General features: G+C 42.6%; 43 protein-coding genes, 1 tRNA gene and 1 other annotated feature (1 of these 45 only partly in view). Of the genes, 21 read left to right on the top strand and 23 right to left on the bottom strand.

From position 1 onward, the window contains the following. Nucleotides 1-290: 290 nt before the first annotated feature. The 8 genes from rplL to rplS form a co-directional block, all read right to left on the bottom strand. Nucleotides 291-683 (bottom strand): 50S ribosomal protein L7/L12, encoded by a 393-nt coding sequence (gene rplL, locus C7B70_RS04075; RefSeq protein WP_106367793.1) that lies wholly within the window; start codon nucleotides 681-683, stop codon nucleotides 291-293. 44 nt (nucleotides 684-727) lie between these two features. Beyond that, complete coding sequence (gene rplJ / locus C7B70_RS04070; protein ID WP_106367792.1) at nucleotides 728-1288, bottom strand: 50S ribosomal protein L10; 561 nt, start codon at nucleotides 1286-1288, stop codon at nucleotides 728-730. A gap of 36 nt (nucleotides 1289-1324) precedes the next feature. After that, nucleotides 1325-1478, bottom strand: a sequence feature (ribosomal protein L10 leader region). A gap of 11 nt (nucleotides 1479-1489) precedes the next feature. Next, entirely contained in the window at nucleotides 1490-2203 is a 714-nt protein-coding gene (gene rplA / locus C7B70_RS04065; protein WP_106367791.1) for a 50S ribosomal protein L1, read from the bottom strand. A gap of 69 nt (nucleotides 2204-2272) precedes the next feature. Next, nucleotides 2273-2701 carry a 50S ribosomal protein L11 gene (gene rplK, locus C7B70_RS04060; protein WP_106367790.1) on the bottom strand — a complete coding sequence of 143 codons (429 nt, stop codon included), beginning with the start codon at nucleotides 2699-2701 and terminating at the stop codon, nucleotides 2273-2275. Between the two features lie 9 nt (nucleotides 2702-2710). Beyond that, on the bottom strand, nucleotides 2711-3382 hold the full coding sequence (gene nusG, locus C7B70_RS04055) for a transcription termination/antitermination protein NusG (protein ID WP_106367789.1): 672 nt from the start codon (nucleotides 3380-3382) through the stop codon (nucleotides 2711-2713). After that, nucleotides 3382-3576, bottom strand: a complete 195-nt coding sequence (gene secE, locus C7B70_RS04050) for a preprotein translocase subunit SecE (protein WP_255409307.1) — start codon at nucleotides 3574-3576, stop codon at nucleotides 3382-3384. Before secE ends, nusG begins: the two co-directional genes overlap by 1 nt. Before the next feature lie 198 nt (nucleotides 3577-3774). Further along, nucleotides 3775-3847, bottom strand: a tRNA-Trp gene (locus C7B70_RS04045). A 114-nt stretch (nucleotides 3848-3961) separates the two neighbouring features. Further along, nucleotides 3962-4324: a 50S ribosomal protein L19 gene (rplS, locus tag C7B70_RS04040; RefSeq protein ID WP_106367787.1), complete on the bottom strand. Its 363-nt coding sequence runs from the start codon at nucleotides 4322-4324 to the stop codon at nucleotides 3962-3964. A 238-nt stretch (nucleotides 4325-4562) separates the two neighbouring features. Between rplS and C7B70_RS04035 the strand changes: the two genes are divergently transcribed. After that, nucleotides 4563-5099: a phycobiliprotein lyase gene (locus C7B70_RS04035; RefSeq protein WP_199192040.1), complete on the top strand. Its 537-nt coding sequence runs from the start codon at nucleotides 4563-4565 to the stop codon at nucleotides 5097-5099. Between the two features lie 44 nt (nucleotides 5100-5143). Here C7B70_RS04035 and C7B70_RS04030 read toward each other — a convergent pair whose 3' ends face one another. From C7B70_RS04030 to C7B70_RS04005, 6 genes are all read right to left on the bottom strand, one after another. Next, nucleotides 5144-6856 carry a diflavin flavoprotein gene (locus C7B70_RS04030; protein WP_106367785.1) on the bottom strand — a complete coding sequence of 571 codons (1713 nt, stop codon included), beginning with the start codon at nucleotides 6854-6856 and terminating at the stop codon, nucleotides 5144-5146. A 46-nt stretch (nucleotides 6857-6902) separates the two neighbouring features. Next, a complete protein-coding gene (locus C7B70_RS04025) occupies nucleotides 6903-7418 on the bottom strand; it encodes a phosphate-starvation-inducible PsiE family protein (protein WP_106367784.1) in 516 nt (171 codons plus the stop codon). Between the two features lie 195 nt (nucleotides 7419-7613). Further along, nucleotides 7614-9335: a diflavin flavoprotein gene (locus C7B70_RS04020; RefSeq protein ID WP_106367783.1), complete on the bottom strand. Its 1722-nt coding sequence runs from the start codon at nucleotides 9333-9335 to the stop codon at nucleotides 7614-7616. A 243-nt stretch (nucleotides 9336-9578) separates the two neighbouring features. Continuing rightward, complete coding sequence (cysE, locus tag C7B70_RS04015) at nucleotides 9579-10328, bottom strand: serine O-acetyltransferase (RefSeq protein WP_106367782.1); 750 nt, start codon at nucleotides 10326-10328, stop codon at nucleotides 9579-9581. Between the two features lie 56 nt (nucleotides 10329-10384). Further along, a complete protein-coding gene (locus C7B70_RS04010) occupies nucleotides 10385-10873 on the bottom strand; it encodes a hypothetical protein (RefSeq protein WP_199192033.1) in 489 nt (162 codons plus the stop codon). Nucleotides 10874-11227: 354 nt separating this feature from the next. After that, complete coding sequence (locus C7B70_RS04005) at nucleotides 11228-12877, bottom strand: DUF3352 domain-containing protein (protein ID WP_106367781.1); 1650 nt, start codon at nucleotides 12875-12877, stop codon at nucleotides 11228-11230. Between the two features lie 109 nt (nucleotides 12878-12986). On the opposite strand from C7B70_RS04005, the gene C7B70_RS04000 reads away from it, so the two are divergent. The 7 genes from C7B70_RS04000 to C7B70_RS03970 all read left to right on the top strand — a co-directional run bounded on the left by C7B70_RS04000 (nucleotide 12987) and on the right by C7B70_RS03970 (nucleotide 18936). Next, the gene (locus tag C7B70_RS04000) at nucleotides 12987-13346 is read left to right on the top strand and encodes a rhodanese-like domain-containing protein (protein ID WP_106367780.1); all 360 of its coding nucleotides are present in this window, start codon (nucleotides 12987-12989) and stop codon (nucleotides 13344-13346) included. A gap of 151 nt (nucleotides 13347-13497) precedes the next feature. Continuing rightward, a complete protein-coding gene (hrcA, locus tag C7B70_RS03995; protein WP_106367779.1) occupies nucleotides 13498-14565 on the top strand; it encodes a heat-inducible transcriptional repressor HrcA in 1068 nt (355 codons plus the stop codon). A 55-nt stretch (nucleotides 14566-14620) separates the two neighbouring features. Beyond that, nucleotides 14621-15295, top strand: coding sequence for a DUF2834 domain-containing protein (locus C7B70_RS03990; protein WP_106367778.1), 675 nt, complete (start codon nucleotides 14621-14623; stop codon nucleotides 15293-15295). A gap of 67 nt (nucleotides 15296-15362) precedes the next feature. Then, nucleotides 15363-16013, top strand: coding sequence for a hypothetical protein (locus tag C7B70_RS03985; protein WP_106367777.1), 651 nt, complete (start codon nucleotides 15363-15365; stop codon nucleotides 16011-16013). Between the two features lie 30 nt (nucleotides 16014-16043). Continuing rightward, nucleotides 16044-17870, top strand: coding sequence for an ABC transporter ATP-binding protein (locus C7B70_RS03980; RefSeq protein ID WP_106367776.1), 1827 nt, complete (start codon nucleotides 16044-16046; stop codon nucleotides 17868-17870). Nucleotides 17871-18079: 209 nt separating this feature from the next. Next, nucleotides 18080-18415 carry a type II toxin-antitoxin system PrlF family antitoxin gene (locus C7B70_RS03975; protein WP_106367775.1) on the top strand — a complete coding sequence of 112 codons (336 nt, stop codon included), beginning with the start codon at nucleotides 18080-18082 and terminating at the stop codon, nucleotides 18413-18415. Nucleotides 18416-18417: 2 nt separating this feature from the next. Further along, nucleotides 18418-18936, top strand: a complete 519-nt coding sequence (locus C7B70_RS03970) for a type II toxin-antitoxin system YhaV family toxin (RefSeq protein WP_106367774.1) — start codon at nucleotides 18418-18420, stop codon at nucleotides 18934-18936. A gap of 47 nt (nucleotides 18937-18983) precedes the next feature. Here the strand turns inward: C7B70_RS03970 and trmD are convergent, their stop codons facing one another. After that, nucleotides 18984-19658: a tRNA (guanosine(37)-N1)-methyltransferase TrmD gene (trmD, locus tag C7B70_RS03965; RefSeq protein ID WP_106367773.1), complete on the bottom strand. Its 675-nt coding sequence runs from the start codon at nucleotides 19656-19658 to the stop codon at nucleotides 18984-18986. Nucleotides 19659-19946: 288 nt separating this feature from the next. Here trmD and C7B70_RS03960 point away from each other — a divergent pair, with 288 nt between their 5' ends. The 3 genes from C7B70_RS03960 to C7B70_RS03950 all read left to right on the top strand — a co-directional run bounded on the left by C7B70_RS03960 (nucleotide 19947) and on the right by C7B70_RS03950 (nucleotide 24249). After that, nucleotides 19947-20810, top strand: coding sequence for a cyanophycinase (locus tag C7B70_RS03960; protein ID WP_106367772.1), 864 nt, complete (start codon nucleotides 19947-19949; stop codon nucleotides 20808-20810). A gap of 163 nt (nucleotides 20811-20973) precedes the next feature. After that, a complete protein-coding gene (gene cphA, locus C7B70_RS03955) occupies nucleotides 20974-23661 on the top strand; it encodes a cyanophycin synthetase (RefSeq protein WP_106367771.1) in 2688 nt (895 codons plus the stop codon). Between the two features lie 114 nt (nucleotides 23662-23775). Continuing rightward, complete coding sequence (locus C7B70_RS03950) at nucleotides 23776-24249, top strand: hypothetical protein (protein WP_106367770.1); 474 nt, start codon at nucleotides 23776-23778, stop codon at nucleotides 24247-24249. A 120-nt stretch (nucleotides 24250-24369) separates the two neighbouring features. On the opposite strand, the gene C7B70_RS03945 is transcribed toward C7B70_RS03950, so the two are convergent. The 3 genes from C7B70_RS03945 to C7B70_RS03935 all read right to left on the bottom strand — a co-directional run bounded on the left by C7B70_RS03945 (nucleotide 24370) and on the right by C7B70_RS03935 (nucleotide 26670). After that, complete coding sequence (locus C7B70_RS03945) at nucleotides 24370-25041, bottom strand: ABC transporter ATP-binding protein (protein WP_106367769.1); 672 nt, start codon at nucleotides 25039-25041, stop codon at nucleotides 24370-24372. A 14-nt stretch (nucleotides 25042-25055) separates the two neighbouring features. Further along, nucleotides 25056-25331, bottom strand: a complete 276-nt coding sequence (locus C7B70_RS03940; RefSeq protein ID WP_106367768.1) for a hypothetical protein — start codon at nucleotides 25329-25331, stop codon at nucleotides 25056-25058. Between the two features lie 199 nt (nucleotides 25332-25530). Then, nucleotides 25531-26670: an RpoD/SigA family RNA polymerase sigma factor gene (locus C7B70_RS03935; protein WP_106367767.1), complete on the bottom strand. Its 1140-nt coding sequence runs from the start codon at nucleotides 26668-26670 to the stop codon at nucleotides 25531-25533. Nucleotides 26671-27446: 776 nt separating this feature from the next. Here C7B70_RS03935 and priA point away from each other — a divergent pair. Next, nucleotides 27447-29933, top strand: a complete 2487-nt coding sequence (gene priA / locus C7B70_RS03930) for a primosomal protein N' (RefSeq protein WP_106367766.1) — start codon at nucleotides 27447-27449, stop codon at nucleotides 29931-29933. On the opposite strand, the gene C7B70_RS03925 is transcribed toward priA, so the two are convergent. Beyond that, entirely contained in the window at nucleotides 29934-31727 is a 1794-nt protein-coding gene (locus C7B70_RS03925) for an ABC transporter ATP-binding protein (protein ID WP_199192039.1), read from the bottom strand. Between the two features lie 67 nt (nucleotides 31728-31794). Between C7B70_RS03925 and C7B70_RS03920 the strand changes: the two genes are divergently transcribed. Beyond that, nucleotides 31795-32853, top strand: a complete 1059-nt coding sequence (locus C7B70_RS03920) for a trans-acting enoyl reductase family protein (protein WP_106367764.1) — start codon at nucleotides 31795-31797, stop codon at nucleotides 32851-32853. Between the two features lie 76 nt (nucleotides 32854-32929). Here the strand turns inward: C7B70_RS03920 and chlP are convergent, their stop codons facing one another. After that, on the bottom strand, nucleotides 32930-34150 hold the full coding sequence (gene chlP / locus C7B70_RS03915; protein ID WP_106367763.1) for a geranylgeranyl reductase: 1221 nt from the start codon (nucleotides 34148-34150) through the stop codon (nucleotides 32930-32932). A 323-nt stretch (nucleotides 34151-34473) separates the two neighbouring features. Here chlP and C7B70_RS03910 point away from each other — a divergent pair, with 323 nt between their 5' ends. The 6 genes from C7B70_RS03910 (at nucleotide 34474) to C7B70_RS03885 (ending at nucleotide 40468) form a co-directional block, all read left to right on the top strand. Beyond that, on the top strand, nucleotides 34474-35493 hold the full coding sequence (locus C7B70_RS03910; protein ID WP_106367762.1) for a sulfate/molybdate ABC transporter ATP-binding protein: 1020 nt from the start codon (nucleotides 34474-34476) through the stop codon (nucleotides 35491-35493). A 42-nt stretch (nucleotides 35494-35535) separates the two neighbouring features. Then, the gene (locus tag C7B70_RS03905; protein ID WP_106367761.1) at nucleotides 35536-37182 is read left to right on the top strand and encodes an ABC transporter substrate-binding protein; all 1647 of its coding nucleotides are present in this window, start codon (nucleotides 35536-35538) and stop codon (nucleotides 37180-37182) included. A 4-nt stretch (nucleotides 37183-37186) separates the two neighbouring features. Continuing rightward, nucleotides 37187-38212 carry an ABC transporter permease gene (locus C7B70_RS03900; RefSeq protein ID WP_106367760.1) on the top strand — a complete coding sequence of 342 codons (1026 nt, stop codon included), beginning with the start codon at nucleotides 37187-37189 and terminating at the stop codon, nucleotides 38210-38212. Between the two features lie 182 nt (nucleotides 38213-38394). After that, nucleotides 38395-38856, top strand: a complete 462-nt coding sequence (gene rimP / locus C7B70_RS03895; RefSeq protein WP_106367759.1) for a ribosome maturation factor RimP — start codon at nucleotides 38395-38397, stop codon at nucleotides 38854-38856. A 34-nt stretch (nucleotides 38857-38890) separates the two neighbouring features. Continuing rightward, the gene (gene nusA / locus C7B70_RS03890) at nucleotides 38891-40159 is read left to right on the top strand and encodes a transcription termination factor NusA (protein ID WP_106367758.1); all 1269 of its coding nucleotides are present in this window, start codon (nucleotides 38891-38893) and stop codon (nucleotides 40157-40159) included. 66 nt (nucleotides 40160-40225) lie between these two features. Next, complete coding sequence (locus tag C7B70_RS03885) at nucleotides 40226-40468, top strand: YlxR family protein (RefSeq protein ID WP_106367757.1); 243 nt, start codon at nucleotides 40226-40228, stop codon at nucleotides 40466-40468. A gap of 295 nt (nucleotides 40469-40763) precedes the next feature. On the opposite strand, the gene C7B70_RS26255 is transcribed toward C7B70_RS03885, so the two are convergent. Further along, the gene (locus tag C7B70_RS26255; protein WP_158260468.1) at nucleotides 40764-40925 is read right to left on the bottom strand and encodes a hypothetical protein; all 162 of its coding nucleotides are present in this window, start codon (nucleotides 40923-40925) and stop codon (nucleotides 40764-40766) included. A 92-nt stretch (nucleotides 40926-41017) separates the two neighbouring features. Between C7B70_RS26255 and infB the strand changes: the two genes are divergently transcribed. Both infB and C7B70_RS03875 read left to right on the top strand, forming a co-directional pair. Then, on the top strand, nucleotides 41018-44038 hold the full coding sequence (gene infB, locus C7B70_RS03880; protein WP_106367756.1) for a translation initiation factor IF-2: 3021 nt from the start codon (nucleotides 41018-41020) through the stop codon (nucleotides 44036-44038). A gap of 119 nt (nucleotides 44039-44157) precedes the next feature. Further along, nucleotides 44158-44358 (top strand): hypothetical protein, encoded by a 201-nt coding sequence (locus C7B70_RS03875; protein WP_106367755.1) that lies wholly within the window; start codon nucleotides 44158-44160, stop codon nucleotides 44356-44358. 190 nt (nucleotides 44359-44548) lie between these two features. Here the strand turns inward: C7B70_RS03875 and C7B70_RS03870 are convergent, their stop codons facing one another. Together C7B70_RS03870 and C7B70_RS03865 are read right to left on the bottom strand one after the other, a co-directional pair. Continuing rightward, nucleotides 44549-44746 carry a hypothetical protein gene (locus C7B70_RS03870; RefSeq protein WP_106367754.1) on the bottom strand — a complete coding sequence of 66 codons (198 nt, stop codon included), beginning with the start codon at nucleotides 44744-44746 and terminating at the stop codon, nucleotides 44549-44551. 221 nt (nucleotides 44747-44967) lie between these two features. Then, nucleotides 44968-45625, bottom strand: the 3' portion of a protein-coding gene (locus C7B70_RS03865; RefSeq protein ID WP_106367753.1) for an SDR family oxidoreductase. The gene runs 80 nt beyond the window's last position; the window shows 658 of its 738 coding nt (coding positions 81-738); its start codon lies beyond the right edge, outside the window; its stop codon occupies nucleotides 44968-44970.

Below are 45625 nucleotides of genomic sequence, written 5' to 3'. Positions count from 1 at the left end.
GTTTCAACGCTCTTGCCGTCGGCTCGTTGTTCGATGGGAGAGAATTTCTGCCTGTTGCGATGCTTTTGTTTCTCTTGCAACAATTCACCTTTGGAGCAACAGAATTTTGTTAGTGGGATAGGTTCATCAATAAAAAAAGCCGACTACTAAACTAGAGCAGGCTTAATATTTAAAAATTATCAGTCTACTTAGTAAGACTCACGCCCAAGAAATTCTCCAAAACCCTAAAAATTAATCTTTATTTCCCCCCTTTTTAAGGGGGGTTAGGGAGCCTAGTCTTAACTAAGTTTCTACTTAATACTTACTTTCGCACCAGCTTCTTCAAGCTGCTTTTTAGCATCTTCCGCAACATCTTTAGTTACAGCTTCTTTAACAGGCTTTGGTGTAGATTCGACTAAGTCTTTAGCTTCTTTCAATCCCAAACCTGTCAAAGACCGGACTACTTTTAGAATGGCAATCTTCTTGTCGGCGGGAACATCCTCTAGAATTGCATCAAATTCTGTTTGTTCCTCAACGGCTTCGGCGGGTGCAGCAGCCCCAGGCCCAGCCATCATCATCATACCGCCAGCAGGTGCAGCAGCACTCACGCCAAAAGCTTCTTCAATTTGCTTAACTAGCTCCGAAGCTTCTAGCAAAGATAGAGTTTTTAGTTGTTCGAGAATTTGATCGGTTGTAGCAGACATTGATTAACTCCAATAAAATTGTAATTGTTTCAAACTATTAGCGTTTAAGCGGCAACGTCGGTTTCGGCGCTGTCACCACCACCACTATCTTTTTCAGACACAGCTTTAAGGCTGCGACCAAGGGAAGCTGGAACTTCATTAATACTGACGGCTAGACCTCTAGCTACACCATTAATAGCGCCAGCAATTTGAGCAATAAGCTGTTCTTTCGATGGCAAATCACCGAGGGCTTTTACGTCTGCTTCTTTAAGCAAACGCCCTTCCATGACACCGCCGCGCAGTTCGGTTTTTTTGCTAACTTTTTGAAATTCCTGGTAAGCTTTAATTGCTCCCGAAATATCTTCTTTTACTAGCAAAAAAGCTGATGGCCCTTTGAGTAATTCGGTCATTGGCTGCCAGTTATCCTGACCGTCAATGGCGATTCCCATCAAGGTATTTTTAGATATCTTGCACACTGTACCTGTGGGACGCAAGCGCCGCCTCAAGTCAGTAATTTCAGCTACGGTTAGCCCTTGGAAATCGATGGCAAGTATTAATTGCGCTTCGCTCAAAGTTGCTTTAATTTCCGCAACCATTGCTTGTTTGTCTTTTAGCGTTCTACCCATGTTTATCTCACCTCCTTAAATAAAACATTGCTGCCTTTAGAAAACCAAAAACCCGACAGAATCTGCCGGGTAACGAAGTCATATTTTTGATACGATGCCAAAAAAGGGCGATCGCATTTACAAATACAAACCTCGGCAGGATATTAAGCGTAATCGCTCCTGCGGTCTTCGGCTTTGGGCTATGAAGTTTTTGGGCTTTTTTTACATTCCGTCGGTTTTCATGTCACGCAAGGCATTGATATCAACTTGAATCGATGGCCCCATTGTTGCTGATACATACATTGTCCGCCAGTAACGCCCCTTGGCTCCCGATGGGCGGTTGCGATCAATGGTTTCTTGCAATGCTTTTAAGTTTAAGAGCATATCTTCGGGAGGAAATGCCGCCTTGCCAAACATAACATGAACTATGCCTGTACGGTCGGCACGAAATTCTAGCTTTCCTGCTTTAAATTCAGAAATCGCCCCGGCAATATCATTTGTTACCGTACCACCTTTAGGCGATGGCATCAAACCGCGCGGCCCTAGCACCCTTCCTAGCTTTGCTACTTGAGGCATAACATCGGGGGTAGCAATCAATAGGTCAAAATCCATCATTCCTTTTTGGATTTCGTCGATTAATTCCTCTGAACCCACTAAATCGGCTCCAGCGTTTTTTGCTTCGGCTACTTTTTCTCCTCTAGTAATCACCGCTACTCTAATAGTTTGTCCCGTACCTTTGGGTAAGGCTACGGTAGTTCGTAGTTGCTGGTCGGTGTACTTAGGGTCAATTCCCAATCGAATATGCGCTTCGGCGGCTTCAGGAAACTTGGCCGTAGCGGTTTCTTTCAATAGCTGGAGAGCTTCTAACGGCTCGTAAGCTTTATCTTCAACTTTTTTGTGCAGTTCAGTCAGTCGGCGGGATAGTTTTTTTGTCATTTTTTTCCTGGGGTTTATTGCGAAGCTGTGCCTCTCCCCCTAATAAAATTACGCTGGTGTTAGTCTATTCTAGTTTTCGGCGATCGCTACGCCCATGTTTTTGGCTGTTCCGGCGACAATTTTCATTGCTGCTTCAATATCATTAGCATTGAGATCGGGCAGTTTTGTCTGAGCGATTTCTTGTAATTGGGCTTTGGTAATTGAGCCAACGTTCTTTTTATTTGGTTCGTTTGATCCTTTTTCAATTCCCGCCGCTTTGCGAATCAACACCGATGCTGGGGAAGTTTTGAGAATAAATGTAAAACTCCGGTCTTCAAATACCGATATCTCTACAGGTATTACCGTCCCCGCTTGGTCGGCGGTTTTAGCATTATATTCTTTGCAGAACATCATGATGTTTACGCCGTGTTGACCCAAAGCTGGCCCTACTGGTGGTGCGGGGTTAGCTTTGCCAGCGTTTAACGCCAGTTTGATAATTGCTACTATTTTTTTCGCCATCGGTTTGTCTTAGCCTTGTTTTTCGACTTGATTAAATTCCAATTCTACGGGCGTATCGCGTCCAAAGATCGATAATAGCGCCTTTAGCTTGCTTCTTTCGGGACTTACTTCTATAACTTCGCCTTCAAAGTCTTTGAATGGCCCTGATAAAACAATAATTTTATCTCCCGCACCAATGTCAATTTTGACTACTGGCTCTTGTTCGCTGGTTTGTTTGAAGATTCGCTCTACTTCGGCACTACTTAATGGTAAAGGTTTAACGTGACCGCGACCCCTGCCTGTACCCCTTCTTTGCTCGGCTCCGACAAAGTTAATTACATGAGATGTATTTTTTATTACCTGCCATGCTTGATCGTAGATTTTCCACTCCCCAGTTTCGGAGTCATGCCAACGTTGCAATTTAATTAGCACGTAGCCAGGAAATACCTTTTCTTTGCTATCTAGCCTACTGCCATCTTTGCGGATTTTGATTGCTTGGGTTTGCGGAATTTCTATCTGAACAATTTTATCAGCGACATCTAACGTTTGAGTGCGTTGTTCTAAGTCGGCTTTTACCTTCTTTTCACAGCCAGAAGCAACTTGTACGGCGTACCAACGCGCCGATGACGGCGTTGAACCGGAGTTTTCATCGTCTCTGTTTTCTTGGCTCTCTAAATCAGATTCATCTGTTGCATAGTTCATTAAAATACCTTTGCTGCTGCCCAAGAAAATAAGCCATCTACAAGATAAATTATTCCTGCCGATAAAATTACCATTAATAAAACGGCGACCGATTCGCTAACTAATTGTTGACGACTGGGCCACACGACTTTATCTAATTCTTCTTTCGTGCCTTGAAAAAATTTTGTCAGGCTAAATCCGCTATTTGGTTGAATCTCAGCTTCGTTTTTTTTATTCACTGGTAGCTATTTGCTCCTGGAAACTTTACACCTATAACAGTTAATTATATTATTTACTGTCTCTTGGCTGCAAAACTAACCTTGAAACGACTGTTTTACACACAATAATTCTGCCCGACTGCTATTGCTTGACGATTTCTCGGTAACAATGCTTTCGGGCAGAAGTTGCTTCAGCGCGCCCTGGAGGACTTGAACCCCCGACATCAGGTTTTGGAGACCTGCGTTCTACCAACTGAACTAAGAGCGCACAATGTGTTAGAAGGTTACAGCTTTTTATAACTGCAATCATCCAGATTTAATACTATATCACATTGTTGTCATAAGTAGACGTTGATGGCAACGTCTTTAACTAATAACATTTCTACAAAGCGCGATCGAACCTTTGCTTGATTCGGGTTGCCTTACCAACGCGATCGCGGAGATAGTAGAGTTTAGCACGACGAACTTTACCCCGGCGTAAAATTTTAATGCTTTCAATGCGGGGTGAATGTAGTAAAAATACTCTTTCTACACCGATGCTTTGAAATATTTTTCTTACAGTAATGGTTTCATTGATGCCACCATTACGCATAGCAATTACTACACCTTCATAAGGCTGAGTACGTTCTTTGCCGCCTTCCTGAATGACTACACCTACCCGTACAGTATCGCCGACATAGATATCGGGTAAATTCGACTTTAATTGCTCCGCTTCAATAGAGCGGATGATTTCTTGAGCGTTCATGGTCAAATTAAAAAACTCACAAATATCAATTGTAAGTCTATAAAGACAATTGAGTGTAAAAAACCAAGACAAAAAGATGCGAAGCCCGTTACCGAGCGCGCTTGCGCTATCGCACTTTTCCTTCTATCTACAAGCTTACTTCGTCAACTCGATGGCTTTATCAAAATAGTTGGTATATTAAGATTGTTAACAAAGCATTGCGAAAAGTTGCATACTTTAGGTTACAGAAGGATTGGTAATTGTGACAGTACAACTCGCTCAGAGCAAAGAAGCATCAGTATTAATTGCAGAATTTTTCCAAGCATCCGCAGGAAATTGGCGCTCGGAGCGGCGTTATTACACTTTGCCTGATGGAGAAACAAAAGAGATGGTAAGTCTAATTACTATAAAGTTTTTAGCTCAGGGATGCGAAAAATTGCACCAATTAGCACAGTTGCACCAATTGAGCGACTTAGATTTGACTTGTGGAGCGCAAGTTAGCTGGAATAGTACCGATTCTGTATCGGGGAAAAAGCAATCTAAAGGTTCTACGCTATTTGGAGTGTTGGGAACAATATTGTACCGCGATCGCGGTTTTGCGACACCTAAGCCTGTAAAAGCTGACTATTATTTTATTAATGACCAAACTATGTGTTTGCGAACCGAGTACAACGGTTCAATATTTGAGGAAGAATTAAAGCTTGTGGGTAGCAATTATCGAACTAGACAAACAATTATTTCTCGCGCTGGCGAACAACAAATGATCGGTCAGTATTTAGAAAAACGTATCGAATAAAAATGTAGAGACGTTGCAATGCAGCGTCTCATTAGCAAAATTCGTTAGTAATGGCTGCCAGACTTGCGATGATGGACAGCAGTAAGAGCATCAGACTGTAACAATTTACCAGAAGTTGCGATCGCGTAAACTATCCAATGATCCCCGGCTTCCATGCGGTTGCTAACGGAGCATTCAATATAAGCTAAAGCATCGCTGAGTACAGGAGAACCATTATCCGCTTTTTCGGTAGCAATCCCTGTAAATCTGTCTTCCCCCGGCGTAAAAGGTTTAAGAAAATGCTTCATTAAACCTAAATGTTTGCCTTCGGGGAGGATATTAATGACAAAATTTCTCCCTGGATACATCAATGATTCTACGGCTCGTTCTTTGGCTACCGCTACTGTTAAGCCTGGAGGGTTAAAAGTCGCTTGGGAAACCCAAGAAGCCAACATTGCACTAGCTACATCGTCTTGGTGAGATGTAACGACACACAAAGAACCGACTAAATGACCTACCGCTTGTTCGACATTAGTAGCTGGAACCCTGGGAGAACGGACTTTTTTAGCTTTTTTCAAGGATTGAGCAAAGTCTGTACCCGCTTCCTCGCAGAGTTTTAGCGTGACATCAGTAGGTTTAAATTTGACGCGCAGAGTTTCAAATCCAAAACGATAACCAGCATCGCGCAGTTTTCCTTCTAGCAAGTCAATAGCTTCGCCACTCCAGCCAAAAGAACCAAATACTCCTGCAAGTTGGCTGTTAGTAGCGGTAGATAAGATAATCCCTAACGCCGTTTGAATAGGAGTCGGTGCATGACCGCCAAGGGTAGGGGAACCAATGATAAACCCGGCAGATTTTTCAATTGCGGCTTGAATTTCGGCGGGTTCTGCTACTTCACAGTTGATTGATTCTACACCTACGCCAGCTTTTGTAATTCCGCGCGCGATCGCACTAGCTAAAGTTGCCGTGTTGCCATAGGCAGAAGCATAAAGTAAAGCTACTTTGATAGCTTGAGTATTCTGTTGTTGGCTCCAAGTACGGTAAGCTTGGGTTAGTTCTAGTAAAGCGTAGCGTACTAAGGGGCCATGACCTGTAGCGTATAGCCTGACAGGAAAAGACGATAACTTATCTAAGCCTGTTTCTACTTGACGGGCATTAGGAGCCATGAGACAGTCGTAATAATAACGCCTGTCTTCGTTAAAGATTTCCCACCCTTCATCAAAAACTTGATCGCCGCAGATATGAGCGCCAAATAACTTATCGGTGTAAAGTATTTCTGTTTGCTGGTCGTAAGTACAAAGCTCGTCGGGATAGCGGGGGTTTGGTGTGGGGATAAATTGTAAATTATGACCTTTGCCTAAGTCTAAAGTTTCTTCTCCCTTGATAACGAGAATCTTTAATTCCGTATCTGGTAATGCAGTGCGGAGGTTGATTGCACCAGGGTTTGAAGTTACAAAAGTTATTTGCGGTGCTACTTTGAGTAAGGCTTTGAGAGTAACGGCGCGGTTGGGGTTGACATGACCTAAAATCACGTAATCCAATAGCTCTACATCAAAACGTTGGTGTAAAGCTGCTAAATATATATCTGTAAAGGTTTCACCAGGGGGATCGAATAGCGCCAGCTTATCGCCGCGAATGAGGTAAGAATTAGCGGTTGTACCTCTGGCTAAAGCATATTCAATTTCAAATCGTAGCTGAGTCCAACTACGCGATCGCAACACAGTTGTATCTGCGGCGATGGGCAATACTTGGACATCCCGTTTTTTAGCGTTTGGCATAGATTGAGGTAGTTAACAGTAATTTATTCGTGTCTTCAGCAATAAGTTAAGACTCTGAATGTTTGGAATTGGCAAGCTCGAATGTTTGTGACTTAGCTTTTTGCTGGCGACGTTCGGGATCGATGCCGCTAAAGGTTGGCGGTATCCAAACTCGGATTATCAAAAGCGCGCCCATAACTAGCAAATAAGCACAGGCTGACAATATCTGACTCCAAGGTGTTTCTAGTACACCTCTAACAATTACTTCTCTTAATGCCGAAACGATCGATACTTCTACAGCTACCCCAATCGATACTCGTTGTTCTTGCAAGTAAATAATCAGTAGGCGAAACAACTCGACTAAAATCAGTAGAAACAAAATGTCTGAGGTTACAGCTTTAAAGTTTAAAGGTGGCAACAACGAGATAAACAAAGCCCGCAATTGGATCGCCATAACGCTGAATAAACCGATGCAGAGGGACACTACAATGAAGTCTTGGATGGTTTCAAGCGCGCGGACAATCAAACTTTTGTTAAACCAGCTATACCAGTTGCTTGACGGGTTGTTGTATGAGTCTTGCATTTATTAGGCTACTCCACCTTAACTTGATCGCTTTCAGTTTACTTTATTTAAACTTATAGCTCAATAGGTTATGCATTTGAAATACTAATACTTACGTTTGGAAAATTGTCTGTGAATTTGATGAAGTAATTACTAAATAAAAGTAGGGGTACTACGCTACCCCTACTAATCTTAAAAACAGGCAAACAATCGCAATTAGTAATAGTTGCCTACTTTACGATGATGCACAGCAGTTAGAGCTTCGGGTTTTGATACTCTACCCGCATCAACGGTACTGTAAACTATCCAATGATCGCTTGTTTCCATCCGGGCAGTAACAACGCATTCTAAGTAAGCCAAAGCATCGGTAAGGATGGGCGAGCCATTTTCCGCCGTTTGGGTTTTGATGCCTGCAAAACGATCCGCACCAGGAGCAAACCGCTTCAGAAAGTGTTTCATTAAGTGCAAGTGGTTTCCTTCTTCCAGTACATTGAGGACAAAGCGATCACCTACAAGCATTAATGATTCAATAGCCCTATCTTTGGCAACGGCAATCGTTAACCCTAAAGGTGTAAAACTTGCTTGAGATACCCACGAGGCAAGCATGGCGCTAGTTAGATCGCCTTTTTGGGCTGTAATGATATAAAGTCCGCTACTGATGCGCCCTAGGGCTTTTTCGAGGTTGCTATCTATGGCTTTAAGTTCTTTGATACTGCGATCGCGTGTTAGCCATTGTCCTAAGTCTGTCCCGGCTTCCTCACACAGTTTATAGGTGTTTTCTGTCGGCGAATCTTTAATCCGAATTGCTGGGAAAGCTTCCGATAAACCTAAATCTCTAAACTTAATTAGCAACGGATCGATAGGTTCGTCATCTCCTCCCCCAGACTCGTACAATCCTATGGCTTGCTTGCCTTTTGCTGCCGCTAAAACGGTACTCAGAGCGGTTTTGACGCTAGAATTTGCTGAAGTTGGCGGCATAGATATGACTATTCCAGCACTGCGACTGACAAGTTCTTGAATCTCTTGCAAATCGCTTGCTCGCATATCTACCATTTCGACAGCGACTCCAGTTTTTGTAATCCCACTAGCGATAGATTGAGAAAGGCGATCGCTATAGCCATAATCAGACACATAAAAAACTGCTACAGTTGTTTCGGCTTTGGCTTTAGTTTGGCTCCAGTTGCGGTAACGTGCGGTTAATTCTGTAACGTTATGCTGTAACAATGGGCCGTGTCCGGTGGCGATAGTTGAAACTTTGCCTAATTCGTCCATCCGCTTCATCGCTGACAATACCGAACGAGCATTAGGAGCCATCAAGCAATCATAATAAAAGCGAAAATCTGCTTCTATTGCCCCCAAATCTTCATCAAAGGTATATTCGTCGCAGTAATGCAACCCAAAAGCATCGCAAGTATAGAGAACCTGGGTTTGGCGATCATAAGTAAACATAGTATCTGGCCAATGCAAGTTTGGCGCACTGACAAATTCTAGTTCGTGTCCGTTGCCCAAGTCTAAAACCTCGCCATTTTTGACAATTTGCTTTTTAAATGGTTGGTGTACCATATCTTCTAAAAACTGCAATGCAACTTTTGACCCGACTACCGTTGCGTCAGGATTTAGTTGCAAAATGTCTTTAACTAATCCACTGTGATCTGGCTCAGTGTGGCTGATAACTATGTAATCAATTTCTGTAGGATTAATTAGTTCCGTTAGCGTATCTAAATATAACTTGCGGAACTTTTCGTGACTTGTATCTACTAAAGCTGTTTTTTCACCACGAATTATAAAAGAGTTATATGTAGTGCCGTTTTGCAAGCCAAATTCGATGTCAAAGCGATCGCGATCCCAATCTAAGGAGCGAATCGCTGTCGTATTCGGTGCAATTTCGGCAGTTTGCGTAGTTAATCGCTTTTGGTCTTTATCAGTGAGCGCTACCATCGGTCGTCTCCTTAGCAACTACTTTCATTCTCTCACGAGTGCCAAGTAAAGTTTTATTGAAAAATTTATAGTTAGGTTAAAAAATATCAATCTCTAAAAGTGCTTGAAGTATCGATAAGTGCGAAGTGCGATAGCGTCAGCGCGATCACACCAAGCAAACAATATAGCGCAAGCTAGTTGAGAATTACAGTAAGTTTAAAGAAGCTTCTAGCTTACTTTGTAGCGCTATCAGACAATACTAAACTAAATACCCGATCCATCAAAAAACTCTTGCATTGCCCTATCTCTAATTTGACAACTAGAGACGATGGCGGCGGAAACATCTTTTGCTTCTAAAATTGCCTCATGAGAAGACAATTGTTGATCGTGTATTTTTTCTACTTGTTGTTCTAAGGCTTCAATGCGATCTAACAAAACCCGAATTACCTCAGCTTCTGAATCTGGCAAACTGCCGTGTTCTAAAGGATCTACTCGTACTCCCGCACGATAAATAATTCTTCCTGGTACGCCTACTACCGTGCAGTTAGAAGGTACATTTCGCAAGACTACAGAACCCGCACCAATTCTGACATTACTGCCAATTTCTATATTGCCTAACACTTTAGAGCCAGCACCAACTACAACGTTATCGCCTAAAGTTGGGTGACGTTTGCCGCTTTCTTTGCCTGTACCGCCGAGAGTGACACCCTGATAAATCAGCGCGTAGTCGCCCACAATAGCAGTTTCACCAATCACAACCCCCATACCATGATCGATAAAAAAACCTTTGCCGATAACTGCACCAGGGTGGATTTCAATTCCCGTTACAAACCGAGCAATAAAAGAAATTAAGCGAGGAAGAAACGGAATGCCCTGACGATAAAATCTGTGGGCGATACGGTGCAACACTATTGCTTGCAAGCCAGGATAGAAAAATAAGACTTCTAACCAGTTGCGGGCCGCAGGATCGCGCTCAAATATAATCCGAAAATCGGCAAGCAGTGTAGATAGCACGCTGTTATACCCGCCTTGGGTAAATACTCCATCTTTTATTTTAGCGTTAAGTGTTGCTACTCTTGCACCGAAAGAGTGTATTTATACTTTGCCCCGGCATCGATCGCACCTACCCAAATTTGATAAGTACCTGCTTGCCATTGGGAACTTTCTATACTAGCGTCCTTGTTATTTCCACTATCATCACCGCAACTAATATTATCTTTCGGCCCTTTGATTACTAAAGTAGTATCATTTCCTTCGCTATTTACTCCAACTTTCAAGCGCTCGAATCCTTTATCTAGTACCAATAAATGATCGGGATTGGTATCGCCAAAGCCAATACAAGGATTATTATTGCGATCGCGGTTAGCTATGGTAGATAAGGAATAAGAGCCACCTGTAAAGCCTGTAGCGGTTCCTTGAGAAGGTTTAAACCCAGGAGCCAAAGACAGAGTACCAAAGTTAGCTGGTTGCGCTGCTACGGGCAGCACACTAATAGCTGTAAGCAGCGCTAACAAATAACTGTTTTTAAATCTAATTAAGGGACGAATAAACTTCATCATAGCCCTAGAAATATGTCACATAAAGTATTTATCTATACCTACTCTAGCTAATAAAACTAGCAATTCCTTATTTATGTGCCACAGTCTACTTTGGCATACAATCGTTTTTCGCAGAAAGTTAAATTTTTATGTTCCTTCACCTCAAATAAAAAGCTATAAATAGGTTTAATCTACCAGCCTTTAATTTAGCAATGCCTCCTTTTTTACTAATTGTTATTTTGTTAATAACGGGAACTTTTTTTACTCAAGTATTTGTCTTAACTCCGCTCGATTTTCTCCATAGCTTAAATTTACCGGCAGGTATATTTTTAGCTTTGTTAGCGCTGGTGCTAATCTGGTGTTTTGGCGAGTGACTTATTTGGCATTGAATTTGAAGAAAACACCGCCAGTAAGTAATTGGTCTTTATTGTCGTAACTGCTAATAGTTAGCGATCGCAAATTATTAAAAAATGGCTTTCCCGCTACTTCCAGCAGGCTGATAATCGGCAATTCACGCTTAATCATTGCTTGATTTTCTTGCCAATCTATATATACATAGCCTTCATTTGGCTGAGGAAGGGCGCTGGTATTGGCAATAAACTGAGAATTAGCTGCTAAAGATCCGTTTTTGTTGACTTTTAAAACTTGTTCCATTGCAGCGATTGATGTTGTAAAAACTTCGTAGTTATCTACCGTAGTATGTACCCCTTGCACTTTGGCTTTGAGGGTAATTGATGACTCGGTAGCATTTGCTACGGGCGTTAATTGTGTCCATGCAGAGACTTTTTGATTCTCCAAAGGTAGAGAAGTGATACTTAATTCTTTAGTAGAGGCGATCGCATTTAATTTTTCAATTCCTTCTACAGTGCTAGGGGTTTTTTCTACTACAAAAATCCAATCATTATTTGGTAGTTTTCCTAAAGCGTACTCTCCCTCTACCCAACTGAAAATATCGTTTTGTAAATTTAATCCCCAATTCTTTTGAAGTTCTGCTAATGAACTCCCCACTAATTTAGTTATTGATAAGCTTGGGGAAACTTGCGCCAAAAATTGCTGCAAATTGCTATTAGGTAATGCTTTTAAATCTACTCCAGAAATTGCCAAATTCACCGCCGCCGGAATATATTGTAAAGCCTTTACTGGTTGCGCCAATGTAGGCATTGACGGCAAAATTTCTTTGTCTAATCCTGCAACTATAGTAGTTTCTGCAAGTAATCCTTGAGGATTTAATTCCAAAGCTACAATTTGACTTTCGTAAGTTGCCAAATCTAATTGTTTTTCCTTAGATAAACTAGGATAATTTAAAAATACTAAACCCACTTTACGAGCAGATAGTTGGGTAAGCGCTTGCTGGTACTGGCTAGAAGTCGTCAAATTGAGATCGGGGGCTTGAACATTGTTAACGGCTTCTTTTAAGACTTGGGGATGATTGGCAAATAATACAAAATCATCGCCCACAACCGCCCCAGCAAAACCGCTTTCTTTATTGTCCGATTGCAGACGAGGGCTGTTGCTTAATAGCCTAATTCCATTAGATTCTTCGATAACTAAATTAGCCCCGGCGATCGCCTTTTTTGTAAACAACAACTCTACAAAATCCCGGCTTTTTTGTGCGTCTTTGGTGGCGATGGCTAATAAATACCCCGGTTGTTGTCCATTACTAGGATCGCGATCGCGATCGGTGCTAGTTACAGCTACAGTAATTTCTTCCCCTACCCAAGGCTTAATATCTTGCTCGTAGTCAAGGTTAGTATTAGCTAGTACGCTATTTTTAATTTGGTTTAATTGGTCTTTCGTTTTGCGTCTTTCTTGGGGACTGGCGACTACTTGCGCCAAATCTTCAAGGCGATTGGGATTTACTAGCAGTGATACCATAATTGGCGCTTGCTTAGATACAAATATCGCAGCGCTGGGATTTTTTGGGCTACCAATTAGCGCCCCGTTTCCCAAACTTTTACAACCACCAATCCCTGTTAAAAATACAATTACAACAGCTAATAGAGAAAAAAATGACTTTTGATTCATAGCGGAAAACCAATTGCAAAAATTAATGTTGACAAAATATCAAGATCATGTATTCCCTTAAAAACTGGTGGGAATGCTAAAAATAAGTTTAGTAGCAAGTTAGAACAAGATGTCAGCCCAATTTCAACCGCCGATTGTTTCCGTTAGTGTAGAAGAACTTGCCCAATATCTCAATAGTGGTGCAGTAGAAGGATTGCAGTTGATAGACGTAAGAGAATTAGAGGAAATTGTGATCGCCTCCCTTCCTAATTTTACGATTTTGCCTTTGAGTCAATTTAACCAATGGGCGGAGCAAATAACTACCCGTTTCGATCCTCACCAAGAAACCTTGGTATTATGTCATCACGGTATTCGCTCTGCTCAAATGTGTCAGTGGTTAGCTAGTCAAGGATTCACCAATGTTAAAAATATTACTGGTGGAATTGATGCTTATGCTAGTCAGTGCGATCAGGGTATCGCCTTGTACTAAATTGTGTAGGTCACCAAACCCTAGGGAAGAATTACGTTTAACTACTACAACTTATTTGTTATCCTGTATAAATAGATTCAAATATTTAGCGAATTTTTAGACAGAATCTTTGCAAGCTCCTATAAAATTGTGCGTCCCGTTCGCTTCAGCTATGCAAGTCCAGCTTACCAATAGACAACAACATATACTTTGGGCAACAATCCGCCATTATATTGCTACGGCGGAACCTGTGGGTTCCAAAGCTTTAGTAGATTGTTATAAGCTGCGCGTCAGCCCCGCGACAATCCGTAATGCAATGGGGGTACTGGAAAAAGCTGGATTGCTCTATCAACCCCACACATCGGCGGGTAGAGTACCGTCAGATTCAGGCTATCGAATTTATGTAGATGAATTGATTACGCCTGCGGAAACGTCAACGCGCAAGTTTGAGCAAGTATTACAAGACTTGCGAAAAGAAGATTGGAGTTTAGAAGCCTTGTTACAAGGGGCATCACAAATTCTTGCCACCGTTAGCGGCTGTATTACATTAATTACCATGCCGCAAACCAGTACCGCTAGTTTGCGTCATCTCCAGCTAGTACAGGTAGATCCGGGGCGAGTAATGGTCATTGTCGTTACTGATGGCTACGAGACACAATCGGCGTTGATGGAGTTACCGGGTACAGAAGAAGGTCAAATCGATCCAGAAGTAGTAGAAAGAGAGTTGCAAATTCTTTCTAATTTTTTAAATAGTCAATTGCGGGGGCAAAGTTTAGCTCAATTAGCGATATTAGATTGGAGTCAATTAAACCTAGAATTTCAACGCTACGGGGATTTTTTGACCCATTTTTTAGCAGATTTGCATCGTCGCGCCAAGCCACCCGCCGCCACCCAAATCATGATTCGCGGCGTATCTGAAGTATTGCGTCAGCCAGAATTTTCCCAATTGGAACAAGTAAAAACAATCATCCATCTGTTGGAGGAAGAACAAGAACAACTTTGGCAGTTAATATTTACACCAGAGGTTGAGGGATTGGGCAGGCAGCGAGTCACAGTAAGAATTGGCGCAGAGAACCATTTAGAGCCAATTCGTGGTTGTACGTTGATTTCGTCTACTTATCGCCGGGGTACTGTACCTGTAGGTAGTGTAGGGGTGTTAGGGCCGACGCGGATGGATTATGAAACAGCGATCGCTGTAGTCGAAGCGGCGGCAGATTATTTATCTGAGGCTTTAAGTTAGTAGAAATAATTAGCTGTTTGAATCCGTGAAGTTTACTTAGTAAAATAAGATATCTATGAGTAAAAAAATTGCTTTTATAGTTCTGTGGCTGAGTTTTGCTACCTACGCTTTTTTCCTTGCTCCTCCAGAACAACCCGGCACTTTTGAATTAATTAAAAATCTTTCTACAGGCGTTTGGGATGGTGTCAATCCCTTAGTTATCTCTTTATTTAATATCATGGGTATTTTGCCGATGATTTATAGTTGCTTGCTATTTATTGATGGGAGAGGGCAAAAGATATCTGCCGCGCCTTTTGCTTTAATTTCTTTTGGAGTTGGGGCTTTTGCAATTTTACCTTATTTGTTTTTACGGCAGCCAAACCCAGAATTTCCGGGTAATAAAAATTGGTTCATTAAGTTACTAGATTCTCGAATTACAGGAGTTTTACTACTTCTTAGCACTGTAGGCTTAGTTGGGTATGGATTAATAAACGGTGATTGGGCAAATTTTGTCGGACAATGGCAAACCAATCGTTTTATTAACGTGATGAGTTTAGATTTTTGCTTGCTTTGCTTGTTACCGTCGGTACTAATAAGCGATGATATGGCGCGTCGCAATATGGATAATTCTGCACTATTTTGGATTACAGCATTGCTACCACTATTTGGAAGTTTGATTTATTTATCTGTGCGATCGCCAATACCTGAAAAGAGCGAACAATTATCTAAAGCGCAAGCTGTATCTACATAATTAGTAAGACGTAGTTACCGTAGGTTATCCGTTTTAATTGCATTAACCTACTTGCTCTATATAAATTATGCTCAGAAAATCTGTATTGTGGTCTGTATGGGTGGGATTTATCGCCTATGTTTTACTTCTAGCACCACCTTTGCATTTACCCGAAACGATCGCACTACTAATAAACATATTGACTTTTCAATGGGGAGAAGTTAATGCAATTATTTTGTCAATATTTGCTTTAGTGGGAGTTTGGCTACTAATCTATAGTTGCCTGCTATTTATTGATGGAAGAATGCAAAAAATTCCTTTTTGGGTTTTTGCTTTAGCTTCCGTAGGATCGGGTGTAATTGGATTAATACCTTATTTGGCATTGCGAGAACCAAATCAAGAATTTACTGGGAAAAAAGATAAATTCTTAAACTTACTAGACTCTCGTTCTACAGGCATTATTTTGACTGTATTTACAATTTTTGTGCTAGTTTACGGCGTATTTGCGGGAAATTGGACAGATTACATTCAACAATTTCTTGGCGATCGCTTTATCAATGGCATGAGTTTAGCATTTTGTCTATTTTGCCTGCTATTTCCGATAGTTTTGGGCGATGATATGGCAAGACGTGGTTGGTTAAGAGATTCTCAACTATTTTGGGTAATAGCGCTAATCCCGTTATTTGGGCCTTTACTGTATTTGTGCTTGCGTCCGCCATTAATCGAATCTACAAGCTAGGGTGGAAGTGCGCCTATTTTTTAGCTGGAAATGATTAGTCGAAAAAAAAGTATTGCTAGATTAGTTAGACAAATATTTGCAGTGTTTCAGTATAGCGGACGAGCGCTGGAATTGGTATGGAACACTAGCCGCACTCTGACAATAATTTTGGCAACTTTGACAGTTATTGCTGGTTTACTTCCTGCCGCGATCGCCTATATTGGTAAATTAATTGTTGATAGCGTGATTCTTGCCTCTCAATCAGGACTAATAGGCGATCGCAATGCAGCTTTTTTCTACTTAGGAATAGAGGCTATTATAGTTGCTATTCTCGCTGGAAGTCAAAGAGGGCTAAGTATTTCTCAATCTTTACTGAGGGTATTATTAGGGCAAAAAGTTAATGTTTTAATCCTTGAAAAAGCGCTAACTTTGGATTTGGCTCACTTTGAAGACTCAGAATTTTATGACAAAATGAGTCGAGCGCGGCGAGAAGCTTCTAGTCGTCCTTTAAGCTTAGTTAGCGGTACTTTCAAATTAGTTCAAGACACGATATCTTTAGCTACCTATGGCGGGTTGCTATTGAAATTCTCTGGTTGGGTTGTAATTGTCCTGATTCTGGCTGCTGTACCTGCTTTTATTGCCGAAACTAAGTTTGCTGGTGTAGCTTTTCGCCTATTTCGCTGGCGCGCACCAGAAACGCGAGAGCAAACCTATTTAGAGACTCTAATTGCCAGAGAAGATTTTGCTAAAGAAGTACAGTTGTACGGGCTTGGTGCAATGCTGTTGCAGCGCTACCGGGATATTTTTAATCGATTGTACTCCGAAGACCGCAACTTGACCCTAAAGCGGGGAATATGGGGTTATTTGCTGGGGTTAGTTAGTACATCGGCTTTTTACATTGCGTACCTATGGATTGTAGTTGAAGCGATCGCAGGGCGCATTTCTTTAGGAGACATGACAATGTATTTAGTAGTATTTCGCCAAGGACAAACTACTTTTGCAAGTTTCCTTAGTTCCATTGGCGGAATGTATGAAGACAACTTATATCTTTCTAACTTGTACGAGTTCTTAGAACAAGATATTCCTCAACCATTGGGTAAATGTACTTTTGGTTTACTTCCTGGGGATGGCTTGCGGTTTGAAAATGTTTCCTTTACTTACGCGGGTAGCCTACAACCTGCTTTAAAAAACGTTTCCTTACACCTAAAACCAGGAGACAAATTAGCAATTGTCGGTGCTAATGGTTCGGGCAAAACTACGCTAATTAAGCTGTTAACGCGGCTCTATACCCCCAGTAGCGGGCGAATTGTTTTAGATGGGGTAGATTTACAAGAATGGGATATGAACGCTCTGCATAAGCGGATTGGGGTAATATTTCAAAACTTTGTACGCTACCAATTTACTGTCGGCGAAAATGTAGGCGTGGGGGATGTAGAATACCTAGAAGACGCAGCTAAATGGAAAACCGCCGCCGAAAAAGGGATGGCGTTAGCTTTTGTCGAAAAAATGCCCGATAAGTTTCAAACTCAGTTAGGGCGATGGTTTAAAGATGGACAAGAATTGTCGGGGGGTGAGTGGCAAAAAATCGCTTTATCTCGTGCGTTTATGCGGACTAAAGCCGATATTTTGGTACTAGACGAACCCACCGCCGCGATGGATGCAGAGGCGGAAGTACAGATATTTGACCGCTTTCGCAGCTTGGCAAAACATCAAATGGCAATCTTAATTTCTCACCGTTTTTCTACCGTCAGAATGGCAGATGCGATCGCAGTTTTAGCAGATGGCGAATTAATTGAACAAGGAACCCACGAGGAGTTATTAGCCGCCAATGGTCGCTATGCAAGGCTTTTTACTCTCCAAGCAGCAGGTTATCACTAAAATACAGGTTTTGTTGAATGAATTCGTTATTCTATATCGCAGATGTGCGATCGCTTAATTGAGTTAGGGATTAAAAGTGACCGCCAAGGGTCAAACGCCTTCCTGTAAGTAACAATTTCAAGCTCTAAGGACAGTAAAATTATTCTTGACAAGACAATGCAATTGCATTACCTTAAAAATAGAGTTTTACGACAAAATTGGAGGTTGCTATGGTTGCTAAAACACTAGCCCCATGCTCAGAATCTACTCTCACCGATCGCTATCAAACGACAATTCCCGATCACATTCGCAAAGTCCTTGCCTTGAGTAAGCGCGATAAAATCTGTTATACCATCGAGTCTGATGGTAAAGTAGTAATTTCTCGTGCTGAAAAGACCCAGAGCGATCCGATACTAGGGCAGTTTTTAAATTTTATTACACAAGATATCGGCAAGAATCCTCAGCACTTACAAGGGATTAGCTCTGATTTAGTAAGCCGTGTTCAGTCCTTAGTTGCTGAAGTTGATTTTGATCTTGACGCACCACTGTTGGACGAGGATGAATAAGTTTGTCTGCAAATCGACCGCTAGTGGTTAATGGTTGGAACATATTTGCTCATTCTCTATTCCTCGATCAACTTGAAGAACTTTTGACGCAAGTTGAACAATTGCGTCAAAAACATCCCAAAGATTACAAAAAGAAGAATGCCACGAAGCGTTTAGCTGCTGTAGCGAAGTTAGCCTTTGAGGTAATTCCTCAAGATCCAACACGGAATGATTATTGTCAAGGTAATACCCTTGGTGATGATTATAAACACTGGTTTAGAGCTAAATTTTTTCAGCAATATCGACTATTTTTTAGGTATCATCAAGAGGGCAAAATCATTGTTTTCGCTTGGGTTAACGATGACAACTCTAAGCGAGCTTACAAAAGTAAGACTGATGCTTATTTAGTTTTTAAGAAAATGCTTGAAGATGGAAATCCTCCAGATAATTGGGATGACTTACTCAAAGACGCTGAAGGCGAGACTAACCGTTTAGAGAAAACGGTTGAATACTACGATCACCGTGGATTAATGGAAATATAGAGTAGGGAGCCATACTAGAAATGCGACCTCATTTTTGCAACTAATAATCAACTTTCCAATAAATCGGGACGACATCGACGGGTTTTTTGTAATTGCTGTTCGTAGCGCCACTTAGAAATTGCTGCATGATTGCCCGATCGCAAAACCTCCGGCACTTTCCAGCCGCGAAAATCGGCCGGGCGTGTATACTGCGGATAATCTAATAATCCCCCTTCAAAACTTTCGGCGCTCAAAGATTCAACTTTGCCCACAGTCCCCGGTAGCAAGCGCACCACCCCATTAATTAGCGCTAGAGCCGGAATTTCTCCCGCCGTTAGGACAAAATCCCCCAAGGACACCTCACGAGTTACTAAAAACTGCACGCGCTCGTCTACCCCTTCATAGTGACCGCAAATAATTACTAATTGGTCGTAATTAGTGGCAAATTCTTTGAGTAAAGGCTGATTTAAGGTTTGCCCTTGGGGTGTCATTAACACTATCTCCCGTCGGGGTAGAACAGGTAAAGACTCCACCGCCGCAAAAATTGGCTCTGGTTTCAACAACATTCCCACCCCCCCACCGTAAGGTTCATCGTCAACTTTGCGATGTTTGTCGGTAGTAAAGTCACGGGGATTAATTAGATGCACTTGGGCGATCTGTTTGTCTAAGGCTTTACCTAATAGCCCTGAACTTAGGGTAGAGGTAAAAAAGTCGGGAAATAAGCTAACAATATCAAATCGCACTGTTTTGTATGAGAAAGGGAGGGAAAATAATCAGAAGAGTAAAAAATCTCTCCAAGCAAGGTTATTTTAGTTGATTAAATTATGTTTAAATATTGTGACATCTTGCGAATTATTTTTGCTCCAGTGTTAATTATTCAAGAGATACTGAGCAATCCTCAGCAAATTTGCTCGTCAAGCCAGGTTTTGCAGTGCTTAGGGGTTAAACGTGAGGCGAACTTAGGTTAAACAAATTAACCCGCATCAAAAATACTGGAGCGTTAAATTTTGCTGAGGCTATTGAAAAAAACTATGTTGCAACTAGAAGCTCAAATATTGGAAATAATGACACCCCAAGCAACGAAAACCTCCGTTATGGTTATTGGTGGGGCAGAAGATAAAGTTCATGGCAAAGAAATTCTCCAAACTTTTTTTTATCGCTCTGGCGCTACAGACGCTCACATTGCCATCATTCCCTCCGCTTCGCGCGAACCAGGTATTATCGGCGAACGGTATACAAGCATTTTTACGGAAATGGGGGCAAAACAAATTGATGTTCTTGATATTAGAGAACGAGAACAATGCGACGATGAGGCAATTCAAGCCAGCTTAGAAGCTTGTACAGGAGTATTTATAACTGGTGGCGACCAACTGCGCTTGTGTGGAATATTAGCCGATACTCCCGTAATGGAAATTATTAGACGAAGGGTGCAAAAGTCGCAAATAACTCTAGCCGGAACGAGCGCTGGAGCCGCCATTATGGGTCATCATATGATTGCTGGGGGTGGTAGCGGAGAATCGCCTAATCGATCGCTAGTAGATTTGGCTACGGGATTAGGTTTTTTGCCAGAAGTGATTATAGACCAGCACTTTCAAAACCGCAACCGCATGGCAAGATTGATTAGCGCGATCGCAACTCACCCTGATCGCCTGGGCATTGGGATTGATGAAGATACCTGTGCAATGGTAGAAAGTGATGGCTGGCTGCACGTTATGGGCAAAGGTACAGTAACAATTGTCGATCCTGGGGCAAACTGTTATACAAATCAGCCTAGGGTGGGGGCTACAGATCCCTTAAGCCTGCATAATTTACGCTTGCACGTGTTGAGTCATGGCGATCGCTACCATATCAACCAACGCAAGGTTTTAGCCTCGATACATCAAATTTCTAGCTAAGACCTGTACACTAAGGCGTAAGTCAGAAAATATTTTTGCTAATAGTCATTTGACAACTAAAGGCACAAAGGTTAGGCAAAAAACTGTTATCCACGAACAGTTAATTAGTCAAATCCCGGTAGAAACTATTTAATTGGTGGCGAATCAACAAACGCATATAGACATGAGAATATTAAAAATCCAGACGTTACGCGGGCCCAACTATTGGAGCATTCGACGACATAAACTCATAGTCATGCGACTCGATTTAGAAGAACTTGCAGAATCGCCCTCCAATGAAATTCCTGGCTTCTATGAAGGTTTAGTAACGGCGTTGCCAAGTTTGGAGGAACACTTTTGCTCTCCAGGCTGTCGGGGTGGCTTTTTTAGCCGGGTAAAAGAAGGGACGATGATGGGACATATTATCGAACACGTAGCCCTAGAATTGCAAGAATTGGCGGGGATGGAAGCGGGTTTTGGTCGTACCCGCGAAACCTCTAGCGCGGGAATATATCAAGTAGTTATTGAGTATCAAGACGAACAAGCCGGACGTTATGCCGCTAGAGCCGCCGTGCGCCTGTGTCAAAGTATTGTAGAAAAAGGTAGTTATGCTAAAGAAGACCTAGAGCAAGATTTGCAAGATTTGAGAGAATTGGCTCAAGATGCGTCTTTAGGGCCAAGCACCGAATCAATTGTCAAAGAAGCTCAATTAAAGGGTATCCCCTGGATGGCTCTTGATACTCGCTTTTTGATTCAAGTGGGGTATGGTGTTTATCAACAGCGATTGCAAGCAACAATGAGCAATCGCACAGGGATATTAGGGGTAGAGCTTGCTTGCGACAAAGAAGGCACTAAGCGCATACTAGCCAGTGCTGGAGTACCAGTGCCAAGAGGTACGGTAATTAATTATTTAGACGAATTGACCCAAGCGCTGGAAGATGTCGGCGGTTATCCAATTGTAATTAAGCCCCTTGATGGCAATCATGGCAGAGGAATTACTATTGATATTCGGACGCTAGAGGAAGCCGAGAGTGCTTACGATGCGGCTAAAGAAGTTTCAAAATCGGTAATTGTCGAACGCTACTATGTCGGGAGTGATCACCGGGTGCTAGTGGTTGATAGTAAAGTCGTAGCGGTAGCCGAGCGCGTACCCGCCCATGTGATCGGTGACGGTGAAAATACGGTAGCTAGATTAATTGAAATCATTAACCAAGATCCCCACCGGGGAGAAGGACACGAAAATGTCTTGACCCGAATTGAAGTAGATCGTACAAGCGAAGCATTACTACAAAGGCAGGGCTACGAGCTAACTTCGGTGTTACCCAAAGGCGAAATATGCTACTTGAGAGCTACAGCAAACCTGAGTACGGGCGGTATTGCGGTAGATCGTACTGATGATATTCATCCCGAAAATGTCTGGCTGGCGCAACGAGTAGCAAAAATTATCGGCTTAGATATTGCTGGGATAGATATTGTCACGACAGATATTAGTAAGCCGTTACGCGATGTAGATGGCGTAATTGTCGAAGTAAACGCCGCCCCAGGTTTTAGAATGCACGTATGCCCCAGTCAAGGCATACCCCGCAATGTCGCCGGAGCAGTGCTAGATATGTTATTTCCTCCCGGTAAACCCAGCAGAATTCCGATATTAGCTGTTACTGGAACAAACGGTAAAACTACGACCACCAGGCTGCTGGCGCATATTATGAAGCAAACCGGAAAGACGGTAGGCTTTACAACTACTGACGGCACTTATATCGGCGATTATTTAGTAGAGCCAGGAGATAACACAGGACCGCAAAGCGCTCAACTAATTTTGCAAGATCCCACGGTAGAAATAGCTGTATTAGAATCGGCACGGGGGGGGATTCTCCGCTCTGGTCTGGCTTTTGATGCGGCAGATGTGGGCATAGTGCTAAACGTGGCGGCCGATCATTTGGGCATTGGTGACATTGATACCGTAAATCAGATGGCACATTTAAAAAGTGTAGTGGCTGAAGCTGTAACGCCCAAGGGTTATGCCGTACTAAATGCGGATGATGAATTAGTAGCTCAAATGCGATCGCGTGTTAATTCTGAGCTTGCCTACTTTACCATGAACTTAAATAATCCTTTGGTACAGCAGCACATTGGGCAAGGCGGTTTGGCGGCGGCTTATGAAAACGGCTACCTATCGATTCTAAAGGGCGATTGGACGCTAAGAATTGAGCAAGCTGTTAATGTACCTTTAACTATGGAAGCAAGAGCGCCCTTTATGATTGCCAATGCTTTGGCTGCTAGTGTGGCAGCTTTTGCCCAAGGGGTAAGTATTGAGCAAATCCGCGCAGGTTTAACTACCTTCCGCGCTTCGGTGAGCCAAACACCAGGGCGGATGAATATGTTTGATTTGGGTGGCTACAACGTACTGATAGACTACGCTCACAATCCCCACAGCTACGAAGCGTTGGGGGGCTTTGTCCGCAATTGGCCGGGGGAGCGAGTGGGAGTAATTGGCGGGCCAGGCGATCGCCGCGATGAGGATTTTGTGACTTTAGGCAAGCTATCGGCACAAATATTTGAGCGCATCATCATTAAAGAAGATGACGACTTGCGGGGACGAGAGCGGGGATCGGCGGCTCAATTGATTGCTAAAGGCATTGTGCAAGCCAAGCCAGATTGCAATTACCAAATAGTTTTAGATGAAACCGAAGCAATTAATAAAGCTCTAGATGAAGCTCCTAGTGGTGGCTTAGTCGTAGTTTTACCGGAAACCGTCAACCGGGCAATTAGTTTGATTGAAGCGCGTCGCCCAGTAGGGCAAAACGGACAATCTAAAGGAGCGGTGGTGGTTGATACTGGCAGTATTAAGTCTTCTATTGCCAATACTGTTTAAATTAGACTAGCGATCTTGAGTCAACGGTGCTGTGCTACAACTTTAATTTGGGTTTGAACTTCCTTAAAATACTAAGACAGTGCAAAAATACTAATAAATAAATGTGCAAAATTTATGGTGGAACGTCCGATTAAGAAATCAGAGCGTCCAATCGCTCCTCCTAGTGAAGTTGAAGCCCAAATACAGGAAACTCAACCTAGCGCCGTTGAAGATAATCTTGACGTTGCGATCGCATCGCCGATTAAGAAATCAGAGCGTCCAATCGCTCCTCCTAGTGAAGTTGAAGCCCAAATACAGGAAACTCAACCCAACGCCGTTGAAGATGGTCTTGAAGTTGCGACCGTATCGCCGGAAAAGCGTAAAGTGATTCCTTCCATACCAGGCAAAGAAAGGTCTAAAAGTAGAGGAAAAGGCTCTAATCGGGAAGAAGAACCAGCGACACCGCCCATGAATATGGCTTTGATGCGCGGCCCCAAACCCACAAAGCCCAAACCTCCTGTAGCTGCGGCTCCTCCAGAGGAATTAGAGTCAAGCTCAGATTCAAATTCAGATTCAGATTCAGAGCTTGAAACTGCCCCCCAAGAGTAAGTTAAAATTCTCAAGAAAAAACCCCTAGACTAATCTGGGGGTCTAAAATTTGCCCTTGCATAATAGTGATAAGAGTTAAGGCTTAACCTTTGACTTATCTCAATGCCAAATTTTTTATTATTACGGCGGTGGGGATTGAATCAAACGTTGCTTTAATCGTTGTGCATCGCCACGATCTACTACTGATCCCCGATCTAGCAAAAATGCCCCGTCGCAATAATTTAACTCCTCTAATCTATGAGTTACCCATAGAGCAGTTAAACCCCGACTTTTGACTAAATTTTGGACTTGGGCGACTAATTCTAATTGACTATCTGGATCTAGTAAAGCTGTAGGTTCGTCTAATAACAATACTTCGCACTGACGGGCGATCGCTCCAGCGATCGCTACTCGTTGTTTTTGCCCACCACTGAGCGCATAAATTGGTCTTCTTTGCAACTCTAGAATATTGACGGCGGCTAAGGCTTCCTCAACGCGCTGGCGGACTCTAAAAATTGGCAATTGTTCTTCCACCAATCCAAAGGCTACATCTGCACCGACTGTAGGCATTACCAATTGATGATCGGGGTTTTGGAATACAAAGCCAACAGGATGCAAAATTTGCACCAATCCTGACTTAGGGGTTAATAACCCGGCTAATAACTTAAGGAGAGTAGATTTGCCACTGCCATTAGTGCCTAGAAGCATCCAAAATTCGCCTTTGGGTACTTCTAAAGAGCAGGCGTTTAAAACCTGCTCTCCTTGATGCCAGCTAAAATCTAAGTCAGTCCCTTGAACGGCAATTTCCGCCATCTTTACCTTAGTGATTAAGTAGCTTCACCTAAAGCAAAAAATCCTGGTGGTCTATTCCCACCAACGGCGGAACCGTCTTTTTGAGCGATCTGGATGCTGAGAATTTCACTCACACGCACTGCTACTTTTTTTTCAGTTTGGCGATCACACGTTAGTTCCATAATTTCTGGTTGCCCGGAGCGCATCGCCGCTACAATCTCGGTATAAACCGCCTCCGCGTCTTCGCTGGTTTTTCTTTGTACTGATACTGGAAAGGCGGTACTTTTTAAGGTTAAATCGATAAAAATCATGGTTTTGGCAATAAGCGCTTTATAAATTTCACTTTAAATGATTTTTAAGTTTGGTTCAATCAAACCTTTAAAATTTTAGGGATTTTCCTAAAATCTACTCCCTAACTAAAATCCATCTAAATTAGTTGGCGGATAATTTTGCGCTCTTTTTGCGATTGTAGGTGCGCTCGCTACTTTCAATTTTTATTACCCAGAAATTTTATACTAGCCAACCTTTCAACCGTTTAGCTATTTGGGGTCGTCTTAGTTTTCGCATAGCTTTACTTTGAATTTGTCGCACTCTTTCGCGGGAAAGATTGAACAAGCAGCCTACTTCTTCTAAAGTACAAGGTTCGCTAGTTGTTAAGCCATAACGTAAGGAAATCACGTCTTTTTCTCTAGGTGTTAGTACGTCGGCTAATACATCCCAAATTTCTTGACGCATCATCATTTCAGTCATTTGCTGTTCGGGCGATTGTCCTTCTTCATCTTCGAGTAAATCTACAAGTTCAGTGTCTTCTTCTTTCCCGACTCGATGGTTTAAAGACAGCGATTTGCGCCTTAATTGTTGCAACTGACGCAGGTGTTCGGGAGTTGTATCTAAAGCTTCTGCTAGTTCGTTTTCTGTAGCGTTGCGATGTAGTTTTTGCTTAATTTCTCGTTGGGCTTTTTTGAGTTTATTTAGTTTTTCGACAATATGAATTGGCAATCTAATAGTTCGCGCATCATTAGCGATCGCTCTTGTAATCGCTTGTCTAATCCACCAATAAGCGTAAGTAGAAAACTTATAACCTTTGTCAGGATCGAACTTTTCTGTAGCTCGATTCAATCCCATTGCTCCTTCTTGAATTAAGTCTAAAAACTGTACTCCTCGATTCAAATATCTCTTAGCAATCGATACTACTAAACGTAGATTTGAGCGAATCATTTTGCGCTTGGCTACTCTACCTTGATACAGCTTTTGTTCTAGCTGGCGTTCGGTTAAACAGAGTGCGGCGGCGGCTTCTGCTTGGCTGGTGCTACGATTTAATTCGCTACTTAGGCGCTTTTTCAGTTCTTCTACTTCTACTAAAAACTGTACTCGTTTTGCTAACTCTACTTCTTCTTCTGCTTTTAGTAACGGATAACGCGCCATCTCTTTAAAAAATGCCCCTACTGCGTCATCTGAATCGGTTTTACGGTATCCTGATGGTCTAGCGGCGGCTAAACTATCTCCATCTCTATCTTCCGATTCTGCAACTTCTATTTCTTCTCCGGCGGTTATATTTAAAGATGTTTCTTCTAAATCATCCGTCGGAGAACCAATTATTTCTTCGATTGGCAATAAAACATCGATGGAGTCTAATTCAGTAATATTCATATTTACGTCTAGGTGAGATGTAACTGATGTACTTTGTAACAACAATGCTTTTACATAAATAAGTGAAGACAATTTGTTTCAACCTATTCATTCTTAAGCCGATAGCCTTTTAGATAAGTAGATATTAAACTTGATGGTGATTTTTAATACGATAACTTTCTCCTATTAGTTATTTGGCTAATTCTGTTTTTATCCTAACGTTAATCTAAAAACAAGGGTTTTTACTGAGGCTCTAAATTCAATCTGTTTTATTTCTGTGCTTGACTACGTTAAGTTGCCAAAAGTTGCTTAAATTGACATATATCCTGCTACCAAAATCGATGTTTAAAGTTAATTTTAGGTAATTTATTAAGTAATATTTGATGAAATTACAACCAAAATATCGAAATTTATGAACAAACTTTGCAACTTTATTGTTTTAACAACTACTTTTGTATGTAGGTCTTTACAATGAAGGATGGCAATATTTGATTGTTGTGCTAGAAAAGTTTATTTAAGGGATTCCTAGTAAAGGATTAGACATTTATACCTAAACGTTACTGATTTATTAACCTCAAAAACAGAATCTCATATATATCAAAGCTTTACTCTCTACCGATGGGGAGAAAATAATGCCTTTTAAAATAAGTAGTTGCGTAAAATTAGTAACAACTTTTAAAGTCAGTATTCAATACTACCTATACAAAATTGTAATTATTGCCACTTATTTGAACAGCAGTCGGTATAAAAAAGATAATATTTTAAACTAAAGCTTTAATTACGGATGTCTAGCTTTTATGTATATTCCTAAGTTAAACGGGTCAAATTTTATAGTAGCGGAGCCTGTAAGCACTTATCAAACAAGATCGAACAATACTAAATACTGGATTGAGGTACTGGTAGATTGTCCCGGCGCTACGGGGATATATACGTACAAGTTGCCGGAAAATATGTCATTTGCGCAACCAGGTAGTATTTTAAGTGTTCCTTTTGGTACGCAACAAGTGGGCGCGATCGCAATTCGGTTATTAGAGCAACCAAACGCTGATATACCTATTAACAAAATCCGCGAAGTTGAAGAAGTCGTCAGCGTCGGCTTTTTTAGTGCAAATTACTGGGAATTGTTGCAGCAAGTAGCCGATTATTACTATACCTCGTTGATACAGGTAATTAAGGTTGCTTTACCACCAGGATTACTAGGGCGAAGTCAGCGCCGCATCCGTCTAAAGGTAGAAAATATACCTTTAGGGGCAGAGACTTTTTTACCTACTACTGCTGCTCAAGTATTGCAATTGCTTCAAGCTCAAAGTAAAGGTGACTACAGCGTTAAATATATTAGAAGCCAGATTAAAGGAGCGAATTGGGGAGTAGAGCAACTTTTAAAACGCGGTTGGGTAGAAAGTTATTTAGAATTGCCCAGGTACTCAAAACCACAGACAAAACAGGCGGTAACCCTAGTTGGGGATGTATTGTCGCCGGAATTAAATAAGCGTCAACAGGAAATAATCCAAGTTTTGGGCGATCGCGGTGGTGAATTGTGGTTAAATGAATTGCTTTTATTGTGCAAAACTACTTTACCTACCCTGAAAACCCTAGCAACTAAAGGTTTTTTGGTAATTGAACCGCGCGAAGTTCTGCGCCAAGAAACATCGCCATTACAAGCGCAAGATCGCCCAAAAACCTTAACAACTGCTCAAGCTGCGGCTTTGGAGACTATTAACAGTTTAGATGGCGTAGCAGAAGTATTATTGCATGGAATTACAGGATCGGGAAAAACTGAAGTATATTTACAAGCGATCGCACCGTTACTCGCAAAAGGCAAATCAGCCTTAGTTTTAGTTCCAGAAATTGGACTTACCCCGCAATTAACAGACAGGTTTCGCGCTCGTTTTGGGGAAAAAGTTTGCGTTTATCACAGCGCTTTATCGGATGGCGAACGTTACGACACTTGGCGACAAATGCTAACAGGAGAACCCCAAGTAGTCATTGGTACACGTTCGGCGGTATTTTCGCCTTTACCTCAGCTTGGTTTGATAATTTTGGATGAGGAACACGATAATAGTTTTAAACAAGATAGTCCTGTTCCTACCTACCATGCGCGAAATGTTGCTAAATGGAAAGCAGAGTTAGAAAATTGTCCGTTAATTTTGGGTTCGGCGACTCCAGCGTTGGAAACTTGGGTAAATAGAAATAAAGATAATAGTTATTACCTAGCTTTACCAGAACGGATACAATCGCGCCCTTTACCGCCTGTAGAAGTGATAGATATGCGTAATGAGTTGCAATTAGGCAATCGTTCCATATTTAGCCGCACCTTGCAAGAGGCGTTGGAGGAAATGAAAGAGCGATCGCAACAGGGGATATTATTTATTCATCGACGCGGACATAGTACCTTTGTATCCTGTCGCAGTTGCGGTTATGTCATAGAGTGTCCCAACTGTGACGTTTCTTTGGCTTATCACCATACTGAGGCTGAAGCGAGTAAATTATTGCAGTGTCATTATTGTAATTATGTGCGATCGCATCCCCGCAATTGTCCTGAATGTAGTTCACCATACTTAAAGTTTTTTGGGAGTGGTACGCAGCGAGTAGCGCAAGAATTAACTCAGCAGTTCCCCCAGTTGCGTTTTATTAGATTTGATAGCGATACAACTCGCACAAAAGGCGCTCACCGCCACTTATTAACCCAGTTTGCCAATAAAGAAGCTGATTTATTAGTGGGTACTCAAATGTTGACTAAAGGGCTAGATTTGCCCCAAGTTACTTTAGTTGGCGTAATGGCGGCGGATGGGTTGCTGCATTTGGCAGATTACAGGGCGAGTGAAAGAGCCTTTCAAACCCTTACCCAAGTGGCTGGGAGAGCAGGTAGAGGAGACGATCCAGGGCGGGTAATTATCCAAACTTACACCCCCGATCATGCTGTAGTTCAGGCGGTACAACAGCACGAGTTCGAGCCTTTTATTGCTACAGAGTTAGTCGAAAGAGCAGCGTTGAATTATCCGCCCTATGGAAGGTTAATTTTATTGCGGTTAAGTAGTGTAGATGCGGAGATTGTAGAACAAACAGCGCAAAAGATAGCCGAGGTTTTGGCAAATACGGCTTACGAAATATTGGGGCCAGCACCCGCCAGCATTTTGCGAGTAGCTAACCGTTATAGATGGCAAATTATGGTTAAATTTACCGATGAATCTTTGCCACAATTACCTAATTGGGAAGAAGTGCGATCGCATTGTCCGCCTTCAGTTAGCTTGACTATTGATGTAGATCCGTTAAATATGATGTGACTACTTTTCAAGAGTCTTTAAGCCCGATTGGACGCGCCATAAACTCGCATAAATTTTTTGCTGTGCTAACAACTGCTCGTGAGTTCCCTGTTCTACCAATTTGCCATACTCCATCACATAAATGCGATCAGCATTACGTACCGTAGAAAGGCGATGAGCGATCGCAATAGTTGTTCGATTGGCGGTAATTTTTTCTAAAGACCTTTGAATCGCCGCTTCGGTTTCATTGTCTACGGCGGAAGTAGCCTCGTCTAATATTAGTATGGGCGGATTTTTTAAAACGGCACGGGCGATCGCAATTCGTTGTCTTTGTCCCCCCGATAGCTTTTGTCCTCGTTCCCCCACAATAGTTTCATAGCCTTGGGGAAGTTCTTTTATAAATTCGTGCGCTTCAGCAATTTTAGCCGCCGCTATTATCTCTTTTTCGTTAGCTGTAATCGTCCCGTAGGAAATGTTTTCGCCTACTGTACCGTGAAATAAAAACACATCTTGACTAACTAAACCAATATGCGATCGCAAATTTTTAAAATCTAACTCGCGGATATCTACCCCATCTAAGCTAATAGTTCCCGATTGCACCTCATAAAGCCGCAGTAATAGCTTAACTAAGGTACTTTTACCCGAACCCGTAGAACCAACAATAGCGATCGTTTTCCCCGCCGGAATGTGTAAAGACAGGTTTTCAATTACGGAGTTGCGCCCATTGTAAGCAAAATTGACGTTTTCAAACTCCAACTCACCTAATACCTGCGGTAACGAAATATTGCCTGTACGAATTGCAATTGGCGTATCGAGTAAATTCATTACCCGTGTAGTTGAAGCCATCGCCCTTTGATACTGATCGAAAGTTTCGCCTAATCTAGTCAATGGCCATAATAAGCGCTGAATTAAAAATACCAAAGTGCTGTAAGTACCGACAGAAATATCGCCCCTTACCGCCGCCAAACCGCCGTACAACAACAAAGCTGTAAAACCCGCCAAAATAATCATCCGAATTAACGGGACAAAAGCTGCCGAAAGTGCGATCGCATGACGATTACTTTGACGATAAGCTTCGCTATCCTTCCTCAACCGATTAATTTCGTACTCTTCGGTAGTAAAACTTTTAATAGTTGTAATACCAGTCAAATTATTAGTTAGCCGCCCATTAAGCAAACCTACCGTTTCGCGCACCGCAGCGTAACGGGGAGCTAAACGGCGTTGAAAGGCGATCGCCCCCCACAAAATAAATGGCATTGGTAGCATTGCCATCCAAGCCACACCAGGAGCCAAAATAAAGAACGCACCGCCAATAATTAGTACCGTGGTAGTGACTTGAATTAAATCATTTGCGCCTACATCCAAAAATCGCTCTAACTGGTTAATGTCATCGCTCAAAATCGACATCAAACCGCCTGTACTGCGTTCTTCAAAATAGGCAAGTTCCAACTCTTGCAAATGGCTATAAGCGTCTATTCGTAAGTCATGCTGAATATTTTGGGCTAAATTGCGCCACAACCGAGCAAAAGCATATTCAAAAACTGACTCTAGAATCCAAACAATTACCGTCAAGACCGAAAGAATTAAAAATTGGCTGTAAACATCTTTTACTCCTAACTGGGCAATAATTGAATCTTGTTGCTTAACGACTACATCTACCGCAATCCCGATTAAAGCTGGTGGTGCGAGATCGAAGATTTTATTTAAAATTGAGCAAGTAGTCGCCAGCCAAAGTTGCTTTCGATAGTTGCTACTGTAAGCAAATAGACGCTGGAGTGGTTGATTGGTAGTTATTTGCTTTTTAGGCGATCGCACTGACACTATAAACAAGTCCAAATACTAAACTTTAATCATAGAAGTTAACGATCAAGTCGATAAATAGATGACTCCAAATTTTTTGTTATATGGTGCTAACGGCTACACGGGCGAATTAATTGCTCGGTTAGCGGTACAACAAGGACTGCGACCAATTCTAGCGGCTCGTAACTCTCAAAAAGTTGCCCCTCTTGCCACTGAACTAGGTTTAGAATACCGCGCTTTTGCGTTAGATAACCAATCAGCAACTGATTCGGCTTTAGCGGACATAACAGTAGTGCTACACTGTGCGGGGCCATTTTCTCAAACTTCTGCACCTATGGTTGCTGGCTGTTTGCGTTCTCAAACTCACTATTTGGATATTACGGGAGAAATTAGGGTATTTGAAGAAATCGCTTCTCAGGATACTTTGGCAAAAACCGCCGGAGTGATGTTACTTCCGGGTGTCGGCTTTGATGTTGTTCCCTCCGACTGTCTCGCCGCCCACCTCAAAGGGCGACTACCATCAGCAATACGGTTAGCACTTGGGTTTCAAACATTAGGACGCATCTCTAGAGGCACGGCTAACACGATGATAGAAGCTCAACATCAAGGAGGAAAAATTAGGCGCGATGGAGTTTTGACGACTGTTCCGGCGGCTTTTAAGACTCGCTCAATTGACTTTGGACAGGGTAAAGTTGAAGCGGTAACAATTCCCTGGGGCGATGTAGCTACAGCTTTTTACAGTACAGGTATTCCCAATATAGAAGTTTATGCCGCGTTTCCTGCCTCCACACGTATTTTAGCGATCGCACTTCGCTATGTTGGTTGGTTGCTAAAATTGCCAGCAGTGCAGAATTTTCAAAAACAGTTAATTCAAAATCAGCCTCCAGGGCCTAGTGAAACCGAACGCGCTGAGGGAAAAACCTATCTATGGGGAGAAGTAGAAGATAGTACGGGTAAGCGATTGAGTTCGAGATTGCAATGCCCAGAAGGTTATACTCTTACTGCTTTAACGGCTGTAAAAATTGTGCAAAAGGTACTGGCGGGAGAATATACCTGCGGCTTTCAAACCCCTGCAAAAGTTTATGGCGCAGACTTTATTTTAGATTTTCCAGGGGTTGTACGTGAAGATTTTGAAAATTGATCGTGCTATTTAAACAAGTAAGGGCAGGCTAGAAGCCCACCCCAGGAAGATTTGTTTAAATTCTTACAACCTATCTTTAAGGCGCAAGAGCATTACCACGAATCAAACTTGCCAGAGTTTTAGCAGTAATTTTGAGTTGAGTAAAAGGATTTGCTGGAACTACAGTTTTGTACAAATAACTATCAAAGGTTAGCTTCTGTACATCCATATCAGCGCACATTTCTACAAACGCCTCGCGGGTAGCATCGGTACGATAAAACACTGATTGCAAAATGTCCAACACTTTGTAAGTCAAGCCATACTTTTTATCCCAGCGCTTGAGGTAAAGTTTAAGATCGTTTTCGGTGGGAATTTTTGCGCCACTATTGGAAACTTCAATAATCGTTTCGGCGCACATCCGCCCAGATTTTGCCGCAAAATAAATTCCTTCCCCTGACGACTTAGTAACATAACCCGCCGCATCGCCGACTAAAGCCACTCTACCAACTACACGGCGAGGTCTGGGGTGTTCGGGGATTGGGTGAGCTTCAACTTTGATGATTTCGCCGCCAACTAATTTTTTAGCTGCGCGTGCGCGGATACCTGCTTGTAATTGTTTGATACTAGCTTTGTGTACCTGCATAGTTCCTGTACCGACGGCTACGTGATCGTATTTGGGGAAAACCCAAGCGTAGAAATCTGTCGAAACATCATCGCCTACATACATTTCTGCTAAGTCGTTATAGTAGTCCATTTGAGCTTGAGGTAAACGGATGCGCTCTTGAAAAGCGATCGCATAGTTGTAATCCCCAGCGTCAATTTCTTTAGCAATACGTGAATTAGCACCGTCAGCGCCAATAATTGCATCTACTTTTAAAGTTTTAGCTACACCTTGAGAGCCACCTTCGTTGTGGTCTACATAGTGAATTGTATAAGGATCGGTATTGTTAGTTGGAATATCAAGTTTATGGACGGTGGCATTAATTAAATTAGCACCTAAGCTGGCTGCGCGATCGCGCATAAAACCATCCAACACCTCACGGCGACACATCCCAATATATTCGTCTTCATTAACCAAATTAATATCTACTTCGCGGTTGGAGGGCGAAATCATTTTCATCTTCCGCACCTTACGGTCAATGATGTGTGGTGGCAAATCAAACTCACTAACCATACACAAAGGAATTGCCCCACCGCAAGGCTTGGCATTGTCTAGCTTACGCTCAAACAAAAAAGTCTCAATACCTGCTTTCGCCAAGGTTTCCGCAGCCGATGAACCTGCTGGCCCTGAGCCAACAACCGCAACTCGTAAAGTCAAAGCGCTTCTCCCAATCTTCTACAGCAAGAATTGCATGGTATCACGGACTTTTTGCTCTTTCACCTCAAAAGGGGCAATATCTGCCTATTTTGAAATACAGCTTAACAACTCCATATAAAAGTTAAGTAATCATTGGCAATTTTGGCATTTTTGACGCTAATCTTTTGCCACCATCAGATATATGCTATAAAAACTACTGTATCCCTATAGATAAACCGGGAAATACAAGCTAAAGATCAAAGGCGATCGCAATATCGAGTTAAACGATAATGTTATTCATGCCTTTAGATTTAACGCCTTCTAATTTATAAAGAGGTTCGGTCGTGGGAATTGTCGTTGAAAACGTCTCCAAAAAGTTTGGCAGTTTCCAAGCCGTTGATGGAGTTGACCTAGAAATAAAAAGCGGCTCTTTGGTAGCTTTACTTGGGCCATCAGGTTCGGGCAAATCAACGTTACTGCGGCTGATTGCGGGGCTAGAAATGCCTGATCGCGGTAAAATTTGGCTAACAGGAACCGATGCGACCGCCCAAAGCGTCCAAGAACGCAATATTGGCTTTGTGTTTCAACACTACGCTTTGTTTAAACATTTGACAGTACGGCAAAATATCGCCTTTGGTTTAGATATTCGCAAAGCCAGCAAAGCAAAAATAAAAACGCGGGTCAATGAATTACTAGAATTAATCCAATTGATGGGACTAGGCGATCGCTATCCATCGCAATTATCGGGCGGTCAAAGGCAGCGCGTAGCCTTAGCTAGAGCCTTAGCGGTGCAACCCCAAGTATTGCTTTTAGATGAACCTTTCGGCGCTCTTGATGCCAAAGTGCGTAAAGATTTAAGAGCATGGCTGCGACGGCTACATGATGAGGTTCACGTTACAACAGTATTTGTGACCCACGACCAAGAAGAAGCGATGGAAGTAGCCGACGAAATTGTCGTCATGAATAAGGGCAATATCGAACAAATCGGTACACCCGCCCAAATCTACGATCATCCAGCTACCGCCTTTGTCATGAGTTTTATCGGCCCAGTCAATGTTTTGCCTAGTAACTCCAAAATGTTTCAAGGTAATGGGTTTCACTCAGCGTCTCCAGAAGTCTTTTTGCGCCCTCAAGACGTGGTAATCGAAAAAGATCCAAATAATGGCAGCACCGTACCCGCAAGAGTTAATCGGTTAATTCATTTAGGTTGGGAAATTCAGGCAGAACTAATATTAGATGACGGTCAAGTAGTTACCGCTCACCTTAGCCGCGATCGCTTTGACGAACTAAATTTAGAACCACAACAGCGAGTTTACGTCAAGCCCAAGGATGCTAAATCATTTCCGTTGTACTATTCAATTTAACTAAGCTGTTGCTTGTATTTAATTGAGTAGTTAATTTCAAACATGATTGATTTGCGCTTGTCTGTCAAAAAATGGATATCTATATTCAAATTTTTAGGTTTAGCTTCTGTATGTTGTTTGCTGGTAGTTAGCTGTAATAGCCGCCCAAATGCAACCCAAACCACCACCCCCAGCGCCGTAACTAATACTCGTTTGAGCGTGGGAACAACCTTAAAACCGCGTACCCTCGATCCGGCGGATAATTACGAACTTGCGGGTAATAACGTCATGACAAGTTTAAGCGATCGCCTTTACACCTACAAGCTAGGTACAAACGACCTTGAACCCCAACTAGCCACAGCCTTACCCAAAATTAGCCCCGATGGGTTAACTTACATAATTCCCCTACGTCAAGGGGTTATTTTCCACGACGACACGCCGTTTAATGCCGCAGCTATGGCATTTTCGTTAAATCGATTTATTAGTAATGGCGGCAAACCTGCTTCGTTGTTATCTGATGTAGTGCAATCTGTTACAGCATCGGCGGAGTACGAACTAACAATTAAACTTAAAACTGCCTTTGCAGCGTTTCCTTCTTTACTTGCTTTTCCGGGAATGTGTGCGGTTTCTCCCAAAGCTTACGAACTTGGCGTAGGTAAATTTAAACCCGGTACTTTTGTCGGTACTGGCCCTTACAAGTTAGTTGAATTTTCCCCGCAATTAGTCAAAATGGATGCTTTTCCTAAGTATTGGGGTACAAAGCCATCGAATACAGGCATTGATATTTCAATTCTTAGTAATTCGGCGAATTTGTACAATACCTTCATTAAAGGTGGAGTAGATGTTGCTTACCTAGCCTTTAGTCCCGATCAAGTAGAAAGTCTCAAACAACAAGCAAATCAAAAGGGATGGCAAGCTTTAGAAGAAAAAAGCAATGTCGTCACCCACATGATGCTTAATGTCAAACAAAAACCCCTAGATAATGTAGTAGTTAGACAAGCAATAGCTGCCTTAATTGACCGATCGCTAATTACCGACCGCGTGTACAGAAAGCAAGCAGAAGCTTTGTACAGCATGATTCCTAGCACCTTCGAGAGCTACCAACCAATATTTCAAACTAAGTACGGTGATGCCAATATAGCTAAAGCAAAAGAACTTTTAGCCCAAGCGGGATACAACGCTAGTAATCCGCTCAAGTTAGAAGTATTTTATCCCGCAACTTCTACAACTAGAGAACAAATAGCTAGTCTGTTGCGAGAATACGTCAGCCAGAAATTAGCTGGGATAGTTGAGATTCAACCACAAGCAGCAGAATCAACGGCATTTTTCGGCGATATCGGCAAAGGACTATACCAAATAGCGTTATTAGATTGGTATCCAGACTTTGGCGATCCTGATAACTACATTCAACCCTTTTTAGGCTGCATCAAAGGTAGCGAAGCTGGTGGTTGCACCGAAGGCGCGAGTCAAAGCCAAGGATCGTTTTATTATAGCGATCGCATGAACAAACTAATCGCCCAGCAGCGCCAAGCACAAAACCCCGAAGCGAGACAAAAAATCTTCACCGAAATTCAAGAATTAGTAGCCACCGATGTACCCGCCGTTCCTTTGGTGCAAACAAAAGACTATGCTTTTGCTCAAAAAGGAGTGCAAGGCTTGCAAATAGACCCGATTTTGAAACTTCCACTTTGGCAAATGAGCAAAGGTTGAAATCATGTCAAGATCCAAATCTCTGCAATATTACATCCTCGTTCGCTTGATGTTAGTACCGCTTATGCTGCTAACAATCACTACCGTTGTATTTTTACTCTTGCGTGCAACCCCTGGCGACCCGGTGGATGCGGTGCTAGGAGTCCGCGCCCCTGAAAGTGTCAAACAAGAGTACCGCCTGCGATTGGGACTACTAGACCCCCTGTGGCTGCAATACGTGCGTTACTTAAGTAGCCTGCTGCGCTTAGATTTGGGAACTTCTATTACCAGCCAAGGCGAAGTAGTTTGGGACACTATCAAGCAATACTTCCCCGCTACCGTAGAACTAGCAGTTTTTAGCATGGCGACGGCTTTAATAGTAGGCATTACCGTAGGTGCAATCTCTGCTTCTCGTCCCAATTCTTGGTTAGATGTGGGGGGGCGATTGTTTGGAATTATTACTTACGCACTGCCTTTATTTTGGGTAGGAATGCTCGTACAATTAGTTTTTTCTGTACAGCTAGGCTGGTTTCCTTTAGGTTCACGCTTTCCCGTTTCTTCCCCTACTCCGGTAGGTTTCACCGGACTCTATACCATTGATAGTTTACTTAAAGGCGACTTAGGCAGCTTTTTTACAGCATTGTACTACCTATGTTTACCTAGCCTAACTTTGGGCGTATTACTAAGCGGGATTTTTGAGCGGATTGTGCGCGTCAACCTCAAACAAACCCTCCGCGCCGACTATATAGAAGCAGCAAGGGCTAGAGGCATTTCAGAACGGCAAATTTTAATCAGTCACGCCTTAAAAAATGCCCTAATTCCTGTAATTACAATTTTGGGATTAACCTTTGCGTCTTTACTAGGGGGAGCGGTGCTAACGGAGGTAACGTTTTCTTGGCCAGGATTAGCAAATCGACTCTACGAAGCAATTTCCCTGCGAGATTACCCCACAGTACAGGGAATATTAGTATTTTTTGCCACGATAGTAGTGCTTGCTAGTATTGCGATCGATATTCTCAATGCTTATATCGATCCCCGGATTCGTTATTAATAGTTTGGGTAATGGGTAATTGGTAATGGGTAATTAAGTAGTTCGCAATTCCTTCCTACACCGATAATCGCCCAATGAGATAAACTCAAAGTACAGACAGCCAAGTTTTGATTGTCCGTAACAACTTCTTAGAAATAGTTTTTCAGGAAGTGGGTATCTGCCCACTTTTTTTGTGTCCTAAAATGGCTCACCCTTTAATTCCCCAAATTATCGAACTGGCGACCCCCGTAGCAGAACAATTGCAACTGGAGGTTGTTGGAGTGGTTTTTCATACTAATCAAAACCCGCCCGTACTAAGAATTGATATTCGCAATCCCCAGCAAGACACCGGGTTAAATGACTGCGAACGCATGAGTCGGGCAATAGAAGCAACTTTAGAGGAGACAAATATTATTCCCGATGCCTATGTATTAGAAGTATCTAGCCCTGGGATATCCAGAGAATTAACAAGCGATCGCGAATTTATATCCTTTAAAGGGTTTTCTGTCATAGTCAGCGCTTCTAGTCCCCACAAAGGACAACAAGAGTGGACAGGGCAGCTAATTCGCCGCGACGACACTACACTTTATCTCAATATCAAAGGTCGAGAAGTCGAAATTCCCCGCTCTTTAGTAACAAAAGTTCAATTAAACGAGCGGCGTTAAATAGTAAAAAATTGTCCCTTATAAAGGTTTTATTATGTCAATGGTTAGTATTCCCGGACTCAAAGACCTGATTGAAAATATCAGTCGCGAACAAAATCTACCTAAGCATTCTGTCCAAGAAGCGCTTAGAGAAGCTTTAATCAAAGGTTACGAACGCTATCGTCGCACTCAAAACTTTGATAAACAGATTTTTGGCGAAGAATACTTTGACAATTTTGAAGTAGAACTTGATGTAGAGTACGGTGGGTTTCGCGTTTTAGCCACAAAAACCATCACTGACGATGTTGGCGATCCCGACCACGAAATTGCTCTTAGCGACGTGCAGGAATTTGAAGCAGATGCCCAAGTAGGAAACGAAGTAATTTTAGATGTCACCCCAGACAAACTAGAATTTGGACGCATGGCGGCAATGCAAACTAAACAAGTATTAGCCCAAAAATTGCGCGATCGCCAGCGCCAAATGATTCAAGAAGAATATCTTGAACTTGAAGGCGCGGTACTCCAAGCAAGAGTGCTACGCTTTGAACGCCAATCAGTAATTATGGCAGTCAATAGCGGCTTTGGTCAGCCAGAAGTCGAAGCGGAATTGCCCAAGCGCGAACAATTGCCCAACGATAACTACCGCGCCAACGCCACCTTTAGAGTTTTCTTGAAAAAAGTTAGCACTGGTCAGCAAAGAGGCCCCCAACTATTAGTTTCTCGTGCTGATGCGGGTTTAGTTGTCTACCTCTTTGATAACGAAGTCCCCGAAATAGAAGATGAAGTTGTCCGCATTGTCGCCGTAGCTAGAGAAGCAAACCCCCCCTCGCGTTATGTTGGGCCCCGCACTAAAATTGCCGTAGACACTCTAGAGCGCGATGTAGATCCCGTAGGCGCTTGTATTGGTGCTAGAGGTTCGCGGATTCAAGTAGTAGTTAACGAATTACGTGGAGAAAAAATCGACGTGATCCGATGGTCGCCCGATCCTTCAACCTATATTTCCAACGCCCTTAGTCCTGCACGAGTAGATGAAGTGCGGCTAATGAATACCGATAACCGTCAAACCCACGTCTTAGTAGCAGAAGATCAACTTAGTTTAGCGATCGGTAAAGAAGGGCAAAATGTCCGTTTAGCTGCCCGGTTGACTGGATGGAAAATCGACATTAAAGACCGCGACAAGTACGATCAAGAAGCGGAAGATGCCAAATTTGCCGAATTAGCCGCCCAATACCAAGCCCAAGCACAGGAAGAGGAAGAATACGACGAAGACGAGGATCAATATCAACAAGCTGAGGCAATTGAACCTACAGATGTTACAGCTTGATAAACAAACAGACCAAAACAAAGTATTAATCATACAATTTTCTTATCTGTTGCCCCCACTGCATCCATGAAACCTAACTATCGCCGTTGTATTAGTTGCCGCCGCGCGGCACTAAAACAAGAATTTTGGCGAATTATCCGCGTCAATCCCTCTGGGCAGTTACAATTAGATCGAGGTATGGGGCGTTCGGCTTATCTTTGTCCGCAAGTAGATTGCTTGCAGGCGGCGCAAAAAAAAAATCGATTAGGGCGAAGTCTTCGCACATCGATACCATCAGGGGTTTATGACACCTTGTGGCAGCGCCTATAATCACCCCCTCCTTGACTTAGCCCCAAAAGCACAACTATTATTTTTTTAATGACACCAAGCATTTTGGCATTCCACCAGCGCAATTACTTGTCAATAGATGTTAACCACATTGCGAGTAGGTTAGTGCCAAAATAGTAAAATAATAGGATATTGAGATAATTTAACTTAAATAGGCAAATTGAAAGCAATTTTTTTAAATTAGGCTAGTGCAAGAAAACAAAAACAGCCATACATACACAACAAGTCCGCAAACGCGACTGCCTTATTCCAGCAAAACTAGCTTTATTCAAGGGAGCTATTGCTTAAAAATTGGCAGAAAAGCCATTCTTAGAGGTGTTGCCCCCAGCAAAGCTACACCTTTAAAAGTTATAGGTGCAAACTGCTTGACAGTGTGCCTTTGGTTCGACGAAAACATCTCTCTTTCTTGGTTGGAGGCACGGGCAAAAAAATGAACCACAACCAATAACCCGGAACTTCAGTGAATGGCAGCCATTATCAAACCCTAAAGCGACCATTCAATTACAACTGTCAAGCAAAAAGGAAGAGTGGATGAACAACATTAAAGTCAGAATTTACGATTTATCAAAGGAATTAAATTTGGATAACAAAGAGCTACTAGCCATTTGCGAACAGCTCGATATCAGCGTAAAAAGTCACAGTAGCACGATCTCAGAAGATGAAGCAGAGCGTATTAGGACAGCCGCAGAAAAACAAATAAAACAAACCGTAGGTATACCTCCCCAACGCAAAGAATCCACAGCTAATTCAAAGGCAAACTCACAAATGTCCAACGTTACTAAACCAAAACCTGCTCCTAACAAACAACAAATTTTGGAAATCCGTAAACCCAAAATAAATCTCGCCAATTCCGATAACCCAGAATTACAAGATACCGATTACGAGTCTGAAATACAAAGTCCCTCTGTATCCCGGAACAACCCACCAGTCGCGCCCACTAGACCTGCCCCAGCACGACTATCAAGGCCCAACGGAGAATTTAATCTTGAAAACCAAAATGCTTCGGAAGACCAAAGTATAGCCTCCGTAACCAGACAATTTGAGCCACCAAGTAGACCAATGGCGGCAAAAATAGCTCAAACAGCTAACTTATCAGCAAATGCCCCAGAGCGACCATTATTAAGAAAGCACCAACAGCAAAACGCGATCGAGGCAACCCCTGATGGGGTAAGAAGTGATGCAAGTCCAGACAGACCAACTCGACGCACTAGCCCTGTAGGAGCAAGAGCAGACGTTACTCCTAGAAGTCAACCAGGAGTAGAACTAAATAGACCAAGACCAATTAGGGGAAGTGATGCCGTTAGCCCCAAACCAATGCGCCCGAAAGCAACGGCGGCGATTGGTGATGACATTGATCGCCCTGATGACGATGATAGCGTCAGGCTGAACGATGAAACTGAAGAACTACTAAAACGCCCCACCTTACCGCGTCCAGTAAAGGGCGGAGCGAAAAAATGGCAGGAAGAAGAAATCATCGACGACGGGCAAGATTCAGTTAAAACTGGCAAGGCAGCAACAAAACTTAAGCGCCTTAAGCCAATTATTGACTTAGAAGATGAGGAAGATTTAGACGACGCTCTCGACTCCGACTCACCAGTACAAGTTAGCTTGTCTGTAGCCCGTCCGCCCAAGCAAAAAGCCGCCCGTGTGACTCCTGCCGGAAGCCCGATCACAACTACCGCCGCACCAATACGAGGCAGAAAATCTAGCTCGTCTCGCAGCGACAATCGCCGTCGCCACGAACCCGAAGAAAAACAAGAACGTCCAGAAAAAATCGTAGTTACGGGAAATTTGACCGTCCAGGAACTAGCCCAAGAATTATCAGTTCCCGATACCGATATCGTTAAGATATTGTTTATCAAGGGTATGGCGGTTAATATTACCCAAAACTTGGATATTCCGACAATTAAAATGGTCGCCAGTGAGATAGGCACGGAGGTTGAAGTTGAAGCCCCCGAAGCTGAAGCTCGTAAAGTTACCGAAATGGTAGAGGTCGAGGACTTAGATTACCTCCAGCGTCGTCCGCCCGTCGTGACAATTATGGGTCACGTAGATCACGGCAAAACTACCTTACTAGACTCCATCCGCAAAACTAAAGTAGCTCAAGGTGAAGCGGGGGGAATTACTCAACATATTGGTGCTTACCATGTGGAGGTAGACCACGACGGCAAGAAAATGCCGATTGTTTTCCTCGATACTCCCGGTCACGAAGCTTTTACAGCGATGCGGGCGCGGGGTGCTAGGGTGACAGATATTGCCGTGTTAGTAGTCGCTGCCGATGACGGCGTGCGTCCGCAAACCATTGAAGCAATTAGCCACGCTCAAGCCGCTAAAGTGCCAATTGTTGTCGCCATTAACAAAATTGACAAAGAAGGCGCTCAACCAGATCGGGTTAAGCAAGAACTAACTCAGTTCAACTTGACACCGGAAGAATGGGGCGGAGATACTGTCATGACATCCGTTAGTGCAATTAAAGGCGAGAATTTAGACACTTTACTCGAAATGATCTTGCTAGTAGCGGAGGTCGAAGAACTCTCTGCTAACCCTGATCGCTTGGCAAAAGGTACAGTAATTGAAGCTCACCTAGATAAAGCTAAAGGCTCGGTAGCAACGCTGTTAGTGCAAAACGGGACGTTGAGAGTCGGCGATGTTTTAGTGGCTGGTTCTGCCTTTGGTAAAGTCCGCGCGATGGTGGATGACCGAGGCAAACGAGTAGATGCAGCGAGTCCATCTTTTGCGGTGGAAGTATTGGGATTAAGTGAAGTTCCCGCCGCCGGAGATGAATTTGACGTATTTGAGAGCGAAAAAGAAGCAAGAGCGATCGCACAGTTGAGAGCCGACAAACAACGCCAATCTCGATTGATGCAAGGACGAGCTACTTTGACCACCCTCTCGGCTCAAGCTCAAGAAGGAGAACTCAAAGAACTCAACTTGATTATCAAAGCTGATGTTCAAGGATCTTTAGAAGCAATTATTGGTTCGCTCCGACAATTGCCACAAAATGAAGTTCAAATTCGCTTGCTGTTAGCTGCTCCTGGAGAAATTACTGAGACAGATATCGACTTAGCAGCCGCTAGTAACGCTGTAATTGTCGGATTTAATACGACTCTTGCAAGTGGAGCTAGACAAGCTGCTGATGAGGCAGGGGTAGATGTTCGCGAATACAACATTATTTACAAACTCTTAGAAGACATCCAAGGCGCTTTAGAAGGTCTACTCGAACCAGAGCTTGTAGAAGAATCCCTTGGTCAAACCGAAGTTCGGGCGGTATTTACCGTTGGACGTGGTGCGGTGGCTGGTTGTTATGTTTTATCAGGTAAACTTGTACGCAACTGCAAAGTGCGCGTCAATAGAAACGGTAAAGTTGTGTTTGATGGCGCTCTTGATTCCCTCAAACGGATGAAAGAAGATGTCCGCGAAGTTAATGCTGGTTACGAATGCGGTATTGGCATTGATAAGTTTAATGACTGGGTAGAAAATGACATCATTGATGCTTATCAAATGGTAACTAAGCGCCGCACGCTGACAATGGTAGCGGCGGCTAGTAAGTAAAGCTCACTTTCCTATCTCTGGAGGTAAGAAAGTAACGGTAGAGAATTAGATACTTATATCTAATTCTCTATTCTTGCCCCAAATAATTACAAAATCTGAAAACTGAGGACTAAAAATATATGGCTCGTTTTCTAAATGCTACTGATCGCTCAGAGCAACCCCACATCTGGGAGCGACTAAAAGATGCGATCGCTTCTAGTTCTGGTTTTCAACGCTGGCAATTAGAGCATTATAGTTTTGACAATCAAATCCAGTCTTTGAGCTTAGATCATCAAGTACGGAGTTATTTGCGCGAAACTCTAGAAACTCTTGCGTACTAAACCTAGCGGATAAAATTAACGGGTAAAGTCTTAAATTTAAGACTTTACCCGTTTTTAATTATTTAAAACCTTGCTTAATTAAAAGGTGAGTTGAAAAACTTACCATATTAGTTAGATTTGATCAACTGAAAATCAAATTGTCGATTATTAAAAAATTATTAACTAGATAGCTGCTTGAGTTCATAATTGCCTATTCTTGAACAGAGCTTGGGCTAGTAGCTAGGCGCTGTTTATTTAGGCTCTGCAATTGATACAATAGCGATTCAATTTCTGCCTCTAAATGCAGGTATTTGACTTGCACAGCAACTTGATAGGGAATTGGTTGAGGATTCTTTAAATCGAAACTTACAGATTGAAAACGGGAAACTGGAGATAAACAAATAGTCATTATTCTTTAGGTAGTAATTGCTGCCTACTCACACCAACTTGTAATTGTAACCATAACTTAAAAATGTATCTATATTATTTGTGTCGATTTTAAAACTGGCTTTCTAAAGAAACTAAGGTAGCTTTAGTTAGAAAAAACCTTAGTTTTGCTCATTATGGTTACTTTTTTGCTGGGTTTAGGTAAGGTAACTCCCCAAACCCAGCCGGATTTAATTACTGCAACTACAACTGTTGAGCAGTAGGACGCAAAAGGATTTCATTAATATCTACTTCCTTTGGCTGCTCAATGGCGTAGGCGATCGCACTGGCTACGGCTTCTGCACCAATGGCGATTTCATAAAGCTGGTTGGCTCCTTTTGCAGCAGTTTCATCAGTAATATGATTAGTCAACTCTGTAGCAACGGCTCCCGGCGAAATAATTGTACACCGAATATCTTTACCTATTTCTTGGCGTAAGCCTTCAGTAATTGCTCGGACGGCGTACTTAGTCCCGCAATAAACGGCGGCGTTAGGAAACACTACATGACCCGCAACCGAGGATATATTAATAATGTGACCGCTTTGCGCTTTTTGCATCGCTGGTAGTACCGCCGCAATTCCATAGAGTACGCCCTTGATATTAATATCTATGGTGCGATCCCATTCTTCTACTAAGAGTTGATCGAGCCTAGACAGGGGCATAATCCCAGCATTATTAACCATGACATCGATTTTGCCATACTGCTTTAATGTCTCGTCGGCTAAAGCTTGGACTTGACTTTGTTTGGTTACATCTACTACCTGATAAGCGGCGGTTCCTCCGGCGGCTTCAATTTCTGCTACTAACTTATCTAGCTTGTCCGCGCGTCGGGCAGCAAGCATTAGTTTAGCGCCCCTTTTG

This window comes from Chlorogloea sp. CCALA 695 (assembly GCF_003003885.1).
Classification (GTDB): domain Bacteria; phylum Cyanobacteriota; class Cyanobacteriia; order Cyanobacteriales; family Chroococcidiopsidaceae; genus Aliterella.
Note: the sequence above shows the minus strand (reverse complement) of the source record. Positions and strands in the feature narration are given on the sequence as shown.

Bases quoted from the DNA above. Each gene is read 5' to 3' on its own strand.
- rplA (WP_106367791.1), bottom strand. From the start codon at position 2,203: ATGACAAAAAAACTATCCCGCCGACTGACTGAACTGCACAAAAAAGTT.
- rplS (WP_106367787.1), bottom strand. From the start codon at position 4,324: ATGAACGCTCAAGAAATCATCCGCTCTATTGAAGCGGAGCAATTAAAG.
- nusA (WP_106367758.1), top strand. From the start codon at position 38,891: ATGTCAATGGTTAGTATTCCCGGACTCAAAGACCTGATTGAAAATATC.
- C7B70_RS03875 (WP_106367755.1), top strand. From the start codon at position 44,158: ATGGCTCGTTTTCTAAATGCTACTGATCGCTCAGAGCAACCCCACATC.
- C7B70_RS03975 (WP_106367775.1), top strand. From the start codon at position 18,080: ATGGTTGCTAAAACACTAGCCCCATGCTCAGAATCTACTCTCACCGAT.
- C7B70_RS04030 (WP_106367785.1), bottom strand. From the start codon at position 6,856: ATGCCAAACGCTAAAAAACGGGATGTCCAAGTATTGCCCATCGCCGCA.
- C7B70_RS03870 (WP_106367754.1), bottom strand. From the start codon at position 44,746: ATGACTATTTGTTTATCTCCAGTTTCCCGTTTTCAATCTGTAAGTTTC.
- rplK (WP_106367790.1), bottom strand. From the start codon at position 2,701: ATGGCGAAAAAAATAGTAGCAATTATCAAACTGGCGTTAAACGCTGGC.
- C7B70_RS03960 (WP_106367772.1), top strand. From the start codon at position 19,947: ATGTTGCAACTAGAAGCTCAAATATTGGAAATAATGACACCCCAAGCA.
- C7B70_RS04020 (WP_106367783.1), bottom strand. From the start codon at position 9,335: ATGGTAGCGCTCACTGATAAAGACCAAAAGCGATTAACTACGCAAACT.
- C7B70_RS03940 (WP_106367768.1), bottom strand. From the start codon at position 25,331: ATGATTTTTATCGATTTAACCTTAAAAAGTACCGCCTTTCCAGTATCA.
- infB (WP_106367756.1), top strand. From the start codon at position 41,018: ATGAACAACATTAAAGTCAGAATTTACGATTTATCAAAGGAATTAAAT.
- C7B70_RS03950 (WP_106367770.1), top strand. From the start codon at position 23,776: ATGGTGGAACGTCCGATTAAGAAATCAGAGCGTCCAATCGCTCCTCCT.
- hrcA (WP_106367779.1), top strand. From the start codon at position 13,498: ATGCAAGTCCAGCTTACCAATAGACAACAACATATACTTTGGGCAACA.
- C7B70_RS03885 (WP_106367757.1), top strand. From the start codon at position 40,226: ATGAAACCTAACTATCGCCGTTGTATTAGTTGCCGCCGCGCGGCACTA.
- C7B70_RS03945 (WP_106367769.1), bottom strand. From the start codon at position 25,041: ATGGCGGAAATTGCCGTTCAAGGGACTGACTTAGATTTTAGCTGGCAT.
- priA (WP_106367766.1), top strand. From the start codon at position 27,447: ATGTATATTCCTAAGTTAAACGGGTCAAATTTTATAGTAGCGGAGCCT.
- C7B70_RS03905 (WP_106367761.1), top strand. From the start codon at position 35,536: ATGATTGATTTGCGCTTGTCTGTCAAAAAATGGATATCTATATTCAAA.
- C7B70_RS03990 (WP_106367778.1), top strand. From the start codon at position 14,621: ATGAGTAAAAAAATTGCTTTTATAGTTCTGTGGCTGAGTTTTGCTACC.
- C7B70_RS04025 (WP_106367784.1), bottom strand. From the start codon at position 7,418: ATGCAAGACTCATACAACAACCCGTCAAGCAACTGGTATAGCTGGTTT.
- cphA (WP_106367771.1), top strand. From the start codon at position 20,974: ATGAGAATATTAAAAATCCAGACGTTACGCGGGCCCAACTATTGGAGC.
- C7B70_RS03985 (WP_106367777.1), top strand. From the start codon at position 15,363: ATGCTCAGAAAATCTGTATTGTGGTCTGTATGGGTGGGATTTATCGCC.
- rplL (WP_106367793.1), bottom strand. From the start codon at position 683: ATGTCTGCTACAACCGATCAAATTCTCGAACAACTAAAAACTCTATCT.
- rplJ (WP_106367792.1), bottom strand. From the start codon at position 1,288: ATGGGTAGAACGCTAAAAGACAAACAAGCAATGGTTGCGGAAATTAAA.
- C7B70_RS04005 (WP_106367781.1), bottom strand. From the start codon at position 12,877: ATGAATCAAAAGTCATTTTTTTCTCTATTAGCTGTTGTAATTGTATTT.
- C7B70_RS04000 (WP_106367780.1), top strand. From the start codon at position 12,987: ATGTCAGCCCAATTTCAACCGCCGATTGTTTCCGTTAGTGTAGAAGAA.
- C7B70_RS03980 (WP_106367776.1), top strand. From the start codon at position 16,044: ATGATTAGTCGAAAAAAAAGTATTGCTAGATTAGTTAGACAAATATTT.
- C7B70_RS04010 (WP_199192033.1), bottom strand. From the start codon at position 10,873: ATGATGAAGTTTATTCGTCCCTTAATTAGATTTAAAAACAGTTATTTG.
- C7B70_RS03935 (WP_106367767.1), bottom strand. From the start codon at position 26,670: ATGAATATTACTGAATTAGACTCCATCGATGTTTTATTGCCAATCGAA.
- C7B70_RS03900 (WP_106367760.1), top strand. From the start codon at position 37,187: ATGTCAAGATCCAAATCTCTGCAATATTACATCCTCGTTCGCTTGATG.
- C7B70_RS03920 (WP_106367764.1), top strand. From the start codon at position 31,795: ATGACTCCAAATTTTTTGTTATATGGTGCTAACGGCTACACGGGCGAA.
- nusG (WP_106367789.1), bottom strand. From the start codon at position 3,382: ATGAACTATGCAACAGATGAATCTGATTTAGAGAGCCAAGAAAACAGA.
- rimP (WP_106367759.1), top strand. From the start codon at position 38,395: ATGGCTCACCCTTTAATTCCCCAAATTATCGAACTGGCGACCCCCGTA.